We start from the raw sequence: 57671 nt of genomic DNA, 5'->3' as shown, positions 1-57671 counted from the left end.
TGAGGTTGTAATAAAATCCCCTGATTTCTTTTGCTCTTTTTTTGGCTCTTTCATAAGCCATTTTTTCAGAATTAAAATTTTCCATGACCATTTGGGTTATTATTACTGCCATTTGTCTTGCTTGTCTTTTTCCATCAGTTCTCTGATTTTCTTCTCTTCCCAATCACTGCCTAAAAACGGCATATAGTTAAAAACAGTCATTCCATGTATTGCTACTCCTATTCCCCATCCAATTGCAGGATAAAGAAACCATAAATGAGCTGGAGAGGTTATCAGATTCAACGCTGCCAATCCAATATTTACTACGATATAAGAGGTCAGGTTGCCATAAAACCCTTTAATATCTTCTACCTTTTTTTGCGCTTTACGATAAGTGCTTTCTTGTGTATTATAATCTGTTTCCATAATTGCTATTTGTTTGGTGAGCATTGGCAGTTCCACTCTGAAATGTTTTTCCGTCTGCTCAATTCTTACTTTCCTGTTGGTTATAATTGAATACCGGTCAACGATATTCTGCAGTCCTACTCCTTTTCTGTCTTGCAGGACTTCTTTTTTCTGATAATCATTTTCAATAATCAGATAATCGCCTTTTTCATAAATTCTGATATGCAAAGGCTTTGTTTCGCTGGCAATGTTGTGTTTTACCGTATTTTCCAATAGAAGCTGTAACGACAGCGGAACTACTTTTGCCTCCGGATTTTTAACCGATTCCGGCAGTTCATAAAACACACTGTTTTCAAATCGCATTTTCAGGAGATTCATGTACGTTTTGGCAAACGAAAGCTCTTCTTCCACGCTTACCAATTCCTTATCTTTTTGCTCCAAAACATAACGGTAGATTTTAGATAGCGACGTTGTGAACTTTTGTGCATTGTCCTGGTTTTCTTCAATGAGCGATGTCAATACGTTCAGGCTGTTGAACAGGAAATGCGGGTCAATCTGGTTCTTTAATGTCTCAAACTTTGCAGAGGCTGTTCCGGCAATAATCTTTTGTTCCTTAACTTTATTTTCCTGAGATTTCTTGTAGAAATAAATCAAATGGAAAGCCAGAGTCACGACCATGGTTATCATCAGACAGACAACATAGAACCTATGGTTTTCATTGGCTATAAATTCCGAATAACTCCTTTGCTCCAGAACCAATGCAATGAACAATCTTATGATAAAAATTCCAATAACAGTAAGAACAACACTTCCAAGAATACTAAGGGTAAATCTATATCTTTTGTATTTCTTCCACTCTATTCTATTGTTCATAAAATCAAAATAGGTAGAATTGATAGCGGTTAGTATAATACCATATAAAAAGTAATACCCCATTTCCTTAAACAAAGAAGCATCTATCTTAAAACTTCTTCCAAACATGGCTTCAAGCACAAACATTATTGCTATGATGGCACAACTAACAACAAAACCTGTTACGATAGTCTTAAAAAAATATTTGATAGCTTTTTGCATGGAAGAAGTGATTGGTAATTATTATTTCTTTTTATTGCACTCTTTCTGAGCTTCTAAGGCTCTGTCTAATCCCCAGCTTGGGTGAAAAGGAGTTTCCGGTTTAAATTTAGCAAAAAGTTCTATTGCTTTGTCAATCTCCGCGCACATTGGTTTGGTGTCATTCCCGAAATAACGCGCTCCTCCAATTTCAAATTCTGCTTTTGAAAATAATGCTCTTGGGTTTTCCGGAGCTATTGCCAAAGCTTTATTATAAATTTCTATTGTCTTTGCTGAAAGTTTCATTCCGTTTGTCATTGGGTCAGACACAATCCAGGCTGTATTAATCATTGCCTGTAGTACTAACAATTCCGGATTTTCAGGATTTTTATCCAGTTCTATATTCAATGCTTCCTGAGCTTTCCCTAACAACGCAGCTACCTTATCTTTATCTTTTGTCTGAAAAGCCGCTGTCGTATTGACCATTGACACATAATAATTTGGAAGCCAGTTGTTTTTTTCTGCAGATGCTATTCTTTCAAACATAGCCGATGCTTCTGTAGTTTTTCCTTCACCCCAAAGCGCAAAAGCTTTCTGCATTCCTTGTTCATATTGTGTTTGTGCACCTACTAAGGAAGTCACAAAAAAAACGAGAGTAATGATACATTTTGTCATAATTGAAAATTTTTAGGTTGGTATTATTTTTTTGATGATTGAAACGGTTATTATTCTGATACAAATTTGCTTCGGAATTTTATCTTTTAAAAAAGAGACTTACTGAGTTGTTGAATTTTAGGGATGAATTGTTTTTTTAAGTAGCTAAGGTTCTAAGTTACTGAGGTACTAAGGTTTTGAGATGTGAAGGTAAATGTTTTGGTTCTTTAACTCAGTGCCTTAGCAACTCAGTATCTTAGTGTCTTTCTTAATTATCTTCTTTCAAAAAGCACTCACATCTATATTCCAAGAACTGACCTCAGCACCTTAGAACCTCAGTACCTTAGCCACTTTTAAACAAACCACTTAGCAACTCTCTATAAATTCTTCAACTGATTATCTTTCTTATTGTCACTTATTGTCCAGAAAAAGCCAACAAATATGAAGCGGTCTGCCGGTTGTCCTATAGCCCTGTGTTGGAATTGGCCGCTGGCATCAGGATTGTTTGCATACTGGTATCCGAAGACATTATCAGTTCCCAAAACATTTGACACTGAGAAATAAAGTATTTTTTGTTGTGAAACCAAATAAGCCCAACTCAGACTCAGGTTGTTATAAGACTTTGTTTTTCCGTTCATAAAACTGGTTTCGTTAGGATTATTATAAGGTCTTCCTGAATTAAAGCTATGAGTTAATCCAATTTGAGACCTCAGGCTGTTTATCCAATATTTTGTAACTACAGAAAACGAATGGTCTGCCACGAAACTAGGGGTCACTTCTTTTGGATAATTTTTAAAATCTCTTTCCGTATCGATATAAGAATAAGAAAACCAGTACTCCAGATTCTTAAATGTTGTATTATCTCTCCAATACAGGTCGATTCCTTTTGCAAAACCTTTTCCGTTATTATTAAATTGAGAGTCAAACTGAACTGTTTGAGTATCATATTTTACCAAATCTCTGTATTGCTTAAAATAAGCTTCGGCGCGGAATATTCTCCCGGTCTTGCTGTATTCATAATTCAATATATAGTGTGACGTTTTCTCACTTTCGAATTGGTTGGAATATTTCAGGTATTCCTGTCTTGGTGATTGTACAAAATCTCCATAAGCAAAAGACAGCTGTCCGTTATCACTTACCTTGTAACCCAAAGAAAATCTTGGTGAAAGGTTAGACTCCTGTAATAAATCGGTATACGAAAAACGGAAACCGGCTTTAGCTGCAAATCTTTTTGAGAAAAAAACATTCGTTTCTGCATAGGCCGCTGCAATATTATTGTCATATCCTGAAGAAAAGGTGCTTCCTGCATTTTGGGCATAATCTTCATCAAATTTAGTCGTGAAATAATCAGCCCCAGCGGTCAATTTTATTCTTTCGGTAATATTTTTACCAATTTTTATCTTCATATGCGTAGCATGTTCGGCATTTTTCACATCATCCAAAGCTATTCCTATCTTATTATGCGAATAGCCATAGCTAATTCCTGTAGTCAGTTGATAGTTGCTTCCAAAATATCCTTTATAAGAAGAATTCAGATAGAAATTATTATTTCGTACATCTACCCTGATTTTTTCAGGACGGTTAATATCTTCCTGGTTCAGGTCAAAATCTGCCGCATCAAAAGCCATGTAGGTCTTCAGGGTTCCATTATTAAAATGATAGCGGTAAACCAACTCTCCTGAAATGGACTGATAGGCCCTGTTCCAATCTACAGCTTGTGGAACCGCTGCCTGATAAGGTGCCAGATTCGCATAGGAAGCATTTACGCTTAAAGAACTCTTTTCCCATTTTTGCGTATTTCCCAATCCTAAACCAACAGTCATCAATGAAATTTCTGTCTTTTCCTGGTCCGGGTCTTCGATTGTATTCAACAACAAAACACTTGACAATGCTTCTCCATATTCTGCACTGTAACCTCCCGTTGAAAAGGCAATACCGCTAAAAAGAAAAGGAGAAAATCGCCCTCGTGTTGGCAGGTTGTTTGTTGTTGCACCGTAGGGTTGTGAAACGCGAAGCCCGTCAACATACGTCTGCGTCTCATCGGCCTCACCTCCTCTTACAAAAAGACGGCCGTCTTCTCCAACTGTCTGCGCTCCCGGCAAAGTAAGCAATGCCCCAACAATATCTCCAGCAGCACCTGCCGTCGTAACAATGTCCAAAGGTTTTAAAACTGAAGTTCTTGCTTTATCACCCGACTCAAATGTTCCGGCAGTAATCACAACGGCATCAAGCGTATTAACCGATTCTTTAAGTTTTACAGTTCTGTTCTTAAAATCCTCAACCGTTATTTCTTGGTTATAGGCTTCAAAAGTTAAAGAGGTAACCACAAGATTTTGCTTTCCGGTTACAGTAGTCTGAAAACTGAAATTTCCCTGTTCATCTGAAGAATCCCCGTCATAGGTTCCTTCAATAAAAACATTGGCTCCCGTAACAGGACGTCCCTTTTCATCAGTGACTTTTCCTGAAATAGTTTGCTGCGCAAAAGTTGCGGCAGATAACATAAGAAACAGTAGTGTAAAAATATTTTTCATTGATTAGGTGTTTTTGATGGAGCAAAGTTGCATTTGGAAAACTTTCTTTCATAATAAAGATTACCGAATTGTAATTTTTCATGGATGAATTGCAATGCTATCACAAAAACCTTCCTCATGTAATTTTGTTTTTATACTTTTAATTAGAATTAATACCGTATCACTTATGAAAATTCCACAGCAATATCTTCCCGTAATGCCTTATCTGATACTGAATAAGGCCAATGACTTTTTAGAATTTTCCAAAACCGTATTAGGAGCCAAAGAACAGCTTATTGTTCCCGGAAAAAACAATTCCGTTATGCATGGCGAAATCAGGATTCAGGATGCCGTTGTAATGTTTGCCCAGGCCAATGACACCTGGCATCAGAAAACATGCGGTATGTTTTTATTCATTGAAAAAATTGACGATGTTTTTAATCTCGCCATACAGAGAGGTTCCAAAATTCTTAAAAATCCGGGACAGGAAGAATACGGGTATACTGCCGGATTTGAAGACCCGTTTGGAAACCAATGGTGGATTACAGAACCTTTAAGAGAATAATCTATATGCTAAAAATCAACAAAGTACACCACATTGCCATAATCTGTTCTGATTATGAAGTATCAAAACATTTTTATACTAAAATCCTGGGGTTTGAAATCATAGCCGAAGCCTATCGCAGCGAAAGAGATTCCTACAAGCTGGATTTGGCACTGAATGGTAATTATTCAATAGAACTTTTTTCATTTCCCAACCCGCCAGGCCGTGTTTCGCGTCCGGAAGCCTGCGGATTACGGCATTTGGCTTTTGAAGTAGACGACATCCAAAAAACAAGGCATTATTTGGTTGAAAACAATCTCAACCCTGAACCGCTGCGAACTGACGAATTCACCAACAAGCGTTTTACATTTATTGCAGACCCTGATAACCTGCCTATTGAATTTTATGAAGCTTAAAAAACAGTTGCTGATTCCGGGTGTATATCAAAAATTCCAAGAAAGCAAAATCTAAAAATCGGAATTTAAATTTTACCTTTGGCGTTTCAAAAATACATTTAGATTATGGTTTATAAATTTAGGGTAATACTCGATGCGGAAGAAGATGTTTTCAGAGATATTGCCATTCAGGACAATGACACTTTAGAAGACCTGCACAATGCTATTGTCAATGCCTTTGGCTTTGACGGCATGGAAGTAGCATCATTTTATACCAGTGACGACCAATGGAATCAGGATGAAGAAATTCCGATGTTTGATACAGGAGATGTACCGGGCGAACAAAAAGTAATGTCTGATTTTGAGCTTTCTGAAGTTTTAGATGAAGAAAGAACAAAAATCATCTATGTTTATGACTTTATCAACATGTGGACTTTCTTTGTTGAACTGGCTGCAATCGAAGAGCATGTTCCGGGACAGGTGTATCCGGATGTATTATTCTCACACGGAATAGTGCCTCTTGAAGCTCCGGACAAAGATTTTAGCGACTCGGCCGTAAATGAATTTGACTATGACGAGGACGAGTTTGACGAAGACGACCTGGATATGTTTGATGGAGGAGATAATTTTGAGGATTACGGATTTGAGGAGAATTGGAATTGATCTGAGGTGCTAAGTTACTGAGGTACTAAGATTCTAAGGTCCTAAGATTCTAAGGCTTTAAGTTTTTTAATATAGAAAGTCTATATTTGAAAAAACGTTATTTATGAGCCACTTTAAAAATCTGCTTATCTGGCAGAAATCTATGACATTAGTTACCTCTATTTACCAGATTACAAGAACATTTCCAAAAGACGAATCATTAGGTCTAACATCGCAAATCAGAAGATGTTCCATTTCAATTCCAAGTAATATTGCTGAGGGTTACAGCAGAGAAAGCCCTAAAGAATATGTCCGATTTCTAAGTATCTCCATTGGTTCTTTATTTGAACTTCAGACACAATTAGAGATTGCAAAAAACATAGAATATTTAACACCAGAACAATTTAACAAACAGTACGAAGACAGTCGGGAAGTTGAGAGAATGCTCATCGCTTTTATAAATAAAATAAAAGAACGTCAATAACCTCAGCAACTTAGCGACTTAGTACCTTTTTACCTTTTTATCTTAGCAACTTAAAAAAATGATCAACTTATTTAACACCCACATCGAAACCCTTTCTGTTCACAGAGTTGGAAACAAAAGCCGTAACGAAGCCTTCTTTTTGTCTGAATCGCCTTATGGGCTGAACGACGAGATCATGCCTTTGCTAAAAGAGTTTTTCTTCAAATCATTTAGGGAAAAAGAAGAGAACTATTTCCAGTTTGCACACGATGTAGATTTGGAATATAACGAAATGTACAACTTTGCCAGCGAGATTTTTGCCAATCCGGGTAGTGTGCATGAAGTTTCAAAAAAAATAACAAAACATCTTTTTGAGCAATCAAATCACCCGCATATCAAAAACGGAGAAGTGTATGTGGCTTACCTTACCAACCTGAGCATTGACAACAATCAGGTAGATGCAGTAGGTGTTTTCAAAAGCGAATTGCAGTCTGACTTCCTTCAATTTGAAGAGAACGGAAGCAATCTGGAAATGATATTGCAACATGGTATCAACCTGAACAAACTGGACAAAGGATGCCTTATTTTTAACCACAAAAAAGAAGAAGGATATAAAATCCTGACGGTAGACAGCAACCGATATGATGCGCGCTACTGGTTAGAGCATTTCCTTTCTGTTGACGCTTTCCAGGATGAAAACTTCATCACTAAAAAATATTTAAAATTCTGTCAGGACTTTGCCAAAGATGTGGTATTACCGGCTGAAGACAAAAAAGAAGAAGTAATGTTCATGAACCGCTCCGTGAACTATTTCGCAAAAAATGACGATTTCGTAGAACAAAACTTCCTGAATGAGGTAATTGACAATCCGGACCTGATGTCGGAATTTAAAAACTACAAGGTCGACAAAGGAGAAAAATACAGCATTGAAGACGTGACTACCTTCCCAATTGCGAATGCGGCAGTTTCGGATGCAAGAAAAAAAATCAAAAATGTCATCAATCTGGATACAAACATCCAAATCAAATTGGATTTCATTAATCCTGAAAGTGCTGAAAAGTTTGTAGAAAAAGGATGGGATGAAGAAAAGCAGATGTATTACTATCTGGTTTATTTTAACAAAGAACAGAAATCCTAAACCTATCGAAATACTTAAAAAATCCCCTTCCGGGGATTTTTTTATTTCTTATACTTCCGGATAACAATTTAGTTTACGCACTCTAACATCTTGTTTACAAAATACATACATTATGTATTTCATCGATTATTTTTGCCGTTAATCGGATAAATTAGTATGTTTATCGTCCCTAACAAACATAACCTACAATGAATCCAAACATCGCCCGCCACAATGTGCTTTTTGAAAAAGCCTTTTGTCGTTTTTTTGGTCATAAGTTTAAGACCACACGAAAAATAACCGACCACTTCAAAGAATTTGAATGCAAAGTGTGCCACCGCTGTGCGACCAATGACATATTAGGCAACAAAATTCATCTTTCTGAAGAAATGAAAGATATCAATAAGGCACTCAATCAGCTTTATGAAAGAAGGCAAATAGCCTTATAAGCTTACAAAAAACAAGTCCGAAAAGAGTTTTAATTTTCTTGTAACAAATTGTTGCCAGGTTCGTCTTACTATAAAACCAAACCTTTATCTATTTTGGAAACCATACTAAAAATTGAAAATCTTTATAAAAACTTCGGACTGGTCAAAGCCGTTAAAAATGTTTCCCTTGAAATCAAAAAAGGAAATGTTTATGGAATTTTAGGTCCGAATGGAAGTGGAAAATCAACCACCCTCGGAATTGTTCTCAATGTTGTCAATAAAACCTCCGGAACCTACAGCTGGTTTGGCGGAGAAATGGAAACCCATGAGGCCCTGAAAAAAGTAGGCGCCATTATCGAAAGGCCTAATTTTTATCCTTACATGACTGCCGAGCAAAACCTTAAGCTCGTTTGTAAGATTAAAGGAACTGATTATTCCAAAATAGACGAAAAGCTTGAAATCGTTGGACTTCTTGACAGGAAAGACAGCAAATTCAGAACTTTCTCGTTAGGAATGAAACAGAGATTGGCTATAGCTTCGGCTTTGCTCAATGACCCGGAAATCCTAATTCTGGACGAACCAACCAACGGTCTCGACCCGCAGGGAATTCGTCAAATCAGAGATATTATCAAAGTAATTGCAGCACAGGGAACCACCATACTTCTTGCCTCTCACCTTTTGGATGAAGTCGAAAAAGTGTGCAGTCACGTATTGGTATTGCGAAAAGGCGAAATCTTATATTCCGGAACTGTTGACGGAATGAATTCTCACGATGGTTTCTTCGAACTGCTGTCAGACAACCTTCAGGAATTAAAAACGGCGTTGGCACAACATCCGTCTATTGAAAAAGTTGAGGAAGAAGAGGGACGCATTATTGCCTATCCAAAAAATCAGCTAAGTGCGGCAGAACTGAATAAATTCCTCTTTGAAAGGAATATAACGCTGAGCCATCTTGTAAAACGCAAGCATAGTCTGGAAGAGCAATTCCTGCAACTGACAAACAACAAATAACAATCCTGAAAACAATCCGAACCGGAGTCTGACATGACGCCCGGACAAAACATACAACCAATGAAACGATTACTATCTATAGAGCTCCAAAAAATTTGGCAGAATAAGGCAAGCAGAGTATTGACCCTTACTTATTTCATTCTGCTTTCGTTTATTGCCCTGATTGCTTCCATCAATTTCAGCTTTTTGGGAATTAACTTCCGTATTGCCGACCAGGGAATTTTTAATTTTCCGTATATCTGGCATTTCAACACCTACATTGCCGCTATCCTTAAATTTTTCCTTGCCGTTGTAATTGTTTCAATGATGGCAAACGAATATACCTATGGAACGCTCAAACAGAATCTTATAGACGGACTGAGCAAAAAAGAATTCATACAGTCAAAATTGATAACCGTTGCACTTTTCGCATTGGGCTCTACAATTTTTATTTTCATCATGTCGATGATATTAGGACTGTGCTTTTCTTCTTATGACGAAGCTGCCATTATCTTTTCCGACCTGGAATATTTTTTGGCCTATTTCATAAAACTCGTGGCCTTCTTCTCGTTCTGTCTTTTTCTGGGCGTATTGGTAAAACGTTCTGCTTTTGCATTAGGTTTCCTGCTTGTATGGTTTTTTGCAGAAAAAATCTTTTACGGACTTCTGAGATGGTTGGTATTTACGAGTACGGAACAGGTCGATAAAGTTGCCGCTTTCCTTCCGTTAGAATCGATGTCAAATCTTATAAAAGAACCATTTACACGTTTCAAGGCTTATAAGGCTATTGAAAATCAGGTCTCTGGTGGTGTAGCTGCAAAAGATTACAGTGTGCACTGGTATGAAATTGTTATTGTTGTCATTTGGACGGTTATTTTTATGTTAATGTCGTATAAAATTCTTCAAAAACGAGATTTATAGTATCTTTGCCGATACTATGAAAATGACGAAAGCCCACATTTTTTTCTTATTGGCAATTTGCGTTCCTTTTTTAGCCAGAGCGCAATATATTACAGTTAATGACACTTATACAAAAGAACAATTAGTCAGGGATGTCCTCATCAATAACACCTGTGCCAGTGTTTCAAATATCTCCGTTTTAGGCGGGAATTTCGCATCCGGAGAACAAAGCTATGGTTATTTTAATGCAGGAACGAGCAGCTTTCCGTTTGCAAACGGAATCATACTAAGCACAGGAAGAGCTGTGGCCGCACAAGGTCCTAACAGCAGCCTGTTAGATGACGGACGCGGAATGGACTGGCCGGGCGATTCTGATTTGGAAGCTGCCCTGGAAATAAACAACTCTGTTAACGCTACCGTACTTGAATTTGACTTTATACCTCTCGGCAACAAAATAAGCTTTGACTACATTCTTTCTTCAGAAGAATATCATGATAATGCGCCATGCCGCTATTCGGACGGATTTGCATTCCTGCTTAAAGAAGTTGGCGGCACCGGAGAATATAAAAACCTGGCTGTTATTCCAGGCACTACAATACCCGTTAAGGTAACCTCTGTACGTCCGGCAATTGGCGGAAACGGAGGTTGTGATGCTCAAAACGAAGAATATTTTGGCGGATTCAACGGATATGAACACCCAACCAATTTCAACGGACAGACTGTTATCATGACAGCCCAATCTGATGTAACGCCAGGCGTTCGCTATCATATAAAATTGGTTGTGGCTGATGAAGGCAATTACAGATATGACTCGGCTATTTTCTTAGGTGGAGGAAGTTTTAAGATAGAAACGGATTTAGGTAATGACCGATTGCTGGCAAATGGAAATCCGTTGTGTAAGGACGAAACCCTAACATTGAATGCGACTAACGCCAATGCCATACGCTATGAATGGTATAAAAACAGCATATTACAACCGGAAACAACTCCTACTTATCAGGTCATTGAAGCCGGCACTTATTCTGTACGCGTTGAACTTGCGGGAGGCTGTTTCTCAAATGGTGAAATAAAAATTGAATATTCACCTGTGCCAACAGTATCCAATGCTGTTTTAGTACAATGTGACGAAGATAACGATGGTCTTGCTTTGTTTAATCTCAACCAGGCAAACGCTCAGATTGTAGCAGCCGATCCTACATTAACTGATCCTGTTTATTTCAGGACCAATGCGGAAGCGGCATCGGATTCCAACCCGATTACCAACGTTACCAATTTCGAAAATACACAGCCAATTGTTTATGCCCGTGTAGAAAACCAGTACGGCTGTTATGCTATTGCAGAAGTAACATTAAATGTTTCCAATAATAATATTGCCGACCCTCAGGATTTGAAAAAATGCGACACCGATGCCAATCCTTCAGACGGTCTTTCGGTTTTTAACCTGCGTGACAGGGAAGCAGATATTCTGATTAATCTGCCGGCAGGAAATGTGAACTATTACACTTCCTATGCAGATGCGTTATCAGGGCTTAATCCGATTCCTACTCCGGAAGCATTTCCTAATACGGTTCCGTTTACACAGCGTATTTATGCCAAATTAAGCTCGGGTATTGATTGTTATGGAATTGCCGAATTTAATGTACGTGTCAATTATTTCGGCAACAGCCTGGATGATGTTGAAGTTACTATTTGCAGCGGCAGTTCTGTATTGTTAAATGCGGGAAGTGGCTTTTCAAGCTACAGCTGGAACACTCCAAATCACGAAACAACGCAAACCATTAGGGTTAATGCAGCGGGAACCTATACCGTTACTGTTACCAACGCTGACGGTTGCGAAGGCACAAAAAAATTCATTGTTACGGCTTCGAGTATTGCAACAGTAGAAACCATCCGAATAAGAGATTTCCAGGGAGGAAACAACACTGCAACTGTTGTGCTTACGTCAAACAGCATTGGAACCTACCAATATTCACTTGACGGAATTAATTTTCAGGATTCACCAACATTTACAAATCTGGCTCCCGGCCGTTATAACGTCATTATAAAAGAAGCAGACTGTGGCACTATTACCCATGAATTTTACATCATGGATTATCCTAAATTCTTTACCCCGAATAATGACGGAACCAATGATTACTGGAGAATTCCATACCTACAATATCAGCCCAATGCTACAGTTGCCATTTTTGACCGTTATGGCAAGCTCCTTTACTTTTTTAAAGGCGGACAACCGGGTTGGGATGGTAAACTGAACGGGTACGATTTACCGGCAAACGACTATTGGTTTAAAATAATTTTGCAAGACAACAGAGAAATCAGGGGACACTTCTCACTTTTGAGATAATTTTCTATCTTTGAGAGCTAATCGGCTCAATATGAGGTCAAAATTACTGGTATTATTTCTGTTCTTATCCATAAGTTGCTTCCCCCAGGGCGAAGCATCGAACTGGTTTTTTGGCAACAGAGCCGGTATCCGGTTTAATAGTGACAATACAATAACCACCCTTTCTACTTTTCCAAATCCAATCAGAATCGTTACTGACGAAGGATGCAGTTCTTTTTCTGACCTTAACGGCAATCTCCTGTTATATACAGACGGCCGTACTGTCTGGGACAGAAACCATGTTATCATGCCAAATGGAGATTATGCAGCGGGTACAGGATTGTTTGGAGACCCTTCCAGTACGCAATCAGGCATTATAATACCCAATCCTGCCAATCCCAATCTTTATTATATTTTTACGGTAGACGAGCCGCATCATCAGAATGCGGCGGCCTATCCCAACCAGTTTTCAGGAGTATATGAAGCGGGAGGAGGCACAATTCCGGATGGAGATGACGGTTTCAACAACGGTCTTAACTATTCTGTTGTTGACATGTCACTTACCGGAGCGAACGGAAGTATTGGGAATGTGACAACAAGAAACGTTCATCTGGTTACTTATAATCCCGACCCTGCCGGTGAAGAAATCAAATATAAATGTTCCGAAAAAATAACGGCTGTCCAGATACGAAACGGAGGCGGTTACTGGGTCATCACCCATTTCATAGACAAGTTTTATGCTTTTAAGATTGACCCTTCAGGTGTTAGCACCACTCCTGTGATTTCGCAACTTAACCCTGTAGTTCCTATTTCGGGTTACAGAAGAAACGCGATTGGACAAATTAAGGTTTCTCCCAACGGAAAAAAAATTGCTGTCGCCCATGTTCAGATTACTGAAACACATGTAGGTCCTCAAACCGGCGGTGCTCTTTATCTCTATGATTTTGATAACAGTACCGGAATTGTTTCTAACGGTCAGGCAATAGTAACTGATGCCAGCTGCTATGGAGTTGAATTTTCTGCCGAAACTAAAAAGCTTTACCTGTCAGCAGAAAACGGAGTAATGCAATTCAATCTCGAAGCTGCATCCATTCCAAATTCAGGGCAATTTATTTCCAGAAAAAGTTTTTCGGCACTTCAACTGGGTCCTGACAAGAAAATTTATAAAGCCAACATCAACACCGGATTTGAAGATGCTTTTCTGGACGTTATCAACAATCCGGAAGAAGACGGAATAGCCTGCAATTATCAAAATGCCGCAATTAGTCTGGACCAGGGAATATCCCGATTCGGACTACCGCCATTCATTACTTCTGTATTCAGCACAAACATCCTTGCCAAAAATCTTTGTGCGGGTCAGGCTACAGAACTTGAAGTAAGTGCCAATGGTTTCGTTCAAAGTGTGGTATGGGATTTTGGTGACGGCAGTGCCTTTAGTACCGTTTCTGAGCCATCTCATGTCTTTCCCGGTCCCGGAAATTATACTGTTTGGGCAACTGCTGTTGTAGAAGGAAGAACTATCCGAAGCAGTAAAAATATACAGATTAATCCGCTTCCAACAGCATTTCCTTCCAGCCTGACACAATGCAGCCCGACAGCAGCTGACACCAATATTCTTTTTAAACTTTCTGAAGCTTCGCAAAATATTACCGGAGGCAATACAAATTTAAGCGTCTCTTTTTTCCTGTCTTCCCAGGCGGCGAATGACAATGCCAATCCATTGCCTAATTCCTACCCTAACATCTCCAATCCGCAACGGGTTTTTGCCCGGGTAACAGACAATACGACCGGATGCTTTGTGACAACAACACTAGACCTAACTGTAAATGCTGTAATAAATGCTCCCTTACTACTTGAAAAATGTGATGAGCTGAACGGTGAGGACGGAATTTCTGATTTCATACTCACTGATGTCGTGATTCCCGGAATTTCTCCCACAGCCACTACTTCCTACTATGCCAGTATTGATGATGCGCTGCTTGAACAAAATGCACTACCTGCAGTCTATAGAAATACAGTACGTGACAGACAGACAATTTATGCCCGGATAGAAGAGAACAATGAATGCGAAGGTCTTTTCCCTATTCATCTTGTCGTAAATCCGTTGCCACAACTCAGAACAGAAGACACAGACTATGTCTGTACCAACCTGCCTAATCGTTACATTACTTTAAACCCGGGTTTGTTACAGGGCACTATCTCTGATTATACTTATGAATGGTCAACTACACCAACACAAACCACACCTACAATAAGGGTTAATCAGGTGGGAACCTATACCGTTAAAGTAACAACTGCCAAAGGCTGTTCCAAAACCAGAACTATCAGCGTCCTGCCATCCAATAATGCTACTATTGCGGATGTAGTAATTGTTGACCTGGTACAAAACAACACCGTAACCGTACTGCTGTCACCGGAAAGCATTGGAAGTTACCAATACAGCCTTGACCTGCCAAACGGTCCTTTTCAGGATTCCAATCATTTTGAAAATGTAAGCCCTGGTTTTCATACCGTGTATGTCTATGATACTCGCGGATGCGGAATTGTCAAAAAAGACATTTCCGTACTATACATTCCTAATTACTTTACTCCAAATGGCGATGGTTACAATGACACCTGGAATATTATTGGAATAAATTCCGTATTCTATTCTAATGCCAAAATTTACATCTTCGACCGTTTCGGCAAGCTTCTCGCAGATGTTGACCCCAAAGGTGCCGGTTGGGATGGAAATTATAACAACCATCCCGCTCTATCAACAGATTACTGGTATTTGGTACTTTTAAACCCAGAAAGAACCGTGAGGGGGCACTTTTCTTTAAAAAGATAACAATTCGTTTAAAAAATATGATAAATTTGGGCAAATATCCCTTAACGAATGATACTTAAAAAATTCCTCCTTGCGCTCCTGTTCCTTTTTACCGTAACCCAAGCCTTTTCTCAGAACGACTGTACCGATGCCATTGTGGTATGTGGAAATACGGGATTTCAAGGTCTTAGTGCTACAGGAATCGGGATTCAGGAATTGGGATTTGGCAACAACTGCAGTAGTGAGGAAAATAACAGTATCTGGTTAAAGTTGTCAATTGACACCGGAGGAACACTCGGTTTTATTCTCACTCCGGAAAACACCAATATTGATGTAGATTTTGATTTTTTCATATTTGGCCCTAATGTTAGCTGTGGTAGTTTAGGACAAGCCATCCGCTGTTCCACTACAAACCCGCAAGCTGCCAATGCAACAGACAATCTCACCGGTCTTAAAGATGATGAAGTTGACACTACTGAAGGACCCGGAGCACTTGGTAACAGTTTCGTACAATCTTTAACGGTTAACAATGGTGAAAGCTATTTTCTGGTTATTGACAGGCCTGTAGGTTCGAGTAATTTTTCACTAACCTGGACAGGAACGGCTACATTTAACCAACCTCCAACATTCCAAATGCCTACAGGAGTTGCCCTTGATATGGAAAATTGTGACAATGACGGCACTATTGACAATTCCACCTCTTTCAATCTCGATTTAAACACCAGCACCATTATTGGAACCCAAACCTCTGTAGCTGTTACATACCATACCAGCCTTAATGATGTATTAACGGGAGAAAGTCCAATAACGCCCTCCAACGATTTCAGAAATACAGTAAACCCGCAGCCTATTTTTGCCCGAATCACCAATACAGTAACCGGTTGTTTTTCAACATCGGAATTTTCGGTTGAAGTAATCAATTCGGTTGTCATTCCAAACAACCAGTTTGCAATGTGTGACGATAACATTGATGGTGATGACCAGAATGGGCAAGCGACCTTTATTATGAGTGATGTCACGAATGGCATAATTGCCAATGCAAATCCTGTCGGGACTACAGTAGATTATTATTCCAGTTTTGCCAATGCCATGGCTAATACCGGAGCTTACGGACCTACTTATTACAACATCGTTCCTAACGAGGAGCCTGTATTCATCAAAGTCACTAATCCGAATGGCTGTTTCAGAATAGAGGAAATCAAACTTATTGTAAATCCGCTTCCTGCCAAAGTCAGCGGCACTTTGGTTCAATGTGATACAGGCTTAACTCCGGACGGATTGACCTTATTCAATCTCAACGAAGCAATTCCATCGCTAACAGGGAACGATGCCAATCTTGGTGTAACATTTTTCAGGACAGGCACAACGACACCGCTTCCCACTGCCTATAACAATATATCAAATCCCGAAACCCTTGATGTAAAAATCACCAACCTCACCACCGGATGTTTCAGCTGGGGAACCCTCGATTTAAATGTAAATGTTATTAACAGAACGGTTACTATTGCTCCGCAATGTGACCTGTCAGAAACAGGTATTATGCCTTTTGACCTTGGAACAACCGACCTTGTATTGTCTCCAACCGAAACCGCGCATTTTTATCCTAACCTCAACGATGCCTTACTGGAACAGAATGAAATTACCAATACCGGCAATTATCCAAACGCCACGCCTTACAATGCTACCATTTATGTGCGAATTGAAGATGCCAACAGTTGTTCGGGGATTTCACCAATTCAATTGGTCGTTAACCGTCTGCCTCAAATCGAAGTACAGGACACTGACTATGTCTGTACCAATCTGCCTAATCGCTACACTACTTTAGATGCAGGATTATTGCAAGGCTCCGTAACTGATTATACGTATGAATGGTCAACAACTCCCATACAAACCACATCTTCCATAAGGGTTAATGAAGCAGGAACCTATACCGTCAAAGTCACAAATGCCAAAGGCTGTTCCAAAACCAGAACCATAGAAGTACTGCCATCCAATAATGCTACTATTGCCGACATAGTGATAGTCGATTTAACACAGAATAATACCGTAACCGTAATCCTTGACCCTACAAGCATTGGCGGCTACCAATACAGCCTTGACCTGCCAAACGGGCCTTTCCAGGATTCGAATTATTTTGAAAATGTAGCTCCCGGCGTACATACTGTTTATGTATACGACACCCATGGCTGTGGCATTGTATCAAAGAAAATTTCCGTACTGAAAATCCCTGCCTTTTTTACGCCTAACGCAGACGGCACTAATGACACGTGGGACATCATCGGTATTAGCCCGAACTTCTTTGCCAATTCCAAAATCTATATTTTTGACCGTTTTGGAAAGCTTCTTGCTGATGTGGACCCGAAAGGTACCGGATGGGATGGAAACTTTAACGGACATCCGTTACCTGCCAATGATTATTGGTATCTGGTAAAACTGGAAACCGGCAGAACCATACGCGGACATTTTAGTTTATTGCGATAATAAACTATAAACTTTACTAATTTCAGACGAAAAAGGAATGAAGTCAGTCATTATAAAACCAAAAAACGAACTGCTGAAAAAATATGTTCAGTATTTTTTGTTTTTCAAAAAGTCCGACAACCAGTCCCTGAACTATACTACCTTTCCCAACAATAATTTATGTCTGGCAATTTATAAGCATAGTGCGGTCAGATACATCAATGACTCCAAAACAAACAGTTGTAGCATTACAGAAGGCAATAAAAATTTTACAAGCAGATTTTACGGATTCCATAAAATGCCTTTCAAGGTCAATATAAATGACAGTCTTGACCAGATTTGTATTATTTTCTACCCGTCTGCTTTAAGGGCTTTTACTAAAGATTCTTATGCTGACCTGATGACTTCTGATGGTGCTTTTGAAGAAATTTTTACCCACAAAAATTCTTTCACTTTGGAACAGATTTTTGAACAGGACGATTTCACAAAAAGAGCTGCACAATTAGAACTTTTACTTCTCAAAAACTTAAAAAACGAGTTACCTGAAAAATTGAGAGAAGCACTACATTACATATCGAAATACAGCCACAACGAAAACTTCAACATCGAAACACTATCCAAAAAGCTGGAAATAAGTGACACAACCCTATTCCGATTGTTTAAAAACCATCTGGGACAAAACGCAAAATCCTATTTAAAAACCATACGTTTCAGGAACACATTGGACGGAATCCTAAACCAGCAAAATAATCTGACCACAATTGCCCACTTTAATCAGTATTATGACCAGGCCCATTTTATCAATGATTTCAAAACCTTTTCGGGCTATTCACCAAAACAGCTCATCGATAAGGTTTCGGTACAGCAAAACGACCTGACCTGGATATACAATAAAAAATAACAGTGAATGATTTTTACAATTTTTGAAGACACCGGTTTTATTTCTTTGTGTCAAAATATGTAGAATCATGAAAAAAATCCTATCCCTCCTTTTAATCTGCCTTTGCATTGCCTGTGCCACTAATCACAAAAACGCCATACCACATCCGGCAATTATTGAAGGTACTCCTAAGCTAACCTATGAACAGCTTTTAGAAGACCACGACTCCTTAGTATCCTATATCAATCAGGTAAGTCCGATTGTCTATTTCAATGACGAAGTAAGAGGAATTGATTTTAACCTTCACGCAAAAGAATTAAGAAAGCAAATCCAGCCCCGGACTACAATTCCGGAATACCTGCAAATTGTAGAAAAAACACTTAATTCTGCTCAGGACGGCCACTCAAACATGTTAGGAAGCTGGCATCTCGACATCCTGAAAAACAATTGGATACCAAAAGGGGTTGTAACAGGAATTATGTCAACAAGCAATTCTACACAAAGCTAAATCTGGAACTGGTCTATACTTCAGGTCAATATTACAATCTATTGCCGTTCACTTATTCCGATAAAAAATATCCGGCCTCAATGAAACTCATAAGCTGCAACGGAACCGATATTCATGACTATGTAAAAACCCGTATTGAACAATCATCTCCTTTACGATGGGACCGGGAGAATGACAGGGTTTACCATGAAAAATTCTACAAACCGTCAGAAAATTATAAAAAAGGAATTTTGAAACTGGTCTTTTTAGACAAGGATAACAAGAAACACAACCTGAACATCAAAAAAAATGATACGGTCACTTTCTTACAAGAAAAGAATTCGGTGTACGGTTATAACGATGAAAAAACACCAATAATTACCCATTATTTTGAAAAAGAAAAAATCTTCTATGCCAAACTTCCAATGATGGTCGAAGCTTATGGTGACACCCTCAGCGAGCGTTTAAGGCCAATAATTGCTAAAAATAAAGTCAATGCTATTGTACTCGATATCCGAGGAAATCCCGGAGGAAGTGACAATACTTACAGCAACTTTCTGAAAAAAGTAGTTAAAGATACCTTGGGACAAAACGTAATGGTTGGCAGAAATTTCAGTCCTTATAATCAAAAGTATTTTAACATCAATACAGATTCTGTTCAGAACAGGACTACGCATACTTTTAAGATAAATGCTGCTACCTTAAAAAAGCCAAAAATGTATTATATCACCTATCCGAATTTTAAATTTGTAGTTCCTGATTCTTTAAATTTTTCTTTTGAAGGCAAAATCTATGTCTTGCAGGACCGGTTTATTTATTCCTCTGCCAGCAACCTTTCAAACCTGGCCAAAAACAATGAGCAGCTCATAAGTATAGGAGAAACGCCCGATTTACTTGGCGGCCTTCAAACAAATCCGACAGTGCTTCAATTGCCGCATAGTAAAATCATATTCAGAATAGAATCTCAAATTGATTTTACGGGTTGCAAAACGCCAAAAGACATCTTTCAGAACAATGTAGAATATCCTGTAAGCTATTCCATAAAAGAACTCTATTCCCGTATCACAACAAAAGAAGACATTTTTGGCAAACAGTTTTTATTAAACAACGACCCTATGTTCCGAAAAGCAGTGGAACTTGAAAAAACGCGTAGGCAAGAGTAACAACATATCATCCTATAATGAACATGCCTGGAAATATTTATAATTTTTCCGGGCATGTTCCAATTATACAATTTTCTTATTCCTTTTATAGGTAATTTTATCTTTTGAAGCAGTAGGCAGTAGGCAGTAGGCAGTAGGCAGTAGGCAGTAGGCAAAAATCTAAAATCATCAATCAAAAATCATCAATTATCAATCAAATCACATGAAAAAAACAATCTTTCAGGCATTATTCCTGATGCTTTGCTCAATCAAGGCTTTTTCGCAAACCGACAATGTTGAATTACAAAAAATGGCCGACGACGACCAGAATTCCAGAATGAAATCCGATATCAACTGGATGATTTTAAACAAGGAAGACAGCTTGCGTCGGGTCCGCGTTTTTGAATTACTAAAAGAAAACAAAGTACAAACGGCTAAAGATTACTTCAATTCAGGCATCGTTTTTCAACACGGAAATGACACCATTGCTTCCGGCATGGCAGTAAAAACTTTTAAAAAAGCTTTAGAACTTGATCCGTCACTCAACAGATGGTGGTATGCCGCAGCCGTAGACAGAGATCTTATGAGAAAAGGAGAACCGCAGATTTATGGAACACAGTTTACAAAAAACAAGTCCACAAACGGGAAATGGGTGCGCTATAAAATAGACCCAACCAAAGTAACCGACGAAGAACGCCAATATTACGCTGTAGAAACTTTAGCGCAACAAATCGAAAAAGAAAGGAAGATGAATTTAAAAACCATTTCTTCTTATTACAATTCCGGCAATTTGGCAGACAAGACAATTAAATTGATAAAACAGGAATTCAAAAAAGGCACAAAATCAGAATATGATATTTCTGAAGAAGCAGTCAACGAATTTGGCTACAACCTGCTCAACCAAAACAAGAACGAAGAAGCCCTGAAGGTTTTCAAACTAAACACAGAACTTTATCCAAATGGTTACAACACCTATGACAGCTATGGTGAATGCCTGATGAAGCTGGGGCAAAAAGAAAAAGCCATAAAAGCTTATAAAAAATCGCTGGCACTAAATCCGGATAACGGTAATGCAAAACAAATAATAAACGAAAATAAATAATAAAAAAGCCTGTCCAATTTGGACAGGCTTTTTTATTATTTCCAAATCTTTGGAAATGTCTCACCAGGCTGCTAGCCTGTAATGCAAACTTTAGGTAGATTCGTCTCTGATTTCAGATAAAAACCAGGAGTTTCCAAAGAGCGAAAATATATAGGATATGTAAATTCCATTATCATACCCTACCCTTTTGTATATAATTTTAGTATCGGTCTTTTCTATCTTAAAAGTAAACCTGTCTGTTCTTTTATTTATAGCCAAAGTATCCGCAGTAAAATCAGTATATGCACTTTCCGTTTCCTTAGCATAACGCACAGATAAGTCTTCGTCTATATCTTCATAATAGGCTATTTTCAAAGGATATTTAGTTCTTTCTTTTTGAAAGACACTATCTTTAGAAAACCGTTCGAAAAAAGCATCAAAGTTCTCAATTTCAGCAGTTCCATTTTCTGCCTGCTTATCTGTTTTTGATTCTGGAATCTTGTGCATTTCCGGTGCCTGTTTCTGCTTGCAGGAAAGAAAACCACAGATTAATAGGAGTCTTATACAAACACAACTAATCTTTTTGCCCATTTTTTATACTTTAAGAAACAAAGATATTGATTTATTAATCTGGGGCTAATCCCGAAAAAACCTAATCTTCTCTTAATTTTTCAACCTCAACTATTTTCATTTGAAAAAACTTTTATCTTAGCAAATGCACTATCATGGTAGTGTATCATCATCAATCAAAAAACTTATCGAATGAAAAAAATCATCATCCTGCTTCTTGTTTTGGCAACAAGCACATCCTCCGTTTTCGCACAACAACCCGTAGAATTTAAGCTACGCTGTTCAGAGCCTTATGCCGTTTATGACTTTATTACCAAAATATCAGACAACTATCCTGATAACGAATTAAAGTCTATTTTTTCAAATTCAAAATACAATACCGAGGCGTTTAAAAAACAGATTGCAGACTTTGAACAGTTGCCAATTGATTACACCTATGCTTTTACGCAATATCCATCTCCTCTAAAAACAGGACTGATGTCACGCGATATGTTGGAAAGAAATCTGGCTATCAGTCAAACAATTGCCGATTTCAGGAACAAATCCTTAGGCCTTATACCCAACGAGTACTTATCTGTATTTTCTGAAACCCTGGAAAATTTCCTTCCCATATACCGTGAACTTGTTTTTGAACCCAACAAAACAGCCTTTGAAGTCCAGAAAAACAACCTGCAGAACTATATCAAAAACAATCAGTTTTCCAACTTTTTCCAGACAGGACTCACTTTCTATAACACCAACTGGGACAAAAACATTCCGTTCGAACTCAATCTTCTTCCTTCTTTAGACAAAGGCAATCTGGGAGCAAGAGCTTTTATTAATGTTGCTGTTTGTGAAGCTCCTTTGGATTTAAAAGACCATGTTTCTTTTTTTAGCGTTGCCATGCACGAAATATACCATATCGTTTATGACAACCAGTCGTTGCAAATGAAAGAAAATATCCAAAAATGGTTTAACGAAACCAAATCGCCTAACAGCCAATATGCTTTATTGCTGATGAATGAAGTATTGGCAACCGCATTAGGCAATGGCTATGTAATTGAGCAAATCAATAAAAAGGCAGATGAAGGCGAATGGTATGCCAATAAATATGTATCCGAAATGGCAAAAGCAATCTATCCGGTACTGAAAAAATATATTGAAGACAAAAAACCAATGGATGAAGCATTTGTAAAAGCCTATGTAAACACTTATGACACTCAGTTTCCGCAGTGGAATAATGAACTTTCACACCTATTTGCTTACCGTTACATTGTTGCCGATACTCCTAGCGACTGGTCCTATTTCCGAAGAAATTTCCGTAAATATTCGAATAACAGAATGGGGGCTCCGGTTTGTGCGACTGAATTGGAAAAAACAATGGCTATGCCTATAACAAAAGTAGTTGTCATTTCGCAAAACCATGAACAAAAACTCAACCTGCTAAAAGACTACTTCGACGTACTTAAAAACAAAAAACTAAATCCGAAGGCTGAATTTATTGAAATTTTTAACCTTCCGGACAATACCAAACTGTTTATCATCAACCGCCATAAATCAACGGTAGAAGACATGATGAATAAACGTTTTCCAAACAAACTCATCAAATAATAATGGAGAATATTCAACTAAAAAAGGTCACCTTAATCGATATCGACCAATTGCAAAAAATTGGTCGGCAGACTTTTTTCGAAACTTTTGCCGAAAGCAATACCGAGGAAAATATGAAGGAGTATCTTGAGAACAGTTTTTCAACCGAAAAACTACATTCGGAACTCAGCAATACCAACTCAGAATTCTATTTTGCGGTGGAAAAAGAGACTGTAATCGGATATTTGAAACTTAACTTCGGAGCATCGCAAACCGAATTAAAAGATGATAAAGCGCTTGAAATTGAAAGGATTTATGTGCTTAAAGAATTTCATGGAAAGAAAGTCGGCCAACTGCTCTACGAAAAAGCAATACAGATAGCAAAAGAAACAAAATCCGATTATGTCTGGCTTGGCGTATGGGAAGAAAACCATCGGGCTCTTGCTTTCTATAAAAAGAACGGTTTTGTCGAATTTGACAAACATATTTTTAGATTAGGCAATGACGAACAGACGGATATAATGATGAAATTGCAGTTAAAGCTTTAGTTAAAAGGACATGCGAAAAATGTTTACTTTTAATCGTTTTTCATGTGGACTTTGCGACTTAGCGTCTTTGCGTGAAAATTGCCCGCAAAGACGCTAAGTCGCAGAGCATAAAAATTGCTTTGGAACATCTTTTGATATAGATTTCCCATCATCAAAAACGACTAAAAATGAAAGTAACTTCTTTACCAATAAACCCATTTACCTACAGCTTGCTTCACAAAGTAAATGCAAAAATACTGGAATGGGATTTAGAGCCATTGGTTGGCAAAGCATTATACAGTAAACATCACAGTGCTGGTTATTTGGAGCTAAAGATGTATTTTGACAAGCAAAACGAGTATAGCAAAAACGAGATAATCTGGAATATTCCTGACTATCCTATTGCTGTGGAAACTATAAACTATAAGTTGGAGATTCAAGAGGGGTTATCCGCTTTTATAAAATATATGTCGGCACTCAGAGGCGAATCAATGTATCTGACTTTTGAAATTAATGATATTGCATTTGATATAACCTCCACAATGAAAAGACCATTTGAAAATGCCACAATCTATGCGCTGATTTCTTGCTTTGATAAAGAAATAATACCCTTCTCTGAAGAGAGAATCAAAGGAATGAAAGATACTACTGCATGGCTCCTTGAGCGTAATGAGCCATTTTAAATTTTAAAACTACCGGTTGCAAATTAAAAACAAAACCATACTATATAATCTTGTTGATGATGTCAATAGGTTTAAATACAATTTTGTCGTATTCCCAAACGAAAAAACCAAAATATAAGGATGAAAACGAAAAATTAGATTGTACTAAAAAACGCTTAAATCAATTTGCAGCAGCGATTGGCCAATTATCCCTATAATGAGACTTCACAGATAAAACTGATTGCTTATCAGAACAACGCTTTAAATTTTGGTTAATTCAAATTGGTGTAATCAATCCTACTGAATATTATATTGAATTCCATAATAAAAAGCAACCAAAAAAACTTCAATTGAAGAATTTACTGAAAATACTAAAATGACATTTTATTATTAGGGAGGAATAATAATATAAACACTCCATTCCCTAAACATTATATAATCTAAATTATTTTCTGCACAAATTTTTATTAATTTGGCTCGTGAAAACTTAATCCATAAAAATGAAACGCATATTTTTTCTAATAATTTTCTTTTGCTCATTCTCAAATTGTTATTCGCAAAACAAAGGATTGATTGGAAAATGGGTTTTAGTCAAGACACTTTATAGTGACGGAAGAAGGCTCGAAGTTAATAATTCGCAATATTCAACAAATGTAATTCTTAGAATCAGTCCCAATAACTTGAACATTAATGATCAAAACTTTGTTGCTTCGTTCACACCAACACAAATTAAGACTCAGTATCGAACTATCAATTACGCAAAAGATAAAAATTATTTGGTTATTCAAGATGCCGGCGATGACAAAGCCAGTTATTTTCTCCTTGTGGATGATTTTATTAAAAAATATCCTGAATTTGCCCTAAAAGAAATCGAAAGAAACGGCGATACTATATATCGTGATAATGATTTATCGGGCTATGAGTTGGCAGTAAACTTAAATTTTGAAGAATTCATGAGGAAAAATATGCCAGATCGAAACTCAAAAGATTATGATAAGCTATACTTCAAGATAGAATTCATTTTAACAACCGATAACAAATTTAAAGACATAAAAGTACTACATTCAATCGATGACAAACATGACAACGACTATATAAGGGCTTTAAAAAAATCCGAAATCTATTTTAAAAACATTTCTGGTAAAGACTTACTCATTACTAAAGAAGCGCTACATGGAAAATTCCTAAATGACTTAAAAGATGAGAATGAAAAAAAGTTTTATGAAATAACGGCCAAAGGCATTACCTTTTACAGAAACAATAAATTTGAAAAAGCGATTGAAACATTTTCACAAATAAAAAATATAAAGATCGAGGAAAATCGCTTTAAATCGTTTCATAAAGAAGCCATGATCATGTTGGGAATATCTTATTTGGCTGTTGGAAAAAATGAAGAAGCCTGTCAAACGTTTAATGAAATTGGAAATAAGACAGATTTCGAAATCAGGAATTTCTTAATTGATTTCTGTGAGAAAAAATAAATCCTAAACCAATATATAGCTCCAAATAATCTCTTACTTTACTTAAAAAATACAGCTCACGATATGAAAAAAGCGGCAATCACACGGCTGAATATTCTCCAAAAAGCTTTTGAGCTGATATATGAAAAAGGATACCTGACTACCAGTATTGATGAAATTCTGGCCACAACCGCTGTCACCAAAGGAGCTTTTTACTACCATTTCAAAAACAAAGACGAAATGGGTATTGCTATCATCAACGAATTACTAAAACCATCATTTGAGACTACTTTCCTCACTCCACTACAATCAGGCGACGATACCATCCAGACTATCTATGACATGATGCGTAAGATACTTATGGACAATGAAATTCTTAAAGTAGAATATGGCTGTCCGGCCTCCAATCTTACCCAGGAAATGGCTCCCTGGAACGCTGAATTTACAAAAGCACTAAACGACCTGTCGTTAGAATGGAAAGATGCTATTATTGGCTGTATCGAAAATGGTAAAAAAGAAGGAAATATACGACCGGAAATAAAAGCAGAGCAGGTTGCTATTTTTATCATGTCTGGCTATTGGGGCATACGGAATATAGGCAAACTCAGCAATAGCAAATCGGTCTATCTTGTCTATCTACAACAGTTAAAAGACTATCTCGAAACCTTACGCTAATTTTTTTTACCTAAAAACATACTAATTAGTATGTTTTTTATTTACTTTTGTTCGCATCAAACAAAATTAGTCTTTCACAGCTATGTATCAAACCCTTACTTTTCTTCATTCTACACTGCGTTGGCTTGTTTTAATCAGCCTGATTGTTGCTCTTTATAAAGCTTATCGCGGTTATTTTCTAAAAACTGCATTTACAAAAACAGACAACGCTATCAGACACTGGACTGCTACCATAGCACATCTCCAGCTAATGATTGGAATGACATTATACTTTCAAAGCCCTATAATCAAGTACTTTCTCAAAAATTTCAGTGCTGCTAAAGAAAATTTCGATTTATTATTTTTTGGTCTCATACACAGCATTCTTATGCTAATAGCCGTAATTATCATTACCATCGGTTCGGCTATGGCAAAAAGAAAAACTCTGGATAATGAAAAATTTAAGACCATGCTTATCTGGTATGGCTTAGCCCTGTTCCTGATTTTCATTGCCATACCCTGGCCATTCTCACCTTTCGCAAACCGACCTTATTTCAGATAATATGCTTACACTACTAAAAACTCCTATCGGACGCCTCCGGCTTCTTGGCTATGTCGAAGGCCTTTCCCTGCTCGTACTTCTTTTTATAGCCGTACCATTAAAATATGCAGCGGAAAATTCTTCGCTTTCAAAAATAATAGGACCCACCCACGGTGCGTTGTTCCTGCTCTTTATAATAAACACCCTAAGCGTTGGAGTCGAGCAGCAATGGCAGTTCCGAAAAACGACATACAAAGTCCTATTGGCGTGTGTGATTCCTTTTGGCACCTTTTATATAGACCGTAAAATCTTAGGAAAAATATGAAACGGATAATTATTATTGTTGGTGTATTGCTTCTAATCTATATCGGATATCGTATATACAGAATTTACACTTTAGACAAAGGATTGGACAAGTTATTATCTGAAGGAGCCATTATTCTCGACGTACGCACAGAAAATGAATATAAGATGGGCCATATCGAGGGTTCGCTCAATATATCCTTAGGTGAAATCCGTAATCGCTATACTGAACTCGACACTGCAAAAACCTATATCACCGTATGCTCGCATGGTCTTCGCAGTGTCAAGGCCGAAAATATCCTGAAAGAAAAAGGATTTAAGAAAGTATATAACGGAGGTGCATGGAATGATTTACAGGAAAGTGTTTTTTTTAGGCACTAAGGCACTAAGATTCTGAGGTTCTGAGGTTCTGAGTCCTGGTTAATCTATTTTGTCTTAAAAGTGACAGCAGTAAAAGATGCTTATTTCAATTCTTTTTATTTGGGTATTGTGACTTTAAATCTGTTCAACTACCCGAATAAGTGCTAAAAATAAAAACTACTGGCGAAGTTAGCTGATTATAACAAATAAAAAATCAATTCTTTACTTATCTTTGTTATACCCCGACAGCAAATTAAACCATAAAACATTTTATGAAAACAAGAAAAATCTGGGCCAATCTGGGTGTTGAAGATTTAGAACGCACAACTAAATTCTATACTCAAATAGGCTTTCAACCAAATGGATTTTCTAAAGAACTGACCAGTTTTTTGGTTGGCGATGACAATTTTATCATCCATTTCTTTTTAAAGGAAATCCTTAAATCCAATACCAAAATAGAATTAACCGACCCAAAACAGGGCAATGAAATAATATTTACCCTTTCTGCCGAAAGCAAAGAAGAAGTAAACCAATGGCAGGAAGCAGTTAAAAATGCAGGCGGGACAATTATTTCCGAGGCAGAAGAATTTGGGAAAGGATATTATGGGTTTGTTTTTTCTGACCCTGATGGACATAAATTCAATGTGTTTTATATGTAAAGAGTCAACTGCCCATATAATCCTACAATAAATATTTATATTTGGTGCAAACATCAATCAGAATGCATATCAAAATTTTAGACCTGGCCGTAACACCCGACGGATTTATTGAAGGACCAAACGGAGAAATTGATTGGTGCATTATGGATTGAAGATATGAAAGAAATGGCTGTTTAAAAAAGATTATACATCAACGTTAGCGGACAATGGAAATGCAAATGGTTCATCTGGACGAAGAATGTATATAAGAGCAAAATACTCAAAAGGGTTAGACAACTATCATAAAAAAAGCCATTCTTTTCAGAATGGCTTTTGTATATCAGGAAAACGGATTAGAATTTAAAACGTTTTCTGTCATTTTCATTTAAGTAAATCTTTCTTAAACGTAAAGATTTTGGCGTAACCTCAACATACTCATCTTTCTGGATGTATTCAAGCGCCTCTTCTAATGAGAACTTGATAGCCGGAACGATTCTTGTCTTTTCATCCGCTCCTGAAGAACGAACGTTAGAAAGTTTTTTCGTTTTAGTTACGTTTACAGTCATATCATCGCTACGGGTATTCTCCCCGATTACCTGACCTTCATAGATATCTTCGTTTGGATCAACAAAGAATTTACCACGGTCCTGTAATTTATCAATAGAATAAGGAATGGCCTTACCGTTTTCCATAGAAATCAATGAACCGTTATTTCTTCCCGGAATCTCTCCTTTGTATGGCTCATAACCTATGAAACGGTGTGCCATGATGGCCTCACCCGCTGTAGCTGTCAATAGCTGGTTACGCAAACCGATGATACCACGTGAAGGAATATTAAATTTCACAACCATCCTGTCTCCTTTTCCTTCCATAGAAAGCATTTCGCCTTTACGTACAGACACAAATTCTACTGCTCTTCCTGAAAGATTTTCCGGAAGGTCAATTGTCAATTCTTCAATAGGCTCGCATTTCACACCATCAACCTCTTTAATGATTACCTGAGGCTGACCAATCTGTAATTCATAACCTTCTCTTCTCATTGTTTCAATAAGAACTGACAAGTGAAGAACTCCACGACCAAAAACCATGAACTTATCCGCAGAATCAGTCTCACCAACACGCATTGCAAGGTTTTTCTCCAACTCTTTTGTCAAACGCTCACGAATATGTCTTGAAGTCACAAACTTACCTTCTTTTCCAAAGAAAGGAGAATCGTTAATCGTAAATAACATACTCATTGTAGGTTCATCAATAGCAATAGTCTGTAATGCTTCCGGATTTTCAAAATCGGCAATAGTATCACCAATTTCAAAACCTTCAACACCAACAATTGCACAAATATCACCTGCTACTACCTGTTCCACTTTTTTACGGCCAAGTCCTTCAAAAGTGTGAAGTTCCTTGATACGTGATTTTATAACTTTACCATCTCTTTTTACCAAAGAAATAGGCATTCCTTCTTTCAATATCCCTCTTTCAAGACGTCCAATAGCAATACGTCCTGTAAAAGATGAAAAGTCTAAAGATGTAATCAACATTTGTGGTGTTCCTTCAGAAACTTTTGGAGCAGGAACATGCTGGATAACCATATCCAAAAGAGGCTCAATGTTTTGAGTCTGTTGTTTCCAATCCTCAGACATCCAGTTGTTTTTTGCAGAACCATAAACCGTTGGGAAATCCAATTGCTCTTCAGTAGCACCAAGTTCAAACATCAGGTCAAAAACTTTTTCGTGTACTTCCTCAGGAGTACAGTTTTCCTTGTCTACTTTATTGATTACCACGCAAGGTTTCAATCCAAGATCGATTGCTTTTTGCAACACGAAACGCGTTTGCGGCATAGGACCTTCAAAAGCATCTACCAAAAGGCAAACACCATCGGCCATATTCAGGACACGCTCAACCTCGCCTCCAAAATCCGCGTGACCCGGAGTATCGATAATATTGATTTTTGTTCCTTTATAAACAACAGAAACGTTTTTAGAAGTAATCGTAATACCTCTCTCACGCTCCAAATCGTTATTGTCAAGAATCAGGTCTCCCGTATTTTCGTTTTCGCGGAAAAGCTGGCAATGGTACATAATTTTATCAACCAAAGTAGTCTTACCGTGATCGACGTGGGCAATAATTGCAATGTTTCTGATAGATTCCATCTGATTTTTTTTGAAGGTGCAAATTTACACATTATTTTGACATAAAAAATGTTTTTTCCTGTGGACTTAACTTATTCATAATAAGCCAGTAACTCAGGATTCCATAATTAGCTCCTAACCCGATTTTTTAACATAAATAATCTGAACAAAAAGAGTTTTACCTTTATCTTTACAATGAAGAACATACCCCATGTACAAACCTTCCAATAAAATAATCTCCATCTATCTTGTGATTGGAATCCTATGGATTTTAGTCAGTGACCGCTCATTTGCCTATTTTGGTTTTAATGGTGACAGCATTCTCTTCCAAACGCTTAAAGGAATTGGTTTTATTGTGGCCTCGGGAGCTCTCTTCTGGGTAATGCTAAGGAGATATGAAAACAAAAACCAGAAATACCTCAACAGGCTAAAAAACATTACCGAAGAACTTACCCTTTCCAATAACAGATATACCGTAGTAACCAAAGCAACCAACAATATTATCTGGGACTGGGACTTTAAGAAAGGCAGGGTTATCTGGGGCGAATCGCTTACAAGAATCTTTGGCTATCCGGAACTTGAAAACCACAGTACCTGGTGGACTAACAAAATTCATCCGGAAGACAAAGAACGGGTTGCAAAAAGATTCGACAATTTTATCGAAACTTCAAATAAAGAAAAATGGTCAGACGAATACCGCATCATTACAGAATCCGGTGACATCCGGCATATATATGACCGGGGATATATCCTATTCAACAAAAAAGGGAAACCCCTCCGCATGATAGGTTCTCTGGAAGACATTACAGAAAGGAAAATCAATGAAGAGCAACTCAAACAGCTTAATCTTCAACTTAACAAAAGAATGGAAGAGCTTGCTGTTTCCAATGCAGAGCTGGAACAATTTGCCTATATCGCTTCACACGACCTGCAGGAGCCTTTACGCATGATAACAAGATTTTTATCAGAAATCCAAAGAAAATACAATGACAAACTGGATGACAAAGGCAAAGAATACATTCATTATGCCGTTGACGGCTCTCACAGGATGCGCAATCTTATACTTGACCTTCTGGAGTACTCCAGAGTTGGAAAATTCGACCAGACCATCGAAACAATCGACCTCAATACGCTAATTGAAGAAGTTGTCAATTATCACGAAACTTTTATAAAAGAAAGCAAGGCGGTTATAAAATGGAGCCATCTGCCTACTATCCAAAACCGTAAAACACCAATACAGCTTGTTTTTCAGAACCTAATCAGCAATGCCCTAAAATACCACAGCGAATCAGAGCCACCATTAATAGAAATAACATATCAGGATTTGGATAACCGCTGGCTTTTTCTGGTTAAGGATAACGGAATCGGAATAGACCCCATGTTCAGTGAAAAAATATTCGTCATTTTCCAACGGCTTCATGCCAAACACGAATATTCAGGAACCGGGATTGGGTTGGCAATCTGTAAAAAAATTATAGAAGCCCAGGGTGGAAAAATCTGGGTAGAATCAGAAGAAGGTCAGGGCAGCACATTTTATTTTACTGTAAGCAAATAAGTGAATAGTTTTATTATATTTGTTAAATTCTAATCTGTGCCCAATGGAATCAATTGTTATTTTACTGATTGAAGACAATGAAGGCGATATCCTGCTAACAAGAGAAGCCCTGGGCTATGGCAGTATACGAAAAGAAATCTCAGTCGTAAAAGATGGATGGGAGGCTATACAGTTTTTAGAAAAAAAGGGAGCTTATAAAAATGCTATAATGCCAGACCTTATCCTTCTGGATATAAACCTCCCAAAACTAAACGGCCATGAAGTTTTGGCCAGAATTAAATCGAATCCCCAAATTCAACATATACCTGTAATTATGCTAACCACATCGTCATCTGAAAGCGACATACTGAAGAGCTATCAAAACCACGTAAACTGCTTTATAACAAAACCCATCGAAGCCGATAATTTTTTGGAGACGGTAGCCGCAATTGAAGAGTTCTGGCTATCAATGGTTCAACTGCCTAAAAAATAGTAACCGATGACGTTTCAAAAAGAAGGTATTCACTTTTTAATAATCGAAGACAATCAGGGCGACCTGGTGCTGATTAAAGATTATATAAGAGAAGAATTCCGTCATCCCGTTTTTTATGAGGCTAGGAATCTCAAAGAAGCCCGGAACATTCTGAATACGGAAGAAAAAATAGATATTATTTTTCTGGACCTGATTCTTCCCGACGGAGAAGGCGAACGGCTTTTGAATGAAATCATCCCCATATCGAGAGACATCCCGATAATCATACTAACCGGATTTTCTGACAAGGAATTCAGCATCAAGTCACTTTCGTATGGAGTTTCCGACTACCTGCAGAAAGAAGACCTGAACGCTTCTTTGCTTTTCAAAACGATACTCTACAATATCGAACGCAAGAAAATAGCACAGAAGCTGAGCGATTCAGAAAAAAAATACAAAGATATTTTTCAATACAGTCCTCTGCCAAAACTAGTCTATGATATTGAAACACTTCATGTCTTAGATGCCAATGATGCCGCTATAAGAAAATACGGCTATACCAGAGAAGAATTCCTAAATCTGAAAGCTTCCACCCTTGTAGCCAAGGATGACACTGAAAAAGCCATGGCTTTAGTAAAATCACTTAGGGAAAATGGAAAATTTGTGGAAATGTCTTTCAAACATACCACAAAAAATAGCGAAACAATCGATGTCATTACCCAAGGCAATGAAATTAATTTCAATGGAAAAAGAGCCCGACTTGTTTTAGTAACAGACGTTACAGAAAGACTTAAAACCGAAAAAGAGAATGAACTGAACGAACAAAGGTTCAAAGCCCTGGTTCAGGACGGTTCAGAACTGATTTCCATTCTTGACACTGATGGCGTATTTACTTATATCAGTCCGAATGTTCAGACCAATTACGGAATAAATCCGGATGATTACATCGGTCTCAATGCCTTCGACCAGCTTCACCCGGACGAAAAGGAAATTTTCAAACAGGAATTTTCCAGATTAAAAACAGAAAAACGCATCGCCACCCGCCCATTCCGATACATTGGAATAAACGACAATTGGCGATGGCTAGAAGCCAATGTCATCGACATGAGAGACAATGCCGCAGTTAACGGAATTGTACTCAATGCGCGTGATGTAACCGAAAGGATTGAAAACGAACTTAAAATCAAGGAAAGCAACCTTCGCTATGAAGCTATTGCAAAAGCCACAAGTGATGCAATATATGAATTTGATGCCGAAACAAAGAAAATATACATTGCAGGCTCCAATTACAAAAAACTATTCGGATTTGATTTTAAAGACCTACAGTATCTGGATTTAGATTTTTGGGTATCGCGGCTGCATCCTGACGAAAGAGAAGAAGTCAGGGAAAAAATTGCCGCCATAAAAGAAGATTCTTCAGATTCGCACCATGAAATAGAATACCGTTTCCGCAAACAGGATGACACCTATGCCCATGTTTTGGACCGTTTTGACCTGATATGGGAAGATGGCAAACAGGTTAAAAAAATAGGTGCCCTTCAGGATATTACGACACGTAAGTTCCAGGAAACCATACTCGCATTTGAAAAAGACACCTACAGGCTTAATGCGGAACCCAACAAATCATTAAAGGACGTTTTGGAGAAAGTAATCCAAAACATCGAAACTTTGATGCCGGATGCCTTATGCTCCATTATTGAAATCAAAAACCATAAGATAAAACACTTTGTAGGCAATTCGCTTCCAAAAGGTTATATCGAATCTATAAACGATATCGATTCGAAAAAAAGCATCTTTAAAAACGAAAGTGCTTTTATTTCCGATATTGAAAAAGAACCGCTCTGCAAAAATTTTGCTCCGGCTGCCATAGCCAATGGTCTAAAATCCTGTTGGTCGATCCCGATTAGAAAAACAGACGGTTCCAGTCTGGCCAGTTTCGTAACCTATTACAAAACCAACAGAGAACCCAATCCTAATGAAATCTATCTGCTTGACCGCATTGCCAATCTGGTAGGCGTAGTGATTGAAAACAGACGAGCCGGCGAAGAATTAAAAGAAGCCATAGACCGCTATGACATTGTTGCCAAAGCAACCAGCGACACCATATGGGATTGGAAAATTCAGGAAGATGATTTTCAATGGAACAAAGGAATCAGCAGTGTTTTTGGATACAAAAAAGAAGATGTTGGCGATACATCAAAATGGTGGTTTGATAGAATACATCCGGAAGACAGCCTTAGAGTATCGGTTAAACTATATAACTTTCTTGAGAAAAAAGTTGAAAAATGGCAGGATGAATACCGTTTCAAATGCATTGATGGTACATACAAACACGTTTTTGACCGAGGTTTCCTGATTAAAAACAGCAATGGTAAACCAATACGAATGATTGGTTCCATGCAGGATGTCACTAAGCAGAAAGAGGAAGAACAGCGACTAAAGCTTCTGGAAACCGTTATTACACAGGCCAAAGATGCGGTCATCATTACAGACAATGATACTTCTGAAACTTCTATTCCAAAAATTATCTTTGCCAATCAGGCATTTGCAGAAATGTCCGGCTACAAGGCATCTGAAGTCATTGGAAAATCGCCATTACTCTTCAGAGGTAAAAATTCTGACGAATCGGAATTGAAAAAACTGGTTACGGCTATCAAAAATGAAGAGGAAACACAGATTGAAACCATTAGCTACAAAAAGAATGGTGAGGAATACTGGGTCAGCTTTTCCATGATTCCGATTACAAACAAAGAAGGACAGCTTTCACACTGGATTTCGATACAGCGGGACATTACCCTTCTGAAAAGACAGGAAAAAGAACGGGAACAGCTCATCCGTGAATTAACACAAAACAATAAGGATTTAAAACAGTTCTCTTATATAACATCACACAATCTCAGGGCGCCGTTATCCAACCTAACCGGGCTTTTGAACCTGATTGAAGATATTCCTATAGAAAACGACGACCTAAAACTCATACTCAATGGCTTTACAAAGTCTACCCATCTTCTGAACGAAACCATAAATGACCTTGTCAAAGTTGTCATTATCAAAGACAATCCGTCTATCCAGAAGGAAGAAGTTCTTTTCAGCGAAGTATTTGAAACTGTTTTTGACCAGCTAAGCTATCTTATAAACCTGCACCAGCCAATCCTGAAAATCAATCTTGAAAACGACTCGCTTTCAAACATGAACAAGGCTTATCTGGAAAGCATCATGCTGAATTTGCTTACAAATGCCATAAAATATAGGAATCCTGCAAAAAAATTAAAAATAACTATCACTACAAAGGAGAAAGTTGATAAGACAATTCTTACCTTTGAAGACAACGGAATAGGAATTGATATTGAACGAAATAAAGACAAGATTTTCGGGCTATACCAAAGATTCCATAATTATCCGGACAGTAAAGGACTTGGGTTATATCTTGTCAAATCTCAAGTTGAAACAATGGGCGGAACAATTGATGTTCAAAGCCAGGTAAATAAAGGAACTAAGTTTACATTAACATTCAAAAAGGAATAAAATGCTACATAAAATCTTATGTGTGGATGATGATCCAATTACTCTAATGCTTTATAAGATGGTAATTGCCAAAGCGTCTTTTACAGAAGAAATAATTACTGCAAAAAATGGCCAGGAGGCTATGGACTATTATGAAAAGCTTAAAGCTAATAATGAAACCCATTGTCCTGAACTTATCTTTTTAGACCTGAACATGCCGGTTATGGGTGGTTGGGAATTTCTCGACAATTTTACTAAAAAGGAGTATCAGGAATTCAATACAAAAACAAAGGTTATTGTACTTTCATCTACTATTGACCCGACAGATATTGAAAAATCAAAGACCTATCCCATTGTAATCGACTTCTTGTCTAAGCCCATTACAAAAGAAATGCTGGAAGACCTCAAAGACAAATTATAAAAAAAGCTCTCAAAATTGAGAGCTTTTTTATTTTGGTAATTTTAAAACTTGGTCCATATCTCGTTAGTGACTCGAAATACGAATATAAAAAAAGCCCTCTGATGAGGGCATTTTATATTTTAGCGATTCAGCACCTAATTAAAGAGCAGAAACGTGTTTAGTCAATTTAGATTTTAAATTGGCAGCTTTATTATTGTGGATAATATTTTTCTTAGCCAATTTATCAATCATAGAAATAACACCTGATAGTTTTGCAGCAGCATCAGATTTATCAGTAGCCAAACGCAAAGCTTTGATCGCATTACGAGTAGTTTTGTGTTGGTATCTGTTTAATACTCTTTTCTTTTCGTTACTTCTGATTCTTTTTAGAGCTGACTTATGATTTGCCATTTTCTTCCTTTTTTTCTTTAAATGTTTTTTTGTAGTCCGTAGGGGAATCGAACCCCTGTTACCAGGATGAAAACCTGGCGTCCTAACCCCTAGACGAACGGACCTTGAATCCTTCTAAGTTAGTTTATACTTTCAATAAACTTTGAACTTGTAGCCCGTGGGGGAATCGAACCCCCCTTACCAGGATGAAAACCTGGCGTCCTAACCGATAGACGAACGGGCCTTGCTTCTCTAATGCGGATGCAAAAATACAACTATTTTTTATTCGCACAATAGCTACCTCATTTTTTTTTTATTTTTTTTAGTACGCCTTGGCAAAAAGCACTCTTCCAACAGAAGGTTTTCCAGTAAACACGCAGCTTCCGGACTCTTCTACTCTATCCAAAGCAATACACCTGATTGTTGCTTTAGTAAGGTCTTTGATTTTCTCTTCCGTCTCAGGAGTTCCATCCCAATGAGCCGCAATAAAACCACCTTTATTCTCTAAAACATCTTTAAACTCATCAAAGGAATTCACTTCGGTGATATGCGTATCCCTGTAATCCAATGCCTTACTAAACAAACTATCCTGAATTTCTTCCAACAGTCCGTTAATATGGTTTACTATATTATCCTTTAAAACGACTTCTTTAGACAAAGTATCTCTTCTTGCCACCTCAAAAGTTCCGTTCTCTAAATCTTTCGGACCAACTGCTACCCTAACAGGAACACCTTTTAATTCCCATTCTGCAAATTTAAATCCTGGCTTCTGGGTCGTCCTGTCATCGAACTTGACAGAAATTCTAAGTTTTCGCAATTGTGACACTAATGTATTTGCAGCTTCAGTTATGGCTGCAAATTCTTCATCCGTTTTATAGATAGGAACAATCACAACTTGAATTGGCGCCAGATTTGGAGGCAAAACCAATCCGTTATCATCTGAGTGCGTCATTACCAGAGCTCCCATTAATCGCGTTGAAACACCCCAGGAAGTTCCCCAAACATGCTCTTGCTTTCCTTCTGCATTGGCAAATTTAACATCAAAAGCTTTCGCGAAATTTTGCCCTAAGAAATGGGATGTACCGGCCTGCAGGGCCTTTCCATCCTGCATCAAGGCTTCGATACAATAGGTTTCTACTGCTCCGGCAAAGCGCTCCGTTTCCGTCTTTACTCCTTTGATTACCGGAATGGCCATAAAATTCTGTACAAAATCAGCATACACATTCATCATTTGTTCTGATTCTGCTATCGCTTCGCTTTGTGTCGCATGAGCCGTATGTCCTTCCTGCCATAAAAATTCGGCTGTTCTCAAAAACAAACGGGTTCTCATTTCCCAGCGCACTACGTTTGCCCACTGGTTAATCAGAAGCGGCAAATCTCTATAAGACTGTACCCACCCTTTATAAGTAGACCAGATAATAGCCTCGCTCGTTGGACGGACAATCAATTCTTCTTCCAGCCTGGCATTAGGGTCCACCATTAATTTCCCCGGTTTATCCGGATCATTTTTTAATCTATAATGAGTAACGATTGCGCATTCTTTAGCAAAACCTTCTGCATTTTTCTCTTCAGCCTCAAACATGCTTTTGGGTACAAATAGCGGGAAATAAGCATTCTGATGTCCTGTTTCTTTGAACATTCTGTCTAACTCCGCCTGCATCTTTTCCCAGATGGCATAACCGTATGGTTTGATAACCATACAGCCTCTAACCCCTGAATTTTCGGCTAAATCTGCTTTTACTACCAGTTCATTATACCATTTGGAATAATCTTCTGATCTTTTTGTAAGGTTCTTACTCATATTGAATAGTTTGGCACAAATATTGTTTAACTTTATTTAACTAGATAATTCAGCAAAACTAATTATTTTTGTATTGTCTTTTGTATTGTCCAACAATAAAATTGCTCTAGATATGAAAACTTATTACATTTCCCCAAAATCAGCATCCCTTTATTCATTAATCGGATTGCTGGCAATTCTTATGACTTCCTGTGGGTCATACCAGAATTCATCTTATTATGATTCCGATGGAGTTTACAACAATAACGAAAGAAGATCTAACACTACTGCAAACAATGAAAGCAGCAACGGCTACAGAGAATATTTCAGATCGCTACAGGATGATCCTGAAATCTTTACCGATTCAAACAATTATGCATCACCGGCTTATAACGATACTACTTATGTAGCTACTGCAGCATCCTATCCTGCCTGGGGAAGCAACTCTGATAATGTAACTGTAAACATTTACGACAATAGTTGGGGTTGGAATAATTGGTACGGACCAGGCTGGGGCTGGGGTCTAGGCTGGGGAGGCTGGTATGGCGGTTGGGGCTGGAATAGCTGGTACGGACCAAGTTGGGGTCTTGGCTGGGGCTGGGGCTGGAACAATTGGTACTATCCTTATTACGGCGGTTGGAACCACTGGCATGGAGGTCACTACTACAATAACTACGCTTATGCCAACGGAAGAAGAAGCTACTACGCCAACAACAGCTTTGGAAGAAACAATTATTACAGAAGCAATTCTGCAACAAGAAGCTACAGAAGCAATAATGCATACAACACTTCGAGAAGAGGGGAAGGAACTTATTATTCCAACCGAAATTCAACAAGATATAACACAACCGGAACCCGTAGCAACAGTACTACAAATTCAAGAGACTATAATTCAAGCTCAAGAGATTATAACACAACACGAAACAGTTATAATACCACAAGAAATAACAGCAATAATTACAGTACTCCAAGCCGAAGCAATTCTACAAGAAGCCAAAATGCGGCACCATCAAGACCATCATACAGCAGCCCTAGTTCAAGCGGAGGCGGAAGATCATCAGGTGGAGGTTCCTATGGCGGAGGCGGAAGATCTGGCGGCGGAGGCGGCGGACGAAGAGGATAACACTTAATTTAATGATACAGAATGCCTATGTCTAAACGTAAAAGTTATAGCATAGGTATTTTTTTGAACCCCTAAGAAAAAAATTAACCCTATGAAAAAGTATTTTTTATTTATGATTGCGGGATTTGCTTTAAGTGCTCAGGCACAAGAAGTTTCCGATGCCATGAGGTATGCTCAGGACAACCTGACCGGTACGGCCCGCTTTAGAGGGATGAGTGGTGCTTTTGGTGCTCTTGGAGGCGATTTTTCGGCAATTGGCGTTAATCCAGCCGGAAGTGCAGTTTTTACGACCAATCAAATTGCCATAACACTTAGCAACTACAGCATCAGTAACAAGTCACGTTATTTTGGCACCACCACTAAAGAAAAAGACAATAGTTTTGACCTGAACCAATTGGGAGCTATCTGGGTTTTCGAAAACGAAGATGCTTCAAGCAATTGGAAAAAATTTACAGTTGCGGCGAACTATGAAAATGTTTCCAATTTCGACAATCAGTTTCATGCTGCCGGATTTAATCCTACGAACTCCGTGTCGCAGTATTTCTCAAGCCATGCCAACGGAATTCCGTTAGGCGATATTACCAATCTGCCTTTTGAAGCACTAACATACAGAGAACAGCAGGCTTATTTCGGCTATTACGGCTACCTCATCAATCCTGCTACCAATACCGACAACAATACGGTTTATACTCCAAATGCTCCTGTTGGCGGCAATTATTTCCAGGAGAATTTTATTGAGACTAGCGGATATAACGGAAAGCTTTCCTTTAATGGAGGAGTGCAATACACAGACCGGTTTTATTTTGGTCTTAGCCTGAATTCACATTTCACAGACTATACCCGCGTAACCAACTTCTATGAAGATTATTTGGATACGCCTGGCAATAATCCAAATTCAGGACCTCAGGCTTTGCGTTTTAGAAATGAATTATACACTTACGGTAACGGATTTTCATTTCAGGTTGGAGCCATTGCCAAAGTGACTCCTGAATTCCGCATTGGACTCGCCTATGAATCACCTACCTGGTTTCGTCTGAATGAAGAATTGCGCCAGAACCTGGTTGTAGACTGCCCGGACTGCGGAACCCGCAACCCTGTAATTGTCGATCCGAATGTAACCATGATTTATCCGTCATATCGTTTACAAACGCCTGGAAAATACACAGGAAGCTTAGCCTATGTTTTTGGAAAATATGGACTAATCAGTGTGGATTACGCCATGAAAGATTACAGTAATATACGCTTCAGACCAAGCAACGATTACCGCCAAACAAATGCACAATTAGAATCACTGCTTGACGTAACATCCGAAGTACGCATTGGTGCTGAGGCAAAAGCAAAACAATGGAGTTTCAGAGGCGGTTACCGTTTTGAGCAAAGCCCTTATAAAAATGGAAAAACAGTTGGAGACCTGCAAGGATTTTCAGCAGGTCTTGGCTATAATTTTGGGGGAACAAGGCTGGACGCAGCATATTCTTATGCCAAAAGAGACATACAGCAGACTTTCTTTTCACAAGGACTTGTTGACCCGACCACAGTCAAAACTGTCAGCAACAATGTAACACTTACATTATTGATGGATTTATAAAATATATCTTTTACACATAAAAAAGCCTCTGCAAATGCAGAGGCTTTTTTATTAAAACTCATAATCTTTTTTATACGATTTCTTTTCCTGCAGGAATTCGAGCTTGTTTCCTTCTGTCCTGAATTTTGTACGGATAGACCTCCTGCCCTTCTCTATATCCGAAACAAAACTGAAAAAATGCAGATGTGGCCCGGATGACCAGCCAATATTGCCACTAAGTCCGATTTTATCTCCTCTTTTAACAACATCTCCTTTTTTGACCAAAGAACCTTTGGTGTCAATGTGCGTATATTCCGCCATTGTTCCGTCTTCGTGATAAATCACGATATAATTATTAAATTCTGCACAGTCTTTCGACATACAGGTTTCCGTATTGCTATCCTGAACATCAACAACAATACCATCTCTGGCAGCCGTAATTTCAGTACCGACAGGCATGATGAAATCAAGGGCAAATTCACCCTGATGTGAAATCTTGCCATTATACCCCTGTCCAATACTATATTCTTCTCCTTCTTTATACGGCAGACTATACGGGAAATCGATATCATATTTCCTTAGATTGATATCACCCAGGAAAAATGAGCTCTGGTATTTAAAATTAAATTCCTTTTTAAGATTAATTACTGAGATTTCCATCAGCACAAATCTTTTTGCCTTTGCCGGAACCAGTACATAAGGCGCTTTAAGGCTGCTTTTCATATTAAGAAGCTCTGTCCGTATCAAGACGGAAACCGGACAAAACTCATTATTGTCAGCAAAAACTACCGTCTTTCCTTCAATAAACTCCCTATATACCTTAACATCCCGTTGCTGTGCCAAAAGCATCAAAGGAGCCAGCAACAAAAAGAACATTCCTATTTTCTTCATAAAACCATCATAAAATATAAAAACGCAATATATCAAAACTAATACCGATATAAAACGGCTTTCTTCTGAATCTATTTTACATCCAACTATTTTTCTTACCCTAAAGTCAACCTCATAAAATTTACCCAACCATAGTGCTACTATTCATAAAAAGCTTAATTTTGCACTCCAATTTACAATTCTATGAGAACCAAGTCATTAAAGAAAAACAAAATCAATGTAATTACATTGGGATGTTCCAAAAACGTGTATGACAGCGAAGTGCTGATGGGTCAGCTCCGTGCCAGCGGCAAAGACGTAACTCACGAAGCCCCAGCCCATGAAGAAGGAAATATCATTGTAATCAACACTTGCGGTTTTATTGACAATGCAAAGGAAGAATCTGTAAACATGATCCTTAACTATGTTGACAAAAAAGAGCAAGGCCTTGTTGACAAGGTGTTTGTGACCGGATGCCTTTCAGAACGTTACAAGCCGGATTTGATTAAGGAAATACCAAATGTAGACCAATATTTTGGAACTACAGAACTACCGGGCCTTTTAAAAGCCTTAGGTGCCGACTACAGACATGAGTTATTGGGCGAACGTCTTACAACTACGCCTAAAAATTATGCCTATCTTAAAATTGCCGAAGGATGTGACCGTCCTTGCAGTTTCTGCGCCATTCCATTAATGCGTGGCAAACACGTTTCACAGCCCATTGAAAAATTGGTAAACGAAGCAAAAGGACTGGCCAAAAACGGAGTAAAGGAACTGATACTTATTGCCCAGGATTTGACCTACTATGGTCTTGATTTATACAAAAAGAGAAATCTGGCTGAGCTACTGGAAAATTTAGCTGCAGTTGAAGGCATTGAATGGATTCGTCTGCATTATGCTTTCCCAACAGGTTTCCCTATGGATGTTCTGGAACTGATGAAAAGAGAGCCAAAGATTTGCAACTATCTTGACATCCCGCTTCAGCATATATCCGACAACATTTTAAAATCAATGCGTCGCGGAACAACTCAGGCCAAAACGACAAAACTCATCGAAGATTTCCGTAACACAGTACCTGGAATGACTATCAGAACGACCCTGATTGTAGGATATCCGGGAGAAACCGAAGAAGACTTCCAAATTTTGAAAAACTGGGTTGAAGAAATGCGATTTGAGAGATTGGGTTGTTTTGCGTATTCTCACGAAGAAAACACACATGCCTATCTACTGGAAGACGATGTTCCTGCCGAAGTAAAACAACAGCGTGCAAACGAAATCATGGAACTCCAGTCTCAGATTTCATGGGAATTAAACCAGGAAAAAATCGGGCAGGTTTTCCGTTGCATCATTGACCGCAAGGAAGGCAACCATTTTGTTGGAAGAACAGAATTTGACAGCCCGGACGTTGATAACGAGGTTCTGATTGATGCTTCTAAAGCCTACTTAAAAACCGGAGAATTCGTAAATGTAAGAATTACTGATGCTGCCGAATTTGACTTGTATGGCGAAGCTGTTTTATAATTTAAAACAAATCTTTTGAAATAAAAAGCCCCGGTTCCTGCCGGGGCTTTTATATTATTATCCTGACTTATTTCAGAAAATAAACCTGATAAGGATAACGTTCGTAAACCACATTATCTTCGTTGATGGTGAAACCATTTCTATAATCGGTTATGGCTTTTTGCATCAACTTCTCCGCTTCATTATTCCTTCCCAACTTAATCAGACATAAAGCTTTATAATATTCCGCATCGGAAAACTCCCGGTAAGTTCCAATTGAGATATCAAATTGCGCTATCGCTTCCTCATATTTACCCAGCTCATACTTCGCTATACCCATATAAAACACATCCAAAAAATGTGGTTCAACACTACTTGTAGCAAGGTGGGCTTCCCTATCCGCCTCGAGTATCTGTTCCGCCTCTGCAAATCTTCCCAACTGTAAGCAAGAAAGCGCTATATAAAAATCATACGTATGGTCCATGACATAGGAATTGCCGCTAAGTTTCTTGGCGGCTTCAAAATCCTCAATTGCTTCGACATAACGTTTACCAAAAATACATTTCATAAAAGCCCTGTAATCCATATATAATTTGGGGTTCAGCGCAACTGCTTTGTCCAAAAAAGGCATCGCATATTCATATTTACCTTGTTTAAAAAGAGGCATTGCTTTTTGTTGCCAGGCATAGGCAGAGCGCGGATAATCCTTTACTATCTTATCCATTTCTGCCTGATAGTCCTGTGAAAAATGAAATAACTTTCGGGCTTCATCGATACGTTTCTCTACAATTTCTTCTTCTGTTTGTGCCCTGGCAGTAAAACCTACTACAAAGAGCAACGATATAAAAACAGTTTTCATAGGCGAAGTTTGATTGGTTATTTGCACAAATGTATCATTATATATAAGAGACTGAGTTAATGAAAACTACTTCTTTGTTAACAGAACGTTAATGTCAAAATTGCAGTTATAATAAATCTAAAAAACTGAATAACAGACAAATATTTTGTAATTTTAGTACGTCGCTTGAAAAACTTATAGGCCATGACTTCGAATAAATATACAGTGGTTTCGTATATAGAAGGCTTTAGGACTTACGACCACAAAAAAATTCTTTCATGTCTTGCAGAAGATATTGTCTGGGATATGCCCGGATTTTTTCACCTGATTGGAAAAGAAGCTTTTGACAAAGAAATTGAAAAAAACCATTTTATAGAAAATCCTGAAATTGAAATCATCAGTCTCACCGAAGAAAACGATATTGTTGTAGTTGAAGGGAAGATCACATGTAACTTCAGGTCTGGTGACCTGCTTAATGCAGCATTTTGTGATGTCTTCCAAATGGAAAACGGAAAGATTAAAAAACTGACAAGCTATCAAATGACCCGATAACACAAAAAAGTCCGCAAGTAGTCAACACAGCGGACTTTTAAAAATCAGTAACTATTACAAAGTTATTTCGTATCAGGCTGATATTCCAGAATATCTGCCGGCTGGCAATCTAAGGCTTTACATATAGCTTCCAGTGTACTAAATCGGACAGCTTTGGCTTTTCCTGTTTTTAGGATGGAAAGATTCGACAGTGTTATGTCTACCTTTTCAGAAAGCTCATTGAGCGACATTTTTCGCTTTGCCATCATTACATCTAAATTTACTATTATCGGCATAAGCTATATTGTTAGATCATTTTCAGTTTGGATTTCGATACCTCTTTTAAAAATTTGTGCTATAATCAAAAGAATTATCCCCATAAACAACCACACATCAGAACCGTCAAAGTGCATATCGTCTAAACCTGGCATAGAAACACCTTCCAGAACCAGCCCCTTAGTGTATTTCTCTCCCCAGGCAGAAAAAAAACCTATTCCTAAAGCCAGATACGATATTAGCGAAATGAAACGTCCCATTGCCTGGTTGAAAGGTTGTGCCATATCCAACTTATTTTCATACAGAATCTTTACAATCAAATAAAACATCAGTGCTTTCAGTACAGCCACAATAATAATTTGTGACATTATTACCACATAATGATGAGAACCGTATTTGTACAAATCAGACAAATCAATCAGCATCCATAAACGTTTAATTTCTGTAGCATCAAGCGTGAACATCATAATAGCATTAACTATAAGAGCACCCGCTTCAAAACACAATCCGAGAAATATGATCCAGGATATGACATGCAATACCTGAAGGATTAGCTTAGTACCAATTTTGATTTCCATATCGTTTGATTTTTAATGATTACCGGACAAATATATTTATTTTTATTGAAAAACAATAAATTTATAATGAAAAATATAAAATATTTTCCGAACATAGATTAATTTATATTGATAAAGAATATATACTATCCTTTATTTCCTGAAAATTCAGACATTTTTTTATTACTTTTATACTTAGTATTATTTACTATTTTAATATGACTTTTTTTACTATTGAAACAGAAAGACTCCTTTTAAGAAAGATTGATCTTGAAGCCTACCAATATATTTATGAGCATTTTTCCGAAAAAGAACTTTCTGAATTTTTAGGCATCAATACTCCTGAAAAACTGCAGAAAGAAAAAGAAAAATTCAAAAAGGGAATTACCACCTACAACAAGTCCATGTTGTTATTTCAATTACTCGACAAAAAAAACAATAAGGTTATTGGCGGATGCGGCTATCATACCTGGTATTTGGACCATGCCCGTGCCGAAATTGGATATGCACTAACAGATGACAATTTCAAAAGAATGGGGTTAATGAGCGAAGCGTTGCAATCTGTTCTTGACTATGGTTTTGATAAAATGCAGCTCCATAGAGTTGAAGCATTTATAAGTCCAACCAACAATGCGTCGATACAACTTGTCAAAAAATTTGGCTTTGTAAAAGAAGGTGTCATGAGACAACATTATCAAAAAGAAGGGCAATTTGAAAATTCAGAAATCTATTCGTTGTTAAAAGAAGAACATCAAAAAAGATAATACAAAACTTTATTGGGATTTTCATAACTTTATATAAAAAACCATGGAAATCAACTGGATAACAATAGCAATTGTAGTTTTGATTGGCTTGATTTTAATTGTATTTCTGATGAAGCGAAATTTTAAAGACCAAAAAAAGGTAGAAAAATTTTTCAACGAAGAATACAAGGCAAAACCAGAAAATGAGTCAGAAGTCAATGATAATGACCGTTGAACGGTTTACATCCTGTTAAAATAGGTCATTTCATTATACTTTGGCTTAAAAATGAGTAAGTTTGGAGCTCAAATTTTTAATTTATGAAAACCGGATTATTTTTTATCGCTATATTTTTCCTAATGCTTTGTCCAGAAACTGCTTCGGCTCAATACTACAATCCATACGGAGGTGGTGTCGACAGGTCTATAGGTTCTGAAGTAAGACAGAACAAACCTAAAAAAAACAGCAATGAAAAAGTAGACATGGGAGAGAACTGGGCTACATATCTTGATAAGGAAATAAAACTGGACGGCTTACAATTTGCTGCCGTAAAAGCAATTATAAACGACAATAAAAACAGCATTGAGGAAATTTCCAAAAGCAATCTGCATGTTCAGGAAAAAAAAGATAAAATGCGTGAAATAATGGACAAGATTGATGTCGAAATTTTAAAATTATTATCCAAAGACCAGGCAGCCAAATATTTAAAAATGAAAGAAGATAGCGAAAAGAAAGCTATGACCAACTAGAGCACCAGTAAGCCCTGTTCTCTCAATGAATTGATGGGTTTACTATACCAAAACAGTTCAAAATCTTCGAACCCGGAGTTTTCATAATCCGTTTTAATCTCCTGATAGGTGTACGTTTTCAGGTTTGAAACCGCAATTTTCTCCAATATAGCTCCCAACCATATTCCCTGTTCTTTTCCTACAGAAATGGCAAAAGCTTCTTTTTTAGTATGAAAATCAAGAGAAGCCATTTCCCATGAATTTCCTTTTTTAGATTTAGTATAGGTTGAAATCACAGGCTTATTGCCTAACCAAATCACTTTTGCCGTTGGTTTGGCGAAACTGTTTTCATCTTCATGTATGGCATTATAGATATAATCGCCTGGAATTTTGGTTCGGGGTACTTTAAAATCAAACCAATCCTGCAGCGGAAAATCAAAACAGATACCATGCATATAGTTGAAGAGCGATTTCTTTAAGCCATAACTAAAGGCATCATGGTCTGTTCCTGTTTTATCAATATGTACAATATCATTGTTGGCAAAGCTACCCAAGACTTCTGTCTCTTTTAGTACGCCAAATTTTTCAGGATACATTCCTACAGGACTATGAGCCGTCATAGCAAATTGGTGCCAAAAACCGGATTGCAAGACTCCCATTTCAAATAACTGGCGTACCATTTCCAGGGAGTCAATTGTTTCCTGGGCCGTTTGTGTTGGAAAACCATACATCAGATAAGCATGTACCATTATACCTGCTTCCGTAAAATTTCGCGTCACCCGTGCAACCTGTGCTACAGTAACACCTTTTTGAATTAGCTCCAACAGCCTGTCTGAAGCTACTTCCAAACCGCCTGAAACAGCAATGCAGCCTGAGGCCTTTAACAAAAGGCACAAATCACGGGTAAAACTCTTTTCAAAACGGATATTAGTCCACCAGGTAACCGCCAATTTTCTGCGTAAAATTTCCAATGCAAGAGCCCGCATCAATGCCGGAGGTGCAGCTTCGTCAACAAAATGAAAACCGTTCTGCCCTGTTTGTGCAATAAGCTCCTCCATTCTGTCGCAAAGCAACCTGGCCGCCACCGGCTCATATACTTTTATGTAATCCAGTGAAATATCACAAAACGTACATTTACCCCAATAGCATCCATGCGCCATGGTAAGCTTATTCCAACGCCCGTCACTCCACATACGGTGCATAGGGTTGACAATTTCAATAACCGAAATATAACTGTCTAAGAGCAGGTCTGAATAATCAGGTGTTCCTACTTCTGATTGCTTGTAATCTTTTTTGGATGAATTATTCTTATAGGCAATTTTTCCGTCTACCAAAAGAAATGTCCTCTTCCATGAATCATATTCAGGATTTTCAATATTCAGAATAAGCTCTTCAATAGGAGCTTCGCCGTCATCAAGAGTGATATAATCGAAAAATTCCATCACCCTGATATCAGACAAAGAGCGTAATTCCGTGTTTGGAAATCCACCACCCATGGCAATCTTGGTATCAGGATACTGTTTTTTGATAAACTGGGCGCTTTTAAAGGCACTGTATAAATTTCCCGGAAAAGGAACTGAAAAGCAGACCAGCTTTGGTTGCAATTCTTTCATTTTCCTATCCAAATTTCCGAGTAATAGTCTATCAATATAAGTAGGCTCCCTATGCAGCATGTCGTAAAGCGCATCAAAAGAATTGGCAGAACGTCCCATTCTCTCTGCATAGCGGCTAAATCCGAAATTTTCATCGACACATTCAACGATAAAATCAGAAATATCTTCAAGGTAGAGAGTCGCCAAATGTTTAGCCTTGTCCTGAGTTCCCATAGTTCCGAAAGCCCAGTCCAATTCTTCAAGCTGTAAAAACCGGGAAGCTTCGGGAAGAAAATCTTCCTGACAAATCAGATGCGACAGGGTTGGGTTTTTGCCTTGCAGGAAAAGCATAACCGAGTCGATTGTCTTAATATACTCCTCCTGTAATGCCAGAATCCGTTTCGCATTATCCGATTTATCCGTTGCTTTTTCAGCTTCCGAAAACAGGTCGGTTAATCCTTTTCTGGAAAATAATTCTAATATAACCTCAATGCCCAAATCAGCCTGAAAAGAAGAAATGTTCTTGGTGTTCAAAAAACCTTTAATATAGGCCGTTGCCGGATACGGTGTATTCAGCTGAGTAAAGGGTGGCGTAATTAGAAAAACGGTCGGATTCAAAACAGGTTATATTAAGTCGCAAAAATATTGCTTATTTATGAAAGTGCCTGTATAAAACGAAAAAACTCCCGTTTGGGAGTTTTATAAATTATTCTTTCGTCAGAAATTCATCCAGTGCTTCTTCGCGGATGGCCTGTTCTTCCTTATAGAGTTTTTTCAGGTACTTCAGCATACCAAAAAACATAATCACCAACAGAAACAGTATAGTTGCCATATAATAAGCCGTTCCCATACCTATGGAAATCATTCCCCCACCCATTCCATCTGCCATAGATGAAACGGCATTTAGTTCATCAGAACTTTTGATTATGATTCCAAAAACAAGTAATACTATGAAGCCAATAGAAGAAAAGATGATATGCAGCAGACCTTTTCGTTTGGCTTTGACAAAACTCAAAATCAATCCTGCTATTGCCATAAAGAATGGGATTCCCATCATAATCATCATAACAATTCTACTACTTTTTTCATCTGGTGTTTCTTCAGGAAGCGGCAGACTTTCAGCTTTTATCGGATTGCCGTCTTCATCAACATCAAGAGAATCCAGGTTCGTTCCAGCCGCACCAAACAAATCTTTACCTAATTGTTTTTCTAATTTTTTAGAAAATTCATTGTCTTTCATCTTTTCCTTCATGTCGGTTCCAACCACATAATCAAAGCCTGTAACAGAAACCAATTCTGTCGTACCACATTTGATTGTTATAAAAGGAAAGAAAAAACAGATTAATATTACTGTATAACTTGGAATAGGAAGTAAGTCAGAAATGATTTTAAGTGCTCTCATATAAGGTTATATCTTTTATTTATATTTCATTTCAAACTTAGTGCTTCTTGTTAAATTTAAGAAATTTTTAAGACGATTTTTTTTATAATTTTGCAGCTTAAAAAATCATTTGTGAAGAATCTTATTTTATTAATAGTTTTTATTATAATGTTGCCGGCTTTTGGACAAAAGCAAAATAATCCAACCGGGTTTTCTGAAAACAAAGGACAGATTATCGACCAAAAAGGAAAGGCTAATCCATCAGTATTATATTTACTAAACTCAAACGGGTTAAACGTCCAGCTCAAGAAAAATGGTTTTTCATATGACATTTATGAAAGTAAGAAGCTTCTAACCAAAAAAGAGAAAAACAAAGAGCCACAAGTGTTTTCGGATCTTAAAAAAGAGGTCCTAGATGATCACACTTATGAATACCAATACCACCGAATTGATATTGATTTTGTAGATTCTAATGCAGATGTCAAACTAATTGCAGAAAACAAATCTAAAGATTACGATAATTACTATACTGTTCCCAATACTCCTAACGGTATTTTAATGGTACATAAATATAAAAAAGTTACCTACAAAAACCTTTACAACAATATTGATGCTGTCTTTTTTGTTCCTCAAGATTCAACCAAAACGGTAGAATATAATTTCATCATTCATCCCGGCGGGAAAATTTCTGATATCCGGATGAAATTTAATGGAGCAGAAACAAAACTGTATGACAATAAGATAAAAATGCAGGTTCATTTTGGCGAAATGGAAGAAGTATTGCCTTTAAGCTGGGTTGAAACCGGAAACGAACAAAGCAGGATTAATGTGGGATATAAAAAAATAAAGAAAAACCTTTATGGATTTGAATCTTCTGAAAATTTAGAAAACAAGACTATTGTTATTGACCCGGTACCAATTCGATTATGGGGAACCTATTATGGCGGCAATGGGCAAGAACTAGGGCTTAATATTAAAATTGACCCATTGGATAATGCCATAGTATGTGGCAGAACTACAAGCACAACAAATATGGCAACGAGTGGTACCCATCAAAGTACTATTATAGGCCAAACGAATGGTTTTGTTGGCAAATTTGACACCAATGGGGATCGCCTGTGGGGAACGTACTACAGATCCGAAATCTATTCTGTAAAATGTGACTTGAATTCAAATATCTTTTTCTGCGGAACCACATTTGCACCAGCAGATATCTCATCTCCCGGGTCACACCAACCAACAAAAAATAATTATAGTGACGGTTTTATCGTAAAATTAAACAGTTCAGGAATTCGTGAATGGGGAACCTATTTTGGCGGAGAACAAAATGAAGAAGTCATAGATTTAAGCACAGACAGCAATGGCAATGTATATGCCGTAGGAACCACGAGCAGCCATACAAATATTTCCACCCCGGGTGCTTTTCAGCCTAGCTATCAATCTTCTAATACGACAAACGATGGATTTATTGCCAAATTCACTCCACTAGGAGCTCTTGTTTGGGCAACTTATTATGGAGGAAATACAGTTGATGTTCTTTCTTCATGTGTAATTTCCGACGACAATTTCTTATATGTCACAGGTTTTACAGGAAATCCAAATTTAGCTTCACCCGGCTCTTATCAGCCAAATTTAATCGATGGATTTGATGGTCTTATTTTAAAATTTTCGCTTAACGGACAACGTATATGGGCAACCTATATGGGAGGGCAACAAGAAATATTTGGCAACGCCATCAAAGGAGACAATTTATATGTATATGGTAAAACCAGAAATCAAAATATTGGGACACCCGGTACATTCAGACCCAATTTTCAAGGAAATAATAACGCTACATTCCTAACTAACGACGAAGCATCTTTCCTTATAAAATTCAATGTCCAAACACAGCAAAAAGTATGGGGAACTTATTTTATAGAGAGATTTAGAGATCTTGCGGTAAATAATAATGATGAAGCCTATCTTTCTGGTGATACAAGTCTTAGCGACGGATTCACGACTCCTGATGCCTTCATGCCTGTAAAAGGCTTCTATCACAAGGCTTTTCTCTTAAAAATGTCTCCTACAGGTCAAAGGGTCTGGGGAACCTTTTATGGTGGGGAAAGAGCTACGCAATTAGCTTTTGTGGATATAGACAGTAATAATGACATTTATCTCTTTGGAAGTGTTTTTGGAAGTACAACAGGAATAGCAACACTGAATGCACATCAGGGTGCATTGGGCTCTAATCCAGAACCTGATAATTATCTAGTAAAATTCAGAGATTGTATGTCAACAACTACTATATCTAGTAACTCCCCTGTATGTATTGGTAATACAATTCAGCTGACAGCCAGCGGCGGAACAGGTTATTCCTGGACAGGCCCTAACGGCTTCACTTCTAATATTGCCAATCCTACAATACTGAATGCTACGAGTTCTCATAACGGCACCTACTTCTGCTCTATAACCGGAAGTGCCGGATGTGATAATACATTAGACATAGAAGTTGTTGTAGGCAATATAGCAGCTCCAACTCCTAACAATCCTAGTCTGCCAACTTTAACAGGAGATTGCAATACACTAACAATAGTTCCGCCAACTGCTACAGACCAATGTGGTACAATTATCACGGCTACAACAACCAGCCTGTTAACCTTTACAACTGAAGGAACTTATACTATTGTATGGAAATATACTGACGCAAATAACAATTCCTCTACACAAAACCAAACGGTTGTCATCAATCCGACACCGCTACCGGTAGCAAATGCCACTGCTTTTTTCTGTTATAAGATGACTCTTGCCTTAAGCGACATTACAGTTACCGGACAGAATATAAAATGGTATGATGCTTTGATAGCAGGGAATCTTCTACCATCGACGACTTTAATCGAAAATGGAAAGACTTACTATGCTTCACAAACAATCAATGGTTGTGAAAGTGGGAGAATGGCTATTGCGGTAACTATTCAATATACCAACCCGCCTAGTGGTTTTGCTGTACAGCAATTCTGTGACACACATAATTTAACATTAAACGATTTTGTAGTTACAGGAACAAATGTTGTTTTTTATGACAGTCAGTTTGGCGGAAGCATACTACCTTATTCAACTCCATTAGTCGATGATATAGTCTATTGGGCTTCACAAACTGTTAATGGATGCGAAAGCGCAATGAGGCTTCCAATGATCCCTAATATTATCAATGAACTTCCAGCTAACAACTTTGCTTTCAATATTTGCGATGATTTGAATGACCAGAGAGAAAGCATTAACCTTGCTGCATATAATGACAATCTTATTGCCAATACTGCCACTTATAACTTTAGCTATTATACCAGTTATAGCGGAGCCGAGAATCAAACGGCTTCAAACAAAATAACAGCATTCACTTCTTATAATTTAAATATAGGAACAAATATAGTTTATGTAAGAATTGACTATAATTCGCTCTGTTATAAGATAGTTGAATTGCAGCCAACATTAATACAGCCACCTGCTTTAATCATGGCAGACACTTTTAGTATGTGCGAAAATAGTTCTGTAAGAATCAATGCAGATACCGGATACGATAGCTATTTGTGGTCTACTGGCGCTACTACTCAATCTATTACCGTAAATGAAGTTGGCAATTATTCTGTTACCGTTACAAAAAGACATGGAAACGCAATATGCTCAACAACAAAATCAATTACTGTAGTGGCATCCAATAAAGCTACGATTACTAAAATAGAAACCCGTGATTTTACTGCTACCAACAATGCCATAACAGTACTGCTTTCAAATTCAAGCATTGGTAATTATGTTTATTCATTAGATGGTATCAACTATCAGACTTCAAATACATTTTACGGTTTGGATAGCGGCCAATATACCGTTTATGTAAAGGATACAAATAATTGTGGTATTGCCAAAGAAGAAGTTTTCCTTCTGATGTATCCAAAATTTTTCAGTCCTAATAATGATGCTGTAAATGATTTTTGGAAAATCAAATTTTCAATGCATGAGCCAGGATTAAAAGTGCAAATTTTTGATCGATACGGTAAATTCATTGCAGAATTGGCACACAATTCTGCCGGTTGGGACGGAACACTTAATGGAGAAAAATTGCCCGCAACAGATTATTGGTTTTTAGTAACCAGATCTGATGGAAAAGAATATAGAGGGCATTTCTCTTTAATACGATAATAAAAAGGTTGCCAAAAATGGCAACCTTTTTCATTTTGAAATTATTTTGATAATTTCTTGGACTTGTTCTTTTTCTTTTCGACCAATTCCATCTTACCCTTGATTCTTTTTTCAACATCTCTAATCTCAGACTCTGAATCATAGCTAATCGAATGCAGCTTTGCATTTCTGATTTCTTTCATTGCTTTTTTGAATTTATGCTGTACTTCAAAAAGTATGGCTTTCTTTATAAAAACGCCTGCTTTACTTATGCCTTTTATTGTAAGTGCAAAATCAATTAATCGCATCGCTTCTTCATAATCTTCATTTAAGATAAGCGTCTGTATATAATAAGGGTAAACCTCAAGCGCATGAATGTTAATCGTAAAAGCCTCTTCAAAAAAACTTTTAGCGGCTTCATAATTCAGTAATTGCTCCGCCTGGATTCTTCCATAAAGACAAAGCACCATTGTATTTTTGGCATCATAGGAAAAAGCATAATCCAATGATTCAATGGTTTCTTCGAGTGAATAGGGATAGCTATCTAAAGCCTGAAATACATATTTATCAATTGTTTTCATTTCTTAAATCTGTTTTTAATTTTCTGCGGGTTCCTTTATAGCTTTTCTCAATTTTATTCTTCTTGAAATCGGTTCCGGCAAATATCCTTATCGGGTTTCCGCGCTGTATATTCAGTTGGTTTTCCCATTGTTTGCCTACCTGTTCCTTGAGCTGCTGTAAATTTTCGCTTTCTAGTTTTTTAAATAATCTTTCTGTTGCCAGTTTTTTGTTTTGGTGCTGTGACCGACTGTCCATCGCAACCACAGTAATTCCTGTTGGCAAATGTGTCGCCCTGATAGCAGAACTGACTTTGTTTACATGCTGTCCGCCGGCTCCTGAGCTTCTCATTGCCTGATATTGGATTTCGTTTTCTGAAATCGTCTGGCTTTTTTGGTTTTCGATTTCAAAAATCCCAATAAACCAGTTTTTACGCTTGTGCATCTTCCTGAACTGGCTTTGGCCTATCCATTGGATAGTTCCAACCCAGGAAGCTACAAACATTGACACGTCTTTTCCTTTTACAGAAACTGTAGCGGTTTCAACTGTTCCATTTTCAGAACCTGTCTGGCGTTGCAATAAAACAGCTTCAAGCTGCAGCTCCTGCGCTTCTGCCAACACTTTTTTAAGCACCTGGGCAACTACCCAAGTGCATTCTGCAGGCCCACGGCCCGCTGTTATCTGAATTATCTTTTCCATTTTTTAAATTTTTTATCGGTCCATCCTGACAATTTTCGGAGTGAATGTTCCCAATACTTCTACCAACTCGCTTTGATTTTCCATTACTTTCGTAATGTCTTTGTAGGCCATAGGCGCTTCATCAATATTGCCACCAATAAGTGTAACATTGTTTGTTTTCAGCACTTTGTTGATTTCGCTCTGGGTGAAAGTACTTTTGCACTTTGCTCTCGAAAACAATCTCCCGGCTCCGTGCGAGGCTGAATTCAGGCTTGCTGCATTTCCTTTTCCTCTCACAATATAGCCCGGTGCTGTCATTGAACCCGGAATAATCCCCAATTGTCCTTCTGCAGCCGGAGTCGCCCCCTTTCTATGGACAATACACTCCTTGCCATCAACCATCTCTTTCCATGCAAAATTGTGATGGTTTTCAATGGTTACTACTACTTTTTTTCCGAGTATTTTGGCAATTCTCCTGTGAATATCGTCGTGGCAGGCTTTGGCATAATCACCCGCCAGATTCATTGCGATCCAATATTCCTGTCCGTCATGCGTATTGAGATCCAACCAGGCCAAATGCTGTACATTCCTTGGCAACGGGCATTGTTTTGTTGCCAGATAGGTATAATGCTTTGCAATGTTGGCTCCTAATCCGCGCGAACCGCTATGAGAAAGAACAGCAAAGTACTCGCCTGCTTCTATTTTCCATTCGCGTAGTGGATTATCAATTTTGACAATTCCAAATTCCACAAAATGGTTACCGCCTCCTGACGTGCCAAGCTGTTTGTAAGCCTTATCCAAAAGACGTTTTAACAGCGGAATGTCCTGAAACTCTTTTCTGTAAAATACTTCATGGTCTGCCTTAATTGCATGTGTCTCATACATCCCGAATTTGGTATGGTCTTTCAATATGGTCTGTAGCTGGTCGTCTTTCCCTTTTAGGAATGATGCCGGAAGGTCAAAAACAGAAAGGCTCATACGGCAACCAATATCGACACCAACTCCATATGGAATCACAGCATTGTCTGTTGCCAAAACGCCTCCAATTGGCAAACCATATCCCGAATGCGCATCAGGCATTAAGGCTCCTGCTATTGAAATTGGCAGTTTGAGCGAGTCATACAATTGAAACTTGGCCTGTTCATCGATTTCATTTTCTCCAAAAATCGTAAAGGGAGCCCTTGTTGTTTTCAATTGATGCATTCTCACTTGCACGGGATTAACCAGACCTTCAGCCACTTTTCCCCAGGTTCCATGTCCGTTGAATTTTTCCGGATACAGCAAAACCTCTTTCGCTTCTGCCAGAATGGATTCCTTTTTTTCTCTTTTTCTATATCTGTTTATTTGCCCAAGGGCAATATTTATTGAATTATTTTTTGGAAAGCCCAATTTAATCAGGTCTTTTCCGGATAATTTATTTCCCATAAATTTTATTAATTGTAATTTTTCTGTGCAGACTTACGTCAATTCCAAATACTATGGAAATGAAACATAAGCATGCTAAATCTTTTATCCTTTCGGGATAAATAATGGAACTATTTTTCGGGAAAATTTTGAAGTGTCTAGAATAAAAAAAGCCCGAATCTAAAATGCTTCGGGCTTTTTTATATATCTAAAAAATAATTTCTAAGATTGAAATAAGCCACGAAGACGCACAGCACCAAATCCTATTGGTGAGTAGCTTTGAAATGATAATGCCAATACAGTCATTTTTCTTCGTTTTAAAAGTGTTATTAATTTTTCGAGTGCAAATATTTAGAATATTTTTTGAATTATGCAAATTTTTTTAAAGTTTCTGAGGTGCTGAGGTGCTGAGGTGCTGAGGTGCTG

General features: G+C 37.8%; 53 protein-coding genes and 2 tRNA genes (1 of these 55 only partly in view). 36 read left to right on the top strand and 19 right to left on the bottom strand.

The window, feature by feature from the left end; genetic code table 11:
• The 4 genes from ASG38_RS10120 to ASG38_RS10105 form a co-directional block, all read right to left on the bottom strand.
• Nucleotides 1–112, bottom strand: the 5' end (the start) of a protein-coding gene (locus ASG38_RS10120) for a 2TM domain-containing protein (RefSeq protein ID WP_235498583.1). It extends 233 nt beyond the left edge of the window; only the first 112 of its 345 coding nucleotides appear in the window; it begins with the start codon at nt 110–112; its stop codon lies beyond the left edge, outside the window.
• On the bottom strand, nt 103–1458 hold the full coding sequence (locus tag ASG38_RS10115) for a 2TM domain-containing protein (protein WP_056070059.1): 1356 nt from the start codon (nt 1456–1458) through the stop codon (nt 103–105). The genes ASG38_RS10120 and ASG38_RS10115 overlap by 10 nt, the downstream gene beginning before the upstream one ends.
• A gap of 21 nt (nt 1459–1479) precedes the next feature.
• Complete coding sequence (locus tag ASG38_RS10110; protein ID WP_056070058.1) at nt 1480–2109, bottom strand: M48 family metallopeptidase; 630 nt, start codon at nt 2107–2109, stop codon at nt 1480–1482.
• A gap of 356 nt (nt 2110–2465) precedes the next feature.
• Entirely contained in the window at nt 2466–4619 is a 2154-nt protein-coding gene (locus ASG38_RS10105) for a TonB-dependent receptor (protein WP_056070055.1), read from the bottom strand.
• 166 nt (nt 4620–4785) lie between these two features.
• On the opposite strand from ASG38_RS10105, the gene ASG38_RS10100 reads away from it, so the two are divergent.
• From ASG38_RS10100 to ASG38_RS10030, 15 genes are all read left to right on the top strand, one after another.
• On the top strand, nt 4786–5163 hold the full coding sequence (locus ASG38_RS10100) for a glyoxalase/bleomycin resistance/extradiol dioxygenase family protein (RefSeq protein WP_056070051.1): 378 nt from the start codon (nt 4786–4788) through the stop codon (nt 5161–5163).
• A gap of 5 nt (nt 5164–5168) precedes the next feature.
• A complete protein-coding gene (locus tag ASG38_RS10095) occupies nt 5169–5558 on the top strand; it encodes a VOC family protein (RefSeq protein WP_056071408.1) in 390 nt (129 codons plus the stop codon).
• A gap of 105 nt (nt 5559–5663) precedes the next feature.
• Nucleotides 5664–6200, top strand: coding sequence for a hypothetical protein (locus ASG38_RS10090; protein WP_056070049.1), 537 nt, complete (start codon nt 5664–5666; stop codon nt 6198–6200).
• Between the two features lie 103 nt (nt 6201–6303).
• The gene (locus ASG38_RS10085; RefSeq protein WP_056070046.1) at nt 6304–6663 is read left to right on the top strand and encodes a four helix bundle protein; all 360 of its coding nucleotides are present in this window, start codon (nt 6304–6306) and stop codon (nt 6661–6663) included.
• A 58-nt stretch (nt 6664–6721) separates the two neighbouring features.
• Nucleotides 6722–7780: a nucleoid-associated protein gene (locus ASG38_RS10080; RefSeq protein WP_056070043.1), complete on the top strand. Its 1059-nt coding sequence runs from the start codon at nt 6722–6724 to the stop codon at nt 7778–7780.
• Between the two features lie 188 nt (nt 7781–7968).
• Nucleotides 7969–8208, top strand: a complete 240-nt coding sequence (locus ASG38_RS10075) for a hypothetical protein (RefSeq protein WP_056070040.1) — start codon at nt 7969–7971, stop codon at nt 8206–8208.
• 93 nt (nt 8209–8301) lie between these two features.
• Entirely contained in the window at nt 8302–9198 is an 897-nt protein-coding gene (locus ASG38_RS10070) for an ABC transporter ATP-binding protein (RefSeq protein WP_056071404.1), read from the top strand.
• Between the two features lie 60 nt (nt 9199–9258).
• Complete coding sequence (locus tag ASG38_RS10065) at nt 9259–10098, top strand: ABC transporter permease subunit (RefSeq protein ID WP_056070037.1); 840 nt, start codon at nt 9259–9261, stop codon at nt 10096–10098.
• 22 nt (nt 10099–10120) lie between these two features.
• Nucleotides 10121–12421, top strand: coding sequence for a T9SS type B sorting domain-containing protein (locus ASG38_RS10060; RefSeq protein WP_162239692.1), 2301 nt, complete (start codon nt 10121–10123; stop codon nt 12419–12421).
• Nucleotides 12422–12452: 31 nt separating this feature from the next.
• Nucleotides 12453–15230, top strand: a complete 2778-nt coding sequence (locus tag ASG38_RS10055) for a T9SS type B sorting domain-containing protein (RefSeq protein WP_056070032.1) — start codon at nt 12453–12455, stop codon at nt 15228–15230.
• A 48-nt stretch (nt 15231–15278) separates the two neighbouring features.
• Complete coding sequence (locus ASG38_RS10050; RefSeq protein WP_056070029.1) at nt 15279–17690, top strand: T9SS type B sorting domain-containing protein; 2412 nt, start codon at nt 15279–15281, stop codon at nt 17688–17690.
• A gap of 37 nt (nt 17691–17727) precedes the next feature.
• Nucleotides 17728–18570, top strand: coding sequence for an AraC family transcriptional regulator (locus tag ASG38_RS10045; RefSeq protein WP_056070026.1), 843 nt, complete (start codon nt 17728–17730; stop codon nt 18568–18570).
• A gap of 67 nt (nt 18571–18637) precedes the next feature.
• Nucleotides 18638–19057: a hypothetical protein gene (locus ASG38_RS10040; protein WP_056070024.1), complete on the top strand. Its 420-nt coding sequence runs from the start codon at nt 18638–18640 to the stop codon at nt 19055–19057.
• Nucleotides 18997–20199, top strand: a complete 1203-nt coding sequence (locus tag ASG38_RS10035) for a S41 family peptidase (RefSeq protein ID WP_162239691.1) — start codon at nt 18997–18999, stop codon at nt 20197–20199. Before ASG38_RS10040 ends, ASG38_RS10035 begins: the two co-directional genes overlap by 61 nt.
• Nucleotides 20200–20401: 202 nt before the next feature.
• Entirely contained in the window at nt 20402–21280 is an 879-nt protein-coding gene (locus ASG38_RS10030; protein ID WP_056070017.1) for a tetratricopeptide repeat protein, read from the top strand.
• A 90-nt stretch (nt 21281–21370) separates the two neighbouring features.
• Here ASG38_RS10030 and ASG38_RS10025 read toward each other — a convergent pair whose 3' ends face one another.
• Nucleotides 21371–21766, bottom strand: a complete 396-nt coding sequence (locus tag ASG38_RS10025) for a DUF4348 domain-containing protein (protein ID WP_162239690.1) — start codon at nt 21764–21766, stop codon at nt 21371–21373.
• A 255-nt stretch (nt 21767–22021) separates the two neighbouring features.
• On the opposite strand from ASG38_RS10025, the gene ASG38_RS10020 reads away from it, so the two are divergent.
• From ASG38_RS10020 to ASG38_RS09980, 9 genes are all read left to right on the top strand, one after another.
• The gene (locus tag ASG38_RS10020) at nt 22022–23419 is read left to right on the top strand and encodes a hypothetical protein (protein WP_056070011.1); all 1398 of its coding nucleotides are present in this window, start codon (nt 22022–22024) and stop codon (nt 23417–23419) included.
• A 2-nt stretch (nt 23420–23421) separates the two neighbouring features.
• A complete protein-coding gene (locus tag ASG38_RS10015) occupies nt 23422–23946 on the top strand; it encodes a GNAT family N-acetyltransferase (RefSeq protein ID WP_056070007.1) in 525 nt (174 codons plus the stop codon).
• 167 nt (nt 23947–24113) lie between these two features.
• On the top strand, nt 24114–24608 hold the full coding sequence (locus ASG38_RS10010; RefSeq protein ID WP_056070004.1) for a hypothetical protein: 495 nt from the start codon (nt 24114–24116) through the stop codon (nt 24606–24608).
• A 479-nt stretch (nt 24609–25087) separates the two neighbouring features.
• Complete coding sequence (locus ASG38_RS10005) at nt 25088–26068, top strand: tol-pal system YbgF family protein (RefSeq protein ID WP_162239689.1); 981 nt, start codon at nt 25088–25090, stop codon at nt 26066–26068.
• Nucleotides 26069–26131: 63 nt separating this feature from the next.
• Nucleotides 26132–26722: a TetR/AcrR family transcriptional regulator gene (locus ASG38_RS10000; RefSeq protein WP_056070000.1), complete on the top strand. Its 591-nt coding sequence runs from the start codon at nt 26132–26134 to the stop codon at nt 26720–26722.
• Between the two features lie 82 nt (nt 26723–26804).
• Nucleotides 26805–27263, top strand: a complete 459-nt coding sequence (locus ASG38_RS09995) for a hypothetical protein (protein ID WP_056069997.1) — start codon at nt 26805–26807, stop codon at nt 27261–27263.
• A gap of 1 nt (nt 27264) precedes the next feature.
• Nucleotides 27265–27567: a DUF3817 domain-containing protein gene (locus ASG38_RS09990; protein WP_056069994.1), complete on the top strand. Its 303-nt coding sequence runs from the start codon at nt 27265–27267 to the stop codon at nt 27565–27567.
• Entirely contained in the window at nt 27564–27926 is a 363-nt protein-coding gene (locus tag ASG38_RS09985; protein ID WP_056069992.1) for a rhodanese-like domain-containing protein, read from the top strand. The genes ASG38_RS09990 and ASG38_RS09985 overlap by 4 nt, the downstream gene beginning before the upstream one ends.
• 251 nt (nt 27927–28177) lie before the next feature.
• Nucleotides 28178–28564, top strand: a complete 387-nt coding sequence (locus ASG38_RS09980; RefSeq protein ID WP_056069989.1) for a VOC family protein — start codon at nt 28178–28180, stop codon at nt 28562–28564.
• 332 nt (nt 28565–28896) lie between these two features.
• Here ASG38_RS09980 and typA read toward each other — a convergent pair whose 3' ends face one another.
• Complete coding sequence (gene typA / locus ASG38_RS09975) at nt 28897–30693, bottom strand: translational GTPase TypA (RefSeq protein WP_056069986.1); 1797 nt, start codon at nt 30691–30693, stop codon at nt 28897–28899.
• Nucleotides 30694–30883: 190 nt separating this feature from the next.
• Here typA and ASG38_RS09970 point away from each other — a divergent pair, with 190 nt between their 5' ends.
• The 4 genes from ASG38_RS09970 to ASG38_RS09955 are packed head-to-tail and all read left to right on the top strand — an operon-like array spanning nt 30884 to nt 36603.
• Nucleotides 30884–32227 carry an ATP-binding protein gene (locus ASG38_RS09970; RefSeq protein ID WP_056069984.1) on the top strand — a complete coding sequence of 448 codons (1344 nt, stop codon included), beginning with the start codon at nt 30884–30886 and terminating at the stop codon, nt 32225–32227.
• A 43-nt stretch (nt 32228–32270) separates the two neighbouring features.
• Nucleotides 32271–32699, top strand: coding sequence for a response regulator (locus ASG38_RS09965; RefSeq protein WP_056069980.1), 429 nt, complete (start codon nt 32271–32273; stop codon nt 32697–32699).
• 6 nt (nt 32700–32705) lie between these two features.
• Nucleotides 32706–36203: a PAS domain S-box protein gene (locus tag ASG38_RS17475; protein ID WP_082482199.1), complete on the top strand. Its 3498-nt coding sequence runs from the start codon at nt 32706–32708 to the stop codon at nt 36201–36203.
• A gap of 1 nt (nt 36204) precedes the next feature.
• Nucleotides 36205–36603, top strand: coding sequence for a response regulator (locus ASG38_RS09955; RefSeq protein WP_056069976.1), 399 nt, complete (start codon nt 36205–36207; stop codon nt 36601–36603).
• Nucleotides 36604–36741: 138 nt separating this feature from the next.
• Here the strand turns inward: ASG38_RS09955 and rpsT are convergent, their stop codons facing one another.
• From rpsT to proS, 4 genes are all read right to left on the bottom strand, one after another.
• Nucleotides 36742–36993, bottom strand: coding sequence for a 30S ribosomal protein S20 (gene rpsT, locus ASG38_RS09950; protein ID WP_056071401.1), 252 nt, complete (start codon nt 36991–36993; stop codon nt 36742–36744).
• Nucleotides 36994–37025: 32 nt separating this feature from the next.
• Nucleotides 37026–37097, bottom strand: a tRNA-Glu gene (locus tag ASG38_RS09945).
• A 47-nt stretch (nt 37098–37144) separates the two neighbouring features.
• Nucleotides 37145–37216, bottom strand: a tRNA-Glu gene (locus ASG38_RS09940).
• Nucleotides 37217–37294: 78 nt separating this feature from the next.
• On the bottom strand, nt 37295–38773 hold the full coding sequence (proS, locus tag ASG38_RS09935; protein ID WP_056069973.1) for a proline--tRNA ligase: 1479 nt from the start codon (nt 38771–38773) through the stop codon (nt 37295–37297).
• A 112-nt stretch (nt 38774–38885) separates the two neighbouring features.
• On the opposite strand from proS, the gene ASG38_RS17715 reads away from it, so the two are divergent.
• The gene (locus tag ASG38_RS17715; protein WP_056069970.1) at nt 38886–39875 is read left to right on the top strand and encodes a hypothetical protein; all 990 of its coding nucleotides are present in this window, start codon (nt 38886–38888) and stop codon (nt 39873–39875) included.
• 91 nt (nt 39876–39966) lie between these two features.
• Entirely contained in the window at nt 39967–41463 is a 1497-nt protein-coding gene (locus ASG38_RS09925) for an OmpP1/FadL family transporter (protein ID WP_056069967.1), read from the top strand.
• A gap of 51 nt (nt 41464–41514) precedes the next feature.
• Here the strand turns inward: ASG38_RS09925 and ASG38_RS09920 are convergent, their stop codons facing one another.
• Entirely contained in the window at nt 41515–42333 is an 819-nt protein-coding gene (locus tag ASG38_RS09920) for a M23 family metallopeptidase (RefSeq protein WP_157486139.1), read from the bottom strand.
• A 183-nt stretch (nt 42334–42516) separates the two neighbouring features.
• On the opposite strand from ASG38_RS09920, the gene rimO reads away from it, so the two are divergent.
• Nucleotides 42517–43833: a 30S ribosomal protein S12 methylthiotransferase RimO gene (gene rimO / locus ASG38_RS09915; protein ID WP_056069961.1), complete on the top strand. Its 1317-nt coding sequence runs from the start codon at nt 42517–42519 to the stop codon at nt 43831–43833.
• Nucleotides 43834–43900: 67 nt separating this feature from the next.
• Here the strand turns inward: rimO and ASG38_RS09910 are convergent, their stop codons facing one another.
• A complete protein-coding gene (locus tag ASG38_RS09910; protein ID WP_235498582.1) occupies nt 43901–44671 on the bottom strand; it encodes a tetratricopeptide repeat protein in 771 nt (256 codons plus the stop codon).
• A 183-nt stretch (nt 44672–44854) separates the two neighbouring features.
• Here ASG38_RS09910 and ASG38_RS09905 point away from each other — a divergent pair, with 183 nt between their 5' ends.
• Entirely contained in the window at nt 44855–45202 is a 348-nt protein-coding gene (locus tag ASG38_RS09905; protein ID WP_056069958.1) for a nuclear transport factor 2 family protein, read from the top strand.
• A gap of 62 nt (nt 45203–45264) precedes the next feature.
• On the opposite strand, the gene ASG38_RS09900 is transcribed toward ASG38_RS09905, so the two are convergent.
• Nucleotides 45265–45477 (bottom strand): helix-turn-helix transcriptional regulator, encoded by a 213-nt coding sequence (locus tag ASG38_RS09900; RefSeq protein ID WP_056069955.1) that lies wholly within the window; start codon nt 45475–45477, stop codon nt 45265–45267.
• Between the two features lie 3 nt (nt 45478–45480).
• Nucleotides 45481–46035, bottom strand: coding sequence for a DUF2975 domain-containing protein (locus ASG38_RS09895; RefSeq protein WP_056069952.1), 555 nt, complete (start codon nt 46033–46035; stop codon nt 45481–45483).
• 197 nt (nt 46036–46232) lie between these two features.
• Between ASG38_RS09895 and ASG38_RS09890 the strand changes: the two genes are divergently transcribed.
• From ASG38_RS09890 to ASG38_RS09885, 3 genes are all read left to right on the top strand, one after another.
• Nucleotides 46233–46778, top strand: a complete 546-nt coding sequence (locus tag ASG38_RS09890) for a GNAT family N-acetyltransferase (protein ID WP_056069949.1) — start codon at nt 46233–46235, stop codon at nt 46776–46778.
• A 43-nt stretch (nt 46779–46821) separates the two neighbouring features.
• The gene (locus ASG38_RS17710; RefSeq protein WP_157486138.1) at nt 46822–46992 is read left to right on the top strand and encodes a hypothetical protein; all 171 of its coding nucleotides are present in this window, start codon (nt 46822–46824) and stop codon (nt 46990–46992) included.
• Nucleotides 46993–47075: 83 nt separating this feature from the next.
• Entirely contained in the window at nt 47076–47504 is a 429-nt protein-coding gene (locus ASG38_RS09885) for a hypothetical protein (protein ID WP_056069946.1), read from the top strand.
• Here ASG38_RS09885 and ASG38_RS09880 read toward each other — a convergent pair.
• Complete coding sequence (locus ASG38_RS09880) at nt 47501–49693, bottom strand: radical SAM protein (protein ID WP_056069943.1); 2193 nt, start codon at nt 49691–49693, stop codon at nt 47501–47503. The two genes, ASG38_RS09885 and ASG38_RS09880, sit on opposite strands and share 4 nt — an antisense overlap.
• An 88-nt stretch (nt 49694–49781) precedes the next feature.
• A complete protein-coding gene (locus ASG38_RS09875) occupies nt 49782–50477 on the bottom strand; it encodes a hypothetical protein (protein WP_056069940.1) in 696 nt (231 codons plus the stop codon).
• 111 nt (nt 50478–50588) lie between these two features.
• Here ASG38_RS09875 and ASG38_RS09870 point away from each other — a divergent pair, with 111 nt between their 5' ends.
• A complete protein-coding gene (locus tag ASG38_RS09870; protein ID WP_157486137.1) occupies nt 50589–54626 on the top strand; it encodes a T9SS type B sorting domain-containing protein in 4038 nt (1345 codons plus the stop codon).
• Between the two features lie 41 nt (nt 54627–54667).
• On the opposite strand, the gene ASG38_RS09865 is transcribed toward ASG38_RS09870, so the two are convergent.
• From ASG38_RS09865 to ASG38_RS09855, 3 genes are read right to left on the bottom strand one after another with little or no spacing between them, the layout of a single operon-like run.
• A complete protein-coding gene (locus ASG38_RS09865; protein ID WP_056069934.1) occupies nt 54668–55186 on the bottom strand; it encodes a hypothetical protein in 519 nt (172 codons plus the stop codon).
• Nucleotides 55173–55862 carry a peptide chain release factor H gene (prfH, locus tag ASG38_RS09860; RefSeq protein WP_056069930.1) on the bottom strand — a complete coding sequence of 230 codons (690 nt, stop codon included), beginning with the start codon at nt 55860–55862 and terminating at the stop codon, nt 55173–55175. The genes ASG38_RS09865 and prfH overlap by 14 nt, the downstream gene beginning before the upstream one ends.
• A gap of 12 nt (nt 55863–55874) precedes the next feature.
• Complete coding sequence (locus ASG38_RS09855; protein ID WP_056069927.1) at nt 55875–57266, bottom strand: RtcB family protein; 1392 nt, start codon at nt 57264–57266, stop codon at nt 55875–55877.
• Nucleotides 57267–57671 lie beyond the last annotated feature (405 nt).

It is taken from the genome of Flavobacterium sp. Leaf359 (assembly GCF_001423985.1).
Lineage (GTDB): Bacteria > Bacteroidota > Bacteroidia > Flavobacteriales > Flavobacteriaceae > Flavobacterium > Flavobacterium lindanitolerans.
The sequence above is the reverse complement of the archived record's forward strand: the minus strand, read 5'-3'. Positions and strand labels throughout refer to the sequence as shown.

Excerpts from the sequence above, each read along its gene's own strand:
- ASG38_RS09990 (WP_056069994.1), top strand. The coding sequence starts at position 27,265 with ATGCTTACACTACTAAAAACTCCTATCGGACGCCTCCGGCTTCTTGGC.
- ASG38_RS09970 (WP_056069984.1), top strand. The coding sequence starts at position 30,884 with ATGTACAAACCTTCCAATAAAATAATCTCCATCTATCTTGTGATTGGA.
- ASG38_RS09980 (WP_056069989.1), top strand. The coding sequence starts at position 28,178 with ATGAAAACAAGAAAAATCTGGGCCAATCTGGGTGTTGAAGATTTAGAA.
- ASG38_RS09855 (WP_056069927.1), bottom strand. The coding sequence starts at position 57,266 with ATGGGAAATAAATTATCCGGAAAAGACCTGATTAAATTGGGCTTTCCA.
- ASG38_RS10020 (WP_056070011.1), top strand. The coding sequence starts at position 22,022 with ATGAAAAAAATCATCATCCTGCTTCTTGTTTTGGCAACAAGCACATCC.
- rpsT (WP_056071401.1), bottom strand. The coding sequence starts at position 36,993 with ATGGCAAATCATAAGTCAGCTCTAAAAAGAATCAGAAGTAACGAAAAG.
- ASG38_RS10055 (WP_056070032.1), top strand. The coding sequence starts at position 12,453 with ATGAGGTCAAAATTACTGGTATTATTTCTGTTCTTATCCATAAGTTGC.
- ASG38_RS09875 (WP_056069940.1), bottom strand. The coding sequence starts at position 50,477 with ATGAGAGCACTTAAAATCATTTCTGACTTACTTCCTATTCCAAGTTAT.
- ASG38_RS09900 (WP_056069955.1), bottom strand. The coding sequence starts at position 45,477 with ATGCCGATAATAGTAAATTTAGATGTAATGATGGCAAAGCGAAAAATG.
- ASG38_RS17715 (WP_056069970.1), top strand. The coding sequence starts at position 38,886 with ATGAAAACTTATTACATTTCCCCAAAATCAGCATCCCTTTATTCATTA.
- ASG38_RS10080 (WP_056070043.1), top strand. The coding sequence starts at position 6,722 with ATGATCAACTTATTTAACACCCACATCGAAACCCTTTCTGTTCACAGA.
- ASG38_RS10110 (WP_056070058.1), bottom strand. The coding sequence starts at position 2,109 with ATGACAAAATGTATCATTACTCTCGTTTTTTTTGTGACTTCCTTAGTA.
- ASG38_RS10075 (WP_056070040.1), top strand. The coding sequence starts at position 7,969 with ATGAATCCAAACATCGCCCGCCACAATGTGCTTTTTGAAAAAGCCTTT.
- ASG38_RS10105 (WP_056070055.1), bottom strand. The coding sequence starts at position 4,619 with ATGAAAAATATTTTTACACTACTGTTTCTTATGTTATCTGCCGCAACT.
- ASG38_RS10005 (WP_162239689.1), top strand. The coding sequence starts at position 25,088 with ATGAAACGCATATTTTTTCTAATAATTTTCTTTTGCTCATTCTCAAAT.
- ASG38_RS10000 (WP_056070000.1), top strand. The coding sequence starts at position 26,132 with ATGAAAAAAGCGGCAATCACACGGCTGAATATTCTCCAAAAAGCTTTT.
- prfH (WP_056069930.1), bottom strand. The coding sequence starts at position 55,862 with ATGGAAAAGATAATTCAGATAACAGCGGGCCGTGGGCCTGCAGAATGC.
- ASG38_RS10115 (WP_056070059.1), bottom strand. The coding sequence starts at position 1,458 with ATGCAAAAAGCTATCAAATATTTTTTTAAGACTATCGTAACAGGTTTT.
- ASG38_RS10085 (WP_056070046.1), top strand. The coding sequence starts at position 6,304 with ATGAGCCACTTTAAAAATCTGCTTATCTGGCAGAAATCTATGACATTA.
- ASG38_RS09995 (WP_056069997.1), top strand. The coding sequence starts at position 26,805 with ATGTATCAAACCCTTACTTTTCTTCATTCTACACTGCGTTGGCTTGTT.
- typA (WP_056069986.1), bottom strand. The coding sequence starts at position 30,693 with ATGGAATCTATCAGAAACATTGCAATTATTGCCCACGTCGATCACGGT.
- ASG38_RS09890 (WP_056069949.1), top strand. The coding sequence starts at position 46,233 with ATGACTTTTTTTACTATTGAAACAGAAAGACTCCTTTTAAGAAAGATT.
- ASG38_RS10050 (WP_056070029.1), top strand. The coding sequence starts at position 15,279 with ATGATACTTAAAAAATTCCTCCTTGCGCTCCTGTTCCTTTTTACCGTA.
- ASG38_RS09910 (WP_235498582.1), bottom strand. The coding sequence starts at position 44,671 with ATGAAAACTGTTTTTATATCGTTGCTCTTTGTAGTAGGTTTTACTGCC.
- ASG38_RS09905 (WP_056069958.1), top strand. The coding sequence starts at position 44,855 with ATGACTTCGAATAAATATACAGTGGTTTCGTATATAGAAGGCTTTAGG.
- ASG38_RS09865 (WP_056069934.1), bottom strand. The coding sequence starts at position 55,186 with ATGAAAACAATTGATAAATATGTATTTCAGGCTTTAGATAGCTATCCC.
- ASG38_RS10060 (WP_162239692.1), top strand. The coding sequence starts at position 10,121 with ATGACGAAAGCCCACATTTTTTTCTTATTGGCAATTTGCGTTCCTTTT.
- rimO (WP_056069961.1), top strand. The coding sequence starts at position 42,517 with ATGAGAACCAAGTCATTAAAGAAAAACAAAATCAATGTAATTACATTG.
- ASG38_RS09955 (WP_056069976.1), top strand. The coding sequence starts at position 36,205 with ATGCTACATAAAATCTTATGTGTGGATGATGATCCAATTACTCTAATG.
- ASG38_RS10030 (WP_056070017.1), top strand. The coding sequence starts at position 20,402 with ATGAAAAAAACAATCTTTCAGGCATTATTCCTGATGCTTTGCTCAATC.
- ASG38_RS10040 (WP_056070024.1), top strand. The coding sequence starts at position 18,638 with ATGAAAAAAATCCTATCCCTCCTTTTAATCTGCCTTTGCATTGCCTGT.
- ASG38_RS17475 (WP_082482199.1), top strand. The coding sequence starts at position 32,706 with ATGACGTTTCAAAAAGAAGGTATTCACTTTTTAATAATCGAAGACAAT.
- ASG38_RS17710 (WP_157486138.1), top strand. The coding sequence starts at position 46,822 with ATGGAAATCAACTGGATAACAATAGCAATTGTAGTTTTGATTGGCTTG.
- ASG38_RS09885 (WP_056069946.1), top strand. The coding sequence starts at position 47,076 with ATGAAAACCGGATTATTTTTTATCGCTATATTTTTCCTAATGCTTTGT.
- ASG38_RS09985 (WP_056069992.1), top strand. The coding sequence starts at position 27,564 with ATGAAACGGATAATTATTATTGTTGGTGTATTGCTTCTAATCTATATC.
- ASG38_RS09895 (WP_056069952.1), bottom strand. The coding sequence starts at position 46,035 with ATGGAAATCAAAATTGGTACTAAGCTAATCCTTCAGGTATTGCATGTC.
- ASG38_RS09925 (WP_056069967.1), top strand. The coding sequence starts at position 39,967 with ATGAAAAAGTATTTTTTATTTATGATTGCGGGATTTGCTTTAAGTGCT.
- ASG38_RS09965 (WP_056069980.1), top strand. The coding sequence starts at position 32,271 with ATGGAATCAATTGTTATTTTACTGATTGAAGACAATGAAGGCGATATC.
- ASG38_RS10100 (WP_056070051.1), top strand. The coding sequence starts at position 4,786 with ATGAAAATTCCACAGCAATATCTTCCCGTAATGCCTTATCTGATACTG.
- ASG38_RS10025 (WP_162239690.1), bottom strand. The coding sequence starts at position 21,766 with ATGCACAAGATTCCAGAATCAAAAACAGATAAGCAGGCAGAAAATGGA.
- ASG38_RS10065 (WP_056070037.1), top strand. The coding sequence starts at position 9,259 with ATGAAACGATTACTATCTATAGAGCTCCAAAAAATTTGGCAGAATAAG.
- ASG38_RS10095 (WP_056071408.1), top strand. The coding sequence starts at position 5,169 with ATGCTAAAAATCAACAAAGTACACCACATTGCCATAATCTGTTCTGAT.
- ASG38_RS09920 (WP_157486139.1), bottom strand. The coding sequence starts at position 42,333 with ATGAAGAAAATAGGAATGTTCTTTTTGTTGCTGGCTCCTTTGATGCTT.
- ASG38_RS10045 (WP_056070026.1), top strand. The coding sequence starts at position 17,728 with ATGAAGTCAGTCATTATAAAACCAAAAAACGAACTGCTGAAAAAATAT.
- ASG38_RS10015 (WP_056070007.1), top strand. The coding sequence starts at position 23,422 with ATGGAGAATATTCAACTAAAAAAGGTCACCTTAATCGATATCGACCAA.
- ASG38_RS10010 (WP_056070004.1), top strand. The coding sequence starts at position 24,114 with ATGAAAGTAACTTCTTTACCAATAAACCCATTTACCTACAGCTTGCTT.
- ASG38_RS10090 (WP_056070049.1), top strand. The coding sequence starts at position 5,664 with ATGGTTTATAAATTTAGGGTAATACTCGATGCGGAAGAAGATGTTTTC.
- proS (WP_056069973.1), bottom strand. The coding sequence starts at position 38,773 with ATGAGTAAGAACCTTACAAAAAGATCAGAAGATTATTCCAAATGGTAT.